At 67.5% G+C, this 55,954-nt stretch carries 58 protein-coding genes (2 of these 58 running past the window's edge); 33 read left to right on the top strand and 25 right to left on the bottom strand.

All coding sequences use genetic code 11. The features are described from left to right. Nucleotides 1-561, top strand: partial view of a hypothetical protein gene (locus tag EV645_RS31625; RefSeq protein ID WP_130447703.1) — the 3' portion only. Its footprint begins 93 nt before the window's first position; 561 of the gene's 654 nt are visible here — the last part of the coding sequence; its start codon lies off the left edge, out of view; it ends in the stop codon at nt 559-561. A 116-nt stretch (nt 562-677) separates the two neighbouring features. Further along, nucleotides 678-1,127 (top strand): DUF7144 family membrane protein, encoded by a 450-nt coding sequence (locus EV645_RS31620; RefSeq protein WP_198681979.1) that lies wholly within the window; start codon nt 678-680, stop codon nt 1,125-1,127. A gap of 30 nt (nt 1,128-1,157) precedes the next feature. Here the strand turns inward: EV645_RS31620 and EV645_RS31615 are convergent, their stop codons facing one another. Further along, a complete protein-coding gene (locus EV645_RS31615) occupies nt 1,158-1,874 on the bottom strand; it encodes a hypothetical protein (RefSeq protein ID WP_130447702.1) in 717 nt (238 codons plus the stop codon). A gap of 337 nt (nt 1,875-2,211) precedes the next feature. Here EV645_RS31615 and EV645_RS31610 point away from each other — a divergent pair, with 337 nt between their 5' ends. From EV645_RS31610 to EV645_RS31570, 8 genes are all read left to right on the top strand, one after another. Continuing rightward, nucleotides 2,212-4,740 (top strand): helix-turn-helix transcriptional regulator, encoded by a 2,529-nt coding sequence (locus EV645_RS31610; RefSeq protein WP_130447701.1) that lies wholly within the window; start codon nt 2,212-2,214, stop codon nt 4,738-4,740. A 49-nt stretch (nt 4,741-4,789) separates the two neighbouring features. After that, entirely contained in the window at nt 4,790-6,097 is a 1,308-nt protein-coding gene (locus EV645_RS31605) for a cation:proton antiporter (RefSeq protein ID WP_130447700.1), read from the top strand. Nucleotides 6,098-6,230: 133 nt separating this feature from the next. After that, entirely contained in the window at nt 6,231-6,491 is a 261-nt protein-coding gene (locus tag EV645_RS31600) for a hypothetical protein (protein ID WP_130447699.1), read from the top strand. Between the two features lie 246 nt (nt 6,492-6,737). Continuing rightward, a complete protein-coding gene (locus EV645_RS31595; RefSeq protein ID WP_198681978.1) occupies nt 6,738-8,429 on the top strand; it encodes a SulP family inorganic anion transporter in 1,692 nt (563 codons plus the stop codon). A gap of 226 nt (nt 8,430-8,655) precedes the next feature. Continuing rightward, nucleotides 8,656-9,867 (top strand): MFS transporter, encoded by a 1,212-nt coding sequence (locus tag EV645_RS31585; RefSeq protein ID WP_130447697.1) that lies wholly within the window; start codon nt 8,656-8,658, stop codon nt 9,865-9,867. Between the two features lie 72 nt (nt 9,868-9,939). Beyond that, on the top strand, nt 9,940-10,380 hold the full coding sequence (locus tag EV645_RS31580; RefSeq protein WP_130447696.1) for a DUF5709 domain-containing protein: 441 nt from the start codon (nt 9,940-9,942) through the stop codon (nt 10,378-10,380). Further along, nucleotides 10,370-11,350: a GNAT family N-acetyltransferase gene (locus tag EV645_RS31575; RefSeq protein ID WP_130447695.1), complete on the top strand. Its 981-nt coding sequence runs from the start codon at nt 10,370-10,372 to the stop codon at nt 11,348-11,350. Before EV645_RS31580 ends, EV645_RS31575 begins: the two co-directional genes overlap by 11 nt. 73 nt (nt 11,351-11,423) lie before the next feature. Then, on the top strand, nt 11,424-12,197 hold the full coding sequence (locus EV645_RS31570) for an SDR family NAD(P)-dependent oxidoreductase (protein ID WP_130447694.1): 774 nt from the start codon (nt 11,424-11,426) through the stop codon (nt 12,195-12,197). 91 nt (nt 12,198-12,288) lie between these two features. Here the strand turns inward: EV645_RS31570 and EV645_RS31565 are convergent, their stop codons facing one another. From EV645_RS31565 to EV645_RS31540, 7 genes are all read right to left on the bottom strand, one after another. Continuing rightward, the gene (locus EV645_RS31565; RefSeq protein WP_130447693.1) at nt 12,289-12,957 is read right to left on the bottom strand and encodes a sigma-70 family RNA polymerase sigma factor; all 669 of its coding nucleotides are present in this window, start codon (nt 12,955-12,957) and stop codon (nt 12,289-12,291) included. A gap of 253 nt (nt 12,958-13,210) precedes the next feature. Then, the gene (msrA, locus tag EV645_RS31560; RefSeq protein WP_130447692.1) at nt 13,211-13,759 is read right to left on the bottom strand and encodes a peptide-methionine (S)-S-oxide reductase MsrA; all 549 of its coding nucleotides are present in this window, start codon (nt 13,757-13,759) and stop codon (nt 13,211-13,213) included. Next, nucleotides 13,756-14,001 (bottom strand): hypothetical protein, encoded by a 246-nt coding sequence (locus tag EV645_RS31555; protein ID WP_130447691.1) that lies wholly within the window; start codon nt 13,999-14,001, stop codon nt 13,756-13,758. Before EV645_RS31555 ends, msrA begins: the two co-directional genes overlap by 4 nt. Before the next feature lie 32 nt (nt 14,002-14,033). Then, nucleotides 14,034-14,414 (bottom strand): nuclear transport factor 2 family protein, encoded by a 381-nt coding sequence (locus EV645_RS31550; protein WP_130447690.1) that lies wholly within the window; start codon nt 14,412-14,414, stop codon nt 14,034-14,036. Nucleotides 14,415-14,448: 34 nt separating this feature from the next. Then, nucleotides 14,449-14,685, bottom strand: a complete 237-nt coding sequence (locus tag EV645_RS43440; RefSeq protein WP_422386651.1) for a DUF6510 family protein — start codon at nt 14,683-14,685, stop codon at nt 14,449-14,451. A 5-nt stretch (nt 14,686-14,690) separates the two neighbouring features. Beyond that, a complete protein-coding gene (locus EV645_RS42395; RefSeq protein ID WP_198681977.1) occupies nt 14,691-14,960 on the bottom strand; it encodes a hypothetical protein in 270 nt (89 codons plus the stop codon). Between the two features lie 89 nt (nt 14,961-15,049). After that, a complete protein-coding gene (locus tag EV645_RS31540; protein ID WP_130447689.1) occupies nt 15,050-15,823 on the bottom strand; it encodes a hypothetical protein in 774 nt (257 codons plus the stop codon). A gap of 237 nt (nt 15,824-16,060) precedes the next feature. Between EV645_RS31540 and EV645_RS31535 the strand changes: the two genes are divergently transcribed. Beyond that, a complete protein-coding gene (locus EV645_RS31535) occupies nt 16,061-16,843 on the top strand; it encodes an alpha/beta fold hydrolase (protein WP_198681976.1) in 783 nt (260 codons plus the stop codon). Nucleotides 16,844-16,869: 26 nt separating this feature from the next. On the opposite strand, the gene EV645_RS31530 is transcribed toward EV645_RS31535, so the two are convergent. The 4 genes from EV645_RS31530 to EV645_RS31515 form a co-directional block, all read right to left on the bottom strand. Beyond that, complete coding sequence (locus EV645_RS31530; RefSeq protein WP_130447687.1) at nt 16,870-17,505, bottom strand: alpha/beta hydrolase; 636 nt, start codon at nt 17,503-17,505, stop codon at nt 16,870-16,872. Continuing rightward, complete coding sequence (locus EV645_RS31525; RefSeq protein WP_130447686.1) at nt 17,505-18,467, bottom strand: ring-cleaving dioxygenase; 963 nt, start codon at nt 18,465-18,467, stop codon at nt 17,505-17,507. Before EV645_RS31525 ends, EV645_RS31530 begins: the two co-directional genes overlap by 1 nt. A 79-nt stretch (nt 18,468-18,546) precedes the next feature. Continuing rightward, on the bottom strand, nt 18,547-19,359 hold the full coding sequence (locus EV645_RS31520; protein ID WP_130447685.1) for an alpha/beta fold hydrolase: 813 nt from the start codon (nt 19,357-19,359) through the stop codon (nt 18,547-18,549). Nucleotides 19,360-19,364: 5 nt separating this feature from the next. Further along, the gene (locus tag EV645_RS31515) at nt 19,365-19,847 is read right to left on the bottom strand and encodes a hypothetical protein (protein WP_130447684.1); all 483 of its coding nucleotides are present in this window, start codon (nt 19,845-19,847) and stop codon (nt 19,365-19,367) included. A gap of 276 nt (nt 19,848-20,123) precedes the next feature. Between EV645_RS31515 and EV645_RS31510 the strand changes: the two genes are divergently transcribed. Beyond that, nucleotides 20,124-20,654 carry a DUF1440 domain-containing protein gene (locus EV645_RS31510; RefSeq protein WP_130447683.1) on the top strand — a complete coding sequence of 177 codons (531 nt, stop codon included), beginning with the start codon at nt 20,124-20,126 and terminating at the stop codon, nt 20,652-20,654. 48 nt (nt 20,655-20,702) lie between these two features. On the opposite strand, the gene EV645_RS41975 is transcribed toward EV645_RS31510, so the two are convergent. After that, complete coding sequence (locus EV645_RS41975) at nt 20,703-20,870, bottom strand: hypothetical protein (RefSeq protein WP_157997195.1); 168 nt, start codon at nt 20,868-20,870, stop codon at nt 20,703-20,705. Nucleotides 20,871-20,971: 101 nt separating this feature from the next. Then, complete coding sequence (locus tag EV645_RS31505; RefSeq protein ID WP_130447682.1) at nt 20,972-21,169, bottom strand: three-helix bundle dimerization domain-containing protein; 198 nt, start codon at nt 21,167-21,169, stop codon at nt 20,972-20,974. Between the two features lie 168 nt (nt 21,170-21,337). Here EV645_RS31505 and EV645_RS31500 point away from each other — a divergent pair, with 168 nt between their 5' ends. Continuing rightward, nucleotides 21,338-22,294: a cyclase family protein gene (locus tag EV645_RS31500; RefSeq protein WP_198681975.1), complete on the top strand. Its 957-nt coding sequence runs from the start codon at nt 21,338-21,340 to the stop codon at nt 22,292-22,294. A gap of 91 nt (nt 22,295-22,385) precedes the next feature. Then, nucleotides 22,386-23,063, top strand: a complete 678-nt coding sequence (locus tag EV645_RS31495) for a response regulator transcription factor (protein ID WP_130447681.1) — start codon at nt 22,386-22,388, stop codon at nt 23,061-23,063. Here EV645_RS31495 and EV645_RS31490 read toward each other — a convergent pair. Together EV645_RS31490 and EV645_RS31485 are read right to left on the bottom strand one after the other, a co-directional pair. Further along, entirely contained in the window at nt 23,036-24,118 is a 1,083-nt protein-coding gene (locus EV645_RS31490; RefSeq protein ID WP_130447680.1) for a glycosyltransferase family 4 protein, read from the bottom strand. The two genes, EV645_RS31495 and EV645_RS31490, sit on opposite strands and share 28 nt — an antisense overlap. After that, nucleotides 24,115-25,089: a lysylphosphatidylglycerol synthase transmembrane domain-containing protein gene (locus EV645_RS31485; RefSeq protein WP_157997194.1), complete on the bottom strand. Its 975-nt coding sequence runs from the start codon at nt 25,087-25,089 to the stop codon at nt 24,115-24,117. The genes EV645_RS31490 and EV645_RS31485 overlap by 4 nt, the downstream gene beginning before the upstream one ends. Nucleotides 25,090-25,230: 141 nt before the next feature. On the opposite strand from EV645_RS31485, the gene EV645_RS31480 reads away from it, so the two are divergent. Genes EV645_RS31480 through EV645_RS31470 form a run of 3 tightly spaced genes read left to right on the top strand, consistent with a single transcriptional unit; the run spans nt 25,231 to nt 28,160 of the window. Continuing rightward, entirely contained in the window at nt 25,231-26,037 is an 807-nt protein-coding gene (locus tag EV645_RS31480; protein ID WP_242000783.1) for a PIG-L deacetylase family protein, read from the top strand. A 58-nt stretch (nt 26,038-26,095) separates the two neighbouring features. Next, nucleotides 26,096-27,496 carry a sensor histidine kinase gene (locus tag EV645_RS31475; RefSeq protein WP_130447678.1) on the top strand — a complete coding sequence of 467 codons (1,401 nt, stop codon included), beginning with the start codon at nt 26,096-26,098 and terminating at the stop codon, nt 27,494-27,496. Between the two features lie 22 nt (nt 27,497-27,518). Beyond that, nucleotides 27,519-28,160: a phosphatase PAP2 family protein gene (locus EV645_RS31470; RefSeq protein ID WP_198681974.1), complete on the top strand. Its 642-nt coding sequence runs from the start codon at nt 27,519-27,521 to the stop codon at nt 28,158-28,160. Between the two features lie 13 nt (nt 28,161-28,173). Here the strand turns inward: EV645_RS31470 and ppgK are convergent, their stop codons facing one another. Both ppgK and EV645_RS31460 read right to left on the bottom strand, forming a co-directional pair. Beyond that, nucleotides 28,174-28,926: a polyphosphate--glucose phosphotransferase gene (gene ppgK / locus EV645_RS31465; RefSeq protein ID WP_130447676.1), complete on the bottom strand. Its 753-nt coding sequence runs from the start codon at nt 28,924-28,926 to the stop codon at nt 28,174-28,176. A 69-nt stretch (nt 28,927-28,995) separates the two neighbouring features. Then, complete coding sequence (locus EV645_RS31460; protein WP_198681973.1) at nt 28,996-30,531, bottom strand: CehA/McbA family metallohydrolase; 1,536 nt, start codon at nt 30,529-30,531, stop codon at nt 28,996-28,998. A 138-nt stretch (nt 30,532-30,669) separates the two neighbouring features. Here EV645_RS31460 and EV645_RS31455 point away from each other — a divergent pair, with 138 nt between their 5' ends. Further along, complete coding sequence (locus tag EV645_RS31455) at nt 30,670-31,467, top strand: maleylpyruvate isomerase family mycothiol-dependent enzyme (RefSeq protein ID WP_130447675.1); 798 nt, start codon at nt 30,670-30,672, stop codon at nt 31,465-31,467. A gap of 90 nt (nt 31,468-31,557) precedes the next feature. On the opposite strand, the gene EV645_RS31450 is transcribed toward EV645_RS31455, so the two are convergent. The 3 genes from EV645_RS31450 to EV645_RS31440 form a co-directional block, all read right to left on the bottom strand. After that, entirely contained in the window at nt 31,558-31,980 is a 423-nt protein-coding gene (locus EV645_RS31450) for a hypothetical protein (RefSeq protein WP_130447674.1), read from the bottom strand. Then, the gene (locus EV645_RS31445; RefSeq protein WP_130447673.1) at nt 31,980-33,356 is read right to left on the bottom strand and encodes a DUF4331 domain-containing protein; all 1,377 of its coding nucleotides are present in this window, start codon (nt 33,354-33,356) and stop codon (nt 31,980-31,982) included. The genes EV645_RS31450 and EV645_RS31445 overlap by 1 nt, the downstream gene beginning before the upstream one ends. Before the next feature lie 70 nt (nt 33,357-33,426). Next, the gene (locus EV645_RS31440) at nt 33,427-33,705 is read right to left on the bottom strand and encodes a twin-arginine translocation signal domain-containing protein (RefSeq protein ID WP_130447672.1); all 279 of its coding nucleotides are present in this window, start codon (nt 33,703-33,705) and stop codon (nt 33,427-33,429) included. 160 nt (nt 33,706-33,865) lie between these two features. Here EV645_RS31440 and EV645_RS31435 point away from each other — a divergent pair, with 160 nt between their 5' ends. The 4 genes from EV645_RS31435 to EV645_RS31420 all read left to right on the top strand — a co-directional run bounded on the left by EV645_RS31435 (nt 33,866) and on the right by EV645_RS31420 (nt 40,025). After that, a complete protein-coding gene (locus tag EV645_RS31435) occupies nt 33,866-34,774 on the top strand; it encodes a MurR/RpiR family transcriptional regulator (RefSeq protein ID WP_130447671.1) in 909 nt (302 codons plus the stop codon). A gap of 139 nt (nt 34,775-34,913) precedes the next feature. Then, nucleotides 34,914-35,684, top strand: a complete 771-nt coding sequence (locus EV645_RS31430) for an SDR family NAD(P)-dependent oxidoreductase (RefSeq protein WP_130447670.1) — start codon at nt 34,914-34,916, stop codon at nt 35,682-35,684. Continuing rightward, nucleotides 35,681-38,587: an aminotransferase gene (locus EV645_RS31425; protein WP_130447669.1), complete on the top strand. Its 2,907-nt coding sequence runs from the start codon at nt 35,681-35,683 to the stop codon at nt 38,585-38,587. The genes EV645_RS31430 and EV645_RS31425 overlap by 4 nt, the downstream gene beginning before the upstream one ends. A 4-nt stretch (nt 38,588-38,591) precedes the next feature. Beyond that, a complete protein-coding gene (locus EV645_RS31420; RefSeq protein ID WP_130447668.1) occupies nt 38,592-40,025 on the top strand; it encodes an aminobutyraldehyde dehydrogenase in 1,434 nt (477 codons plus the stop codon). Nucleotides 40,026-40,046: 21 nt separating this feature from the next. Here the strand turns inward: EV645_RS31420 and EV645_RS31415 are convergent, their stop codons facing one another. Next, nucleotides 40,047-42,935 (bottom strand): aminotransferase class III-fold pyridoxal phosphate-dependent enzyme, encoded by a 2,889-nt coding sequence (locus EV645_RS31415; RefSeq protein WP_130447667.1) that lies wholly within the window; start codon nt 42,933-42,935, stop codon nt 40,047-40,049. Between the two features lie 101 nt (nt 42,936-43,036). Here EV645_RS31415 and EV645_RS31410 point away from each other — a divergent pair, with 101 nt between their 5' ends. Next, nucleotides 43,037-43,738: a GntR family transcriptional regulator gene (locus EV645_RS31410; RefSeq protein ID WP_198681971.1), complete on the top strand. Its 702-nt coding sequence runs from the start codon at nt 43,037-43,039 to the stop codon at nt 43,736-43,738. Between the two features lie 66 nt (nt 43,739-43,804). On the opposite strand, the gene EV645_RS31405 is transcribed toward EV645_RS31410, so the two are convergent. Further along, nucleotides 43,805-45,508, bottom strand: coding sequence for an amidohydrolase (locus EV645_RS31405; RefSeq protein ID WP_130447665.1), 1,704 nt, complete (start codon nt 45,506-45,508; stop codon nt 43,805-43,807). Nucleotides 45,509-45,633: 125 nt separating this feature from the next. Between EV645_RS31405 and EV645_RS31400 the strand changes: the two genes are divergently transcribed. The 6 genes from EV645_RS31400 to EV645_RS31375 are packed head-to-tail and all read left to right on the top strand — an operon-like array spanning nt 45,634 to nt 51,554. Next, a complete protein-coding gene (locus EV645_RS31400) occupies nt 45,634-46,743 on the top strand; it encodes a C45 family autoproteolytic acyltransferase/hydrolase (RefSeq protein ID WP_198681970.1) in 1,110 nt (369 codons plus the stop codon). Next, the gene (locus EV645_RS31395; RefSeq protein ID WP_130447664.1) at nt 46,740-47,612 is read left to right on the top strand and encodes an alpha/beta hydrolase family protein; all 873 of its coding nucleotides are present in this window, start codon (nt 46,740-46,742) and stop codon (nt 47,610-47,612) included. The genes EV645_RS31400 and EV645_RS31395 overlap by 4 nt, the downstream gene beginning before the upstream one ends. Nucleotides 47,613-47,617: 5 nt before the next feature. Then, nucleotides 47,618-48,640, top strand: a complete 1,023-nt coding sequence (locus EV645_RS31390; RefSeq protein WP_130447663.1) for an ABC transporter substrate-binding protein — start codon at nt 47,618-47,620, stop codon at nt 48,638-48,640. A gap of 1 nt (nt 48,641) precedes the next feature. After that, a complete protein-coding gene (locus tag EV645_RS31385) occupies nt 48,642-49,706 on the top strand; it encodes a FecCD family ABC transporter permease (protein WP_130447662.1) in 1,065 nt (354 codons plus the stop codon). Beyond that, a complete protein-coding gene (locus EV645_RS31380) occupies nt 49,703-50,728 on the top strand; it encodes a FecCD family ABC transporter permease (RefSeq protein ID WP_198681969.1) in 1,026 nt (341 codons plus the stop codon). Before EV645_RS31385 ends, EV645_RS31380 begins: the two co-directional genes overlap by 4 nt. A gap of 10 nt (nt 50,729-50,738) precedes the next feature. Next, a complete protein-coding gene (locus EV645_RS31375) occupies nt 50,739-51,554 on the top strand; it encodes an ABC transporter ATP-binding protein (protein ID WP_130447661.1) in 816 nt (271 codons plus the stop codon). Between the two features lie 48 nt (nt 51,555-51,602). Here EV645_RS31375 and EV645_RS31370 read toward each other — a convergent pair whose 3' ends face one another. Continuing rightward, nucleotides 51,603-52,379: a phytanoyl-CoA dioxygenase family protein gene (locus tag EV645_RS31370; RefSeq protein ID WP_130447660.1), complete on the bottom strand. Its 777-nt coding sequence runs from the start codon at nt 52,377-52,379 to the stop codon at nt 51,603-51,605. An 18-nt stretch (nt 52,380-52,397) separates the two neighbouring features. On the opposite strand from EV645_RS31370, the gene EV645_RS31365 reads away from it, so the two are divergent. Beyond that, nucleotides 52,398-53,282 carry an ANTAR domain-containing protein gene (locus EV645_RS31365; RefSeq protein WP_198681968.1) on the top strand — a complete coding sequence of 295 codons (885 nt, stop codon included), beginning with the start codon at nt 52,398-52,400 and terminating at the stop codon, nt 53,280-53,282. Here EV645_RS31365 and EV645_RS42390 read toward each other — a convergent pair. After that, nucleotides 53,272-53,859, bottom strand: a complete 588-nt coding sequence (locus EV645_RS42390; RefSeq protein ID WP_130447659.1) for a TetR/AcrR family transcriptional regulator — start codon at nt 53,857-53,859, stop codon at nt 53,272-53,274. The two genes, EV645_RS31365 and EV645_RS42390, sit on opposite strands and share 11 nt — an antisense overlap. A 72-nt stretch (nt 53,860-53,931) precedes the next feature. On the opposite strand from EV645_RS42390, the gene EV645_RS31355 reads away from it, so the two are divergent. The 3 genes from EV645_RS31355 to EV645_RS31345 form a co-directional block, all read left to right on the top strand. Further along, complete coding sequence (locus tag EV645_RS31355; RefSeq protein WP_198681967.1) at nt 53,932-54,459, top strand: P-loop nucleotide/nucleoside kinase family protein; 528 nt, start codon at nt 53,932-53,934, stop codon at nt 54,457-54,459. A 171-nt stretch (nt 54,460-54,630) separates the two neighbouring features. Then, nucleotides 54,631-55,482, top strand: a complete 852-nt coding sequence (locus tag EV645_RS31350) for an alkaline phosphatase family protein (protein ID WP_130447658.1) — start codon at nt 54,631-54,633, stop codon at nt 55,480-55,482. 67 nt (nt 55,483-55,549) lie between these two features. Further along, nucleotides 55,550-55,954: the 5' portion of an MFS transporter gene (locus tag EV645_RS31345; RefSeq protein ID WP_130447657.1), read on the top strand. 843 nt of this gene lie beyond the right edge of the window; only the first 405 of its 1,248 coding nucleotides appear in the window; the start codon lies at nt 55,550-55,552; its stop codon lies beyond the right edge, outside the window.

Genomic DNA, 55,954 nt, shown 5'->3' with positions numbered 1-55,954 from the left:
ACGTCGTGGAGCAGCTACCAGGCGACCAGGTGGACGGGAGAACAGGCCAAGGTGGCCGGCCGCCTCAACGCGATCAGGATCGACGCTGCCCGGGCCCAAGGCCTGGCCCAGTCCCAGAGCCAGGTGGACGTCGCCACGTTCATCGCCTGGGTGGACGCGGATCGCCGAGGTGAGGCCGACATCGCCGACTTCTACGCCCACCGTTTCCGCCCGGAGTTCCGGCCCGCGTTCAACGCCTGGATGGCGACCCGGCCGTCCACCAACCCGGATGCGCCGCCGACGCCGTTCGCCATGCCGCAGTACCAGCTCGCGTCGCACCAGGAGGCCGAACGGCTCGACGCGGCCGCGGCGGCCTCCACGGCCGAGGTCCTCCGCGACCTCCAAACAGCCAGCAACTATGTGCTCACGGTCGTCCTGTACGCCGTGGTCCTGTTCTTCGCCGGGATGAGCACCAAGATCGCCGGCCGGCGCCTGCGCTGGATCCTCATCGGGATCGGCTGCCTCGTCTTCGTCATCGCCATCGCCTGGATCGCCACCTTCCCGGTCAGTGTCGAGATCTGAGCAGGTGGCCCGGCTCGTCCCCTGAGGATGATGCCGCGCCCGAGGTGATTCGACAGCCTGGTGTCACCCTCCGCGACGGCGGAACGGTTCGATCACGACGTGGCACAAGGGAGTGAATGACAGTGGCACACGGTGCAGCGGCATCGCATTACGAAAGCGCGGGCGAGGAACACGAGGTCAGCGGCTGGGCAATCGGGTTCGTCCTGTTCGCCGGCGTCATGATGGTCCTGGCCGGAGGCTTCCAGATCTTCTCCGGTCTGGTGGCGCTCTTCCAGAACGAGTTCTACGTCAGCACCCGCAACTACCTGTTCCAGTTCGACGCCACCGCGTGGGGCTGGATCCACCTGCTGTTCGGCGTCCTGGTGATGGTGGCAGGTTTCGCGGTCATGGCAGGCCAGACCTGGGCGCGGGTGGTGGCCATCGTCCTGGCGTCGTTGAGCGCTCTGGCCAACTTCACCTTCATCCCGTACTACCCGTTCTGGGCGCTGACCATCATCGCCATCGACATCTTCGTCATCTGGGCGCTGGCCGTACACGGACGCGATGTCCGCGATTTCACCAGCTGACGGCCGGTTCGTTGCGCTCGAGTCCTGGACTCAGCCTGCTCGGCGCCGGGCATCGTCGACATACGGAAACGGGTTTCCCGATGCTCGTGCGCCGGAGGCGAGCCAGGCCGCGAAACCCTCCGGAGATCGCCGATGGAGCTCGTCGAGGTACAGCTGCCGCAGTTCGACGACGGACTGGCGCTCCGCAGCTGTACGGGCAGTCTCCAGCAGCAAGAAGCTCTGGCGCCAGATCAGGCACAACTCCACGTCGGCGAGGGAACTGAGCTCTCGCTCCGGGGCGTCCGCAGGACCGTCGGCGGGCGACGTCGCGGGGTCGCGGGGTGTCGCCCGCTCCGGATGTACGACGGGAGCATCCGCCTGCGCGCGCCGTCGCGCCCGGAAGCGCGAGGTGAGAGCCGGCGTGGTCGCCGCCAGTGCCAGCACGATCAAGACGCCGGCGAAGCCGAGGACCGCTATCAGGCCCACGGCGGCCGGCATGATCAGCGCGATGGCGAAGGTGACCCGAGCGATGCTGAGCGCCGCGGGCCGCCCATGCCCTTCCCAGGTGGACGAGGCGATGACTGCTGTCACCATCGCGACAACGAACACACTGATGAGCACGCGTCCCAGACCCCAGTTGCCGATCGCACAGACGAGGCCCGCTGTGACAGCCAGGTCGACGCACCACATCCGGACAGTTCGGCCGCGGCCGCGGGAGGTGCTGGGTTCGGATCCATCGGCGCCGGATGACCGCATCATCTCGCTCACGTTCTCAGTCCTTTGCCCCGGTTCTCGATCGCGTCTTTCGCCACCGAGCTCAGAGCGTCAGCATGCACGGGGCCGGCAGGTCGTCGCCTCCTCCCGCCGGGGTGAGAACCGCTCAGAGCCCTGCGCCCGCAAGCGGTCATGAGTCTGGCCCAGGCGACGGTGGACCACGCCTCATCCCTGCGGGGTGAGCTACCCCGCTCAGTCCTGGGGCAGCATGGTCGGTAGTCAATCGCCGGGAGGGGAGATGCCGGGGGGTCAACAGGCAGACAAAGGGCGCGGACATCGCTGGACCCCGATTCGCGAGGATGGGCAGACGCCGCTGGCGGGAGCATCGGCCATGCTCTGGAGGACCGTCGTACGGCAGCGTCTTCTGGACTTGGTGAGCCGAGGAGTACGGCGGCCGCTGACGCTTGTCAGTGCGCCGGCGGGCTTCGGAAAGACGATGCTCCTGCTCTCGTGGGAGGCACTCGGCACCTGGTCCGGCCCGGTCGAGCACGTCGCTGTGGACGCCGCCGATGAACAGACTGCGGCCTCGATGCAGTCTGTGCTCGACGGTCTCCGTCGCAGAGCTGCCGCCCGCGCAGAAGATCCTGCGCTGGTCCTCGTGGTCGACTGCGGCGACCTCTGCCTCACGCCCGAACTCGGGGACAGCCTCGACCGCGTCATCCGCGACGATGCCGCAAGGATACGGATCGTCCTGCTGACCCGCGCGGACCCGCCGTTGCCTCTTCACAGCTATCGGCTGGCGGAGATGCTGACGGAGATTCGCGCGGCCGACCTCGCCTTCACGGCGGAGGAGGCAACCGAGCTGATGCGGCGGGAGAATCTTGATCTGGCACCGGTCGAGGTGGCCGAGCTCCGGGCGAGGACGGACGGCTGGCCGGCGGGTCTGGCGTTCGCGGCGATGAACCTGGCCGGAACGGCCGACATCGCCCAGACGATCCGAGCGTTCCGTGGCGACATCGGGAACGTGTCGGCGTTCCTGATGACCGAGGTACTCCAAGCGCAGCCGGGTGTGCAGCGGGAGTTCCTGCTCCGGACCTGCATCGTCGACCAGCTCTGGCCTGCGCTGGCCGAGGCGCTGACGAGTCGCGTTTGTGACCGCCGGTCGTTGGAGTTCATGTCGCATGAGAACGCGTTCATCCGGCGCGTTCCGGGGACCGACGGCTGCTACCGGTACCAGTCACTCTTCCGTGAGTTCCTCCGGGCCCAACTGTTGTTCGAGCGGCCGGATCTGGTCACCGAGCTGCACCGAACCGCTGCCGGTTGGTTCGCACAGAACGGGCACCGGCTGACAGCGGTCCGCCACGCCATCACGGCCCTGGAGTGGGGCGACGCGGCACGGTATCTGGTGGAGGATCTCGACTTCGCGAAGCTACTTGTCGGGCCCCGGCGGGCGCTCCTGCCAGTGTTGGTCGCTGACCTTCCCGACGACCTGGACGGAGCGGGTGCCGCCGTGGTCCGGTCCGTTCGAGCGCTGGCAGCCTTCGATATCGACGTGTGCGCCGCGGAACTGAGCAAGGCCCGAACCAGTCTGGAGCGAGGTGTCCTGCCTCCGACCCGCTTCTACGATCTGGCCATCACCGTGCTGGAGGCGATCTGTACGAGTCTCGAGGCCGATGTAACCAAGGCGTTGGACGCGAGCCTCGCCGCCGAGGCCGCGCTCCGAGCGGCATCGGCCGGATCGAGCGGCCCGCCTCCGGAGGCGAAGGTACTCGTTGCCGGATGCAAAGGTAGGGTCCTGCTCGAGCGGGGGGACCTCCCTGGAGCCTCGGAGGCCTTCGCCGAGGCGATCGCGATCGCCGACGAAGCCGGTCTGCACGAGGCCTTGGCGCACGTCTTGGGGATGGCCGCGCTGGTGGAGGCGGTGTGGGGACATCTGCGTCGGGCCGGCGAGCTCGCCGAGCAAGCAACCGCGATGGCGGAGGCCGGGGGTCACCTCGATGAGCCGCAGTCAGCGATCGTGGCCCGAGCCTGGGTCAGCGTCGACCGGGGTGAGGTCACGGCAGCACGGGACCTGGTGCATCGCGCCGGGGACGCCGTACCGACGCTCGATGCACGCATGCTGGCCGCCTTCGGGGCTCTGGTCCGCGCAAGAGTGCTCCGATCGGGCGGACAGGCTGAGGTGGCCCGTGCTGAGCTCAGGGCGGCCGCCGACGGCTACGGTGCGGGGATCGACGACTGGCTCGGCCAGTCCCTCGTCCTCGACGAGGCGAAGATTCTCGTGGCTCAGCACCTGCCGCATGAGGCAATCGCCGTGATCGAGGACTCTCCTGGCCGCGACCAGGTCGAATCGATCCTGGTGCTGCAGCGGGCGGCTACCGAGGCCGGCCAGCAGGGTCCTGCCCCGACGTCCGCGGTCGGCCACCGCGCCACGTCCCTGGAGACACAGATCGACAGGTACCTGGTTCAAGCCGCGGAGTCGATCAGAACCGGCGACTCCCGCCGGAGCAGCGTCCAGGTCGAGCGCGCCTTGAGGCTGGCCGCACCCGAACACTTCCGCCGTCCGTTCTCGCACACACCGCCACAACTGCGAAAGTTGCTCCAGCCAACCAATGAATTGATGCGACGTCACGCCTGGCTCCACGCGCCGCGACCTGGGCGCGAGCGTGCGGCGGATCAATCGAGCCGGACCCGCTACGAACTGGTTGTCACCAACACCTTGAGCAGCAAGGAGCACGAGGTGCTCCGGTACCTCGCCGAACTACTGACAACCGAAGAGATCGCCAACACCATGCACGTCTCGGTCAACACGGTCCGCAGCCACGTACGGAGCATCCTGCGCAAGCTGAGCGCCTCCCGGCGCAATGAGGCAGTACGGCGAGCATGGGACCTGGGACTGCTGCCCCAACGCCCCGAGACCTGACAAGCCGCCGCACCAGGTTGAACGGTCCGCCGGCTCCCGGAGGTGACAGGTGACAGAGGCAACCTTCGCGGTCCTCGCGCTCCTCGTCCTTGTGTGGGCAGTGACCTCGGATCTCCTGGCCCGCTTGAACATCACCGGCCCGCTCGTGTTCGCCGTCGCCGGCTACGCACTGGGGAATCCTGACAGCGGCCCGCTCTCGGTGGACGTCGAGGCGCCGTCCATCCACCTGATCGCGGAGCTGACGCTGGCGCTGCTGTTGTTCTCGGATGCTGCCAGAGTCAACGTGTCACGACTCAAACGAGACATTCGCCTACCCGGCCGTCTGCTCGCGTTCGGCCTTCCGGTGTCCGTGATCCTGGGCTCTCTCCTGGCCGCCTGGCTTTTCGACGACTTCACCTGGGCACTGGCAGGCTTCGTGGGCGCCACGCTGGCTCCCACTGACGCTGCACTCAGCGCGCAGGTGATCAACGATCGCAGGATCCCCGTGCGCCTGCGTCGCGCACTCAATGTGGAAAGCGGACTCAACGACGGCATCGTCACACCTGTCGTCACGTTCACACTGGCTGTCGCTGCGGGCCTACTCGGGATAGAGAGTCACGACGGCGTCGCCGACGACAGCGGCGGAGCCTTGCTCGAACTCGCCGTCGGTCTCGTCGTCGGCCTGGTGGTCGGTACGACGAGCGCCTGGCTGCTGTCCATCGGCTCTCGACGCCGCTGGATGAGTACGGGTGCAACGCGGCTCGGAACACTTGCGGCCGCCCTCGGCAGCTTCACCCTCGCCGTCGCGTTCAGCGGCAACGGCTTCATCGCAGCCTTCGTCGCCGGCATCGCCTTCAGAGCGGCACTCGACCAGGATGCTGTCGACGCGGACTCCGCCGTCGAGCTGCCGGAGCTGCTCGGTGAGGTCCTCGCCCTCGCCGCCTGGTTCCTCTTCGGTGCCGCGCTGGTGCCGATCGCCCTTCACAACTTCGACCTCACGCTGCTCGCGTACGCCGTACTGAGCCTGACCGTGGTTCGCATGGCTCCGGTCGCCCTGTCGCTGCTGGGAACGGGTCTTGATCGCAGGACCGTTGTATTCATGGGCTGGTTCGGCCCGCGCGGTCTGGCATCGGTCGTGTTCGCGCTGCTGGCAATCGAGCAGCTCGGCAACCTCCCGGTGGTCGAGCGATCCGTCGCCGCCGTTGCGCTCACGGTGTTCCTGAGTGTGGTGCTCCACGGTGTCACGGCCGGTCCTCTCGGACGCCGCTACGTCCACCTGGAACAGGTTGAGGAAGACCTGAGCGCCGGGCCCCGATCACGACGTCCCGCCCAGCATTCTCCGCAACCTCCAGCACCCTTCAGGACCGATCAGCCGTGACGGAGCCGCCCGGCAGGCAACGGCCACCGGGGCCAGGACACCCTCCCCCATCGGGTTAACCGTTTTGGAGTACAGTCGAAGCGGTGGTCCCGAGAGTGCCGCGTCGGCACGGGAAGTCAGAGGGCTTGTATACATGGGTTCCGACCCCGGCGACGAGGTAGATCCTTCACTCGCCGACAGCGTGGAGACGGCCGCGCTCAGAGAGCAGGCAATCGGCGTTCTGGCCGAGTATCACCAGATCGAGCCGGCCGAGGCGCGAACGCTGCTGTTCGTGCTGGCGGAGTATCTCGGCCGCTCGGTCGATGTCGTAGCAGCTGACGTCGTCGAGAGCGCGGCCGCGCGCCGTGCGGAGATCGACGATCCACCGCAGTCCCACGACCTTGCTCCGGAATGACGACTTCTTCCAGGACGCACGCACGATTTTGCTGTCCTACAACGGGTTTCGGCTCTTGGCGCCATCCGCCCCTCAGAGGATGACGCCAAGAGCCCTGCCCATTCGACGCTAGGTCCGCCCGGACCACTGCGCCTCATCCCTGGTGGACGATCTCGTCCCGACCGCTCGGATCGTCCCGCCGGGATGAGGTTCCGCCGGACGCCGCTCCCTACGCTCGACAACCAGTCCTGGCGTGAGGAGTGCTCGGTGGGCGCACATCCCGTACTCCGTTACCTGCGGTCGGAGCGGCCGAACCTGCGTGCCGATGTGGTCGCCGGTCTGCCGGGCGCGATCAGCAGCGTGCCGGACGGGATGGCAGCCGCCGTACTGGTCGGAGTGAACCCGATCCACGGCCTGTATGCGAGTTTCGCCGCTCCGATCGCGGGCGGGCTGACCTCGAGTACCCGGCTGATGGTGATCACCACGACCACCGCGGCGGCACTGGCGGCCGGCTCGGCGCTGGAAGGAGTCGATCCCGCGGACCGGCCGGACGCGCTGGTCCTGCTGACGATCATCGCCGGCGTGGCGATGATCGTGGCGGGGATCGCACGACTGGGGCGTTACACGCGGTTCGTGTCGCACTCGGTCATGATCGGCTTCCTGACCGGGATCTCGGCCAACATCTTCTTCGGCCAGATCCCCGACCTCACCGGCGCGAAGGCCACCGGAGAATTCGCGCTGGCCAAGGCGATAGACGTCGTACTCCATCCATCGCGGATCGACGTCGCGTCCCTGCTGACCGGCCTGACGGCCCTCGGAATCCTCGTCGGCCTGTCCCGGACGAGGCTCAGAGCGGTGAGCGCACTGGTCGCGCTGGTTGTCCCGACTGCGATTGTGCTGATCGTCGGTGCCGATTCGGTGGCACGTGTGGAAGACGTCGGGCAGATTCCGAGCGGTGTTCCGTTGCCCCACCTCCCCAGCCTCAGCCTGCTGTCGTTTCCACTGGTGACCGGAGCGCTGGCCGTCGCCGCCATCGTTCTCGTCCAGGGCAGTGGGGTCGCCGAAGCCGCACCCAATCGCGACGGAACCGTTTCCAACCCGAACCAGGATTTCATCGCCCAGGGCGTCGGCAACCTCGCGGCCGGCTTCTTCCGCGGTCAACCGGTCGGCGGCTCAGTCGGCCAGACCGCTCTGAACCAGGCAGTCGGCGGCCGCACCAGGTGGGCGGCGATCTTTTCGGGACTGTGGATGCTGGTCATCCTGGCGGCCTTCTCCGGCGTGGTCGGACTTGTCGCGATGCCCACCCTGGCGGCAGTACTCGTCTTTGCGGCCGCCGGTTCGCTCAGGCCGGGCGAGTTGAAGACGATCCTGCGCACTGGACCGACCTCGCAGATCGCGATCATCTCGACCTTCCTCGCGACGTTGTTCCTTCCGGTCGCCGCCGCCGTCGGGATCGGCGTGACGCTGTCGCTGCTGCTCCAGCTCAACCAAGAAGCGATGGATCTCAAGGTCGTCGAGCTGAAGCCCGCCGGCGAGGGCCGGTGGATCGAGCAGGCGGCACCCCAGTCGCTGACGAGCCATCACACGATCGTGCTCGACGTGTACGGCAGCCTGCTCTATGCGGGTTCCCGCACGCTCGGCGCCCACCTGCCCGACCCGGCCGGCGCCGAGGCACCCGCCGTCGTACTCCGGCTTCGTGGCCGGACAGCCGCCGGTGCGACATTCGTAAAGGTTCTGGCCGACTACGCGGCCGCCCTGCATGCGGTAGGCGGCCGGCTGTACCTCAGCGGCGTGGACCACGGCCTTGCCGAGCTGCTACGTCGTACCGACCGGGTGGACGTATCCGGGCCGGTCCAGGTCTTCGAGGCCAGCGAGCTGGTCGGCGAATCGACCGCGAAGGCCCTCCACGAAGCGGAGACCTGGGCGGTCGACCACCGCGGCGACGCCAAGGATCAGTGAGTCGGAGTTCAGGTCCCTGGAGCGATCGCGCAGGCCGAGACGCAGACCCAGGTGCCTTCGCGCTTCTGGTATGCGTCTGTGTAGAGGGCTTCCTGTTCGGTGCCGCCGGCAACCATCGTGTACGTCCGTTCGTCCGGCGATCTTACTGATCTCGGTAAGACCGCCTCGCGGATCGACGCTGATGAGATGGACGACGACGCTCGGAACTGGAGAGAGGCACGGCTCGATGCAAAACCTGGCACCGGTGATCAACCTGGGACGCCGCGACCGAACGCCCCGCCTGGCGTTCGTCTCCGCGGTGATCGCCCTGATCGCGGTGTTCGCCGCGGTGGGCGCGACAATCCCCTTGTTCAACATCTACCGCGCCGAGGAAGGGTTCACCAACGCCGGCATCTCGTTGACCGTCGTCGCCTACTCCGCTGCGACTCTCAGCACACTCCTGGTGCTGGGACGACTGTCCAATCACGTGGGCCGACGGCCCGTCGCCATCGCCAGCCTGGGACTGCTCGCACTCGCCTGCCTGCTCCTCTTGAACGTGCACGACATCGGCGTCCTGATCGCAGGTCGGCTCCTGATGGGCCTCGGCGCTGGGCTGGCCAGCAGCAGCCTCACGGCGTACATCGTTGACACTGCACCGGCCAGGCCGACCTGGCTGGCGTCAGTTGCTTCCAGCCAGACAGTCATGCTCGGTCTCGCAGTCGGCGCCATCGCCTCCGGTGCCTTGGTCCAGTTCGGCCCGTGGCCGCGCGACCTCATCTACCTGGTTGCCATCGGCCTGCTCTTGTTGTCCGCCGCGCTCGTCGGCATCAGCTCAGAGACCGTGACTCGTACGCCGGGAGGTTGGCGATCGCTGCGCCCCAGCGTTCGCGTACCGGTCCAAGTCAGGCACCTGCTCCCCGTCGCGGCCGCCGTCTTCCTGGCCACGTGGGCGACTGGTGCTTTCTACCAGGCCTTCGTGCCCGCGCTGGTCGCGGATCAACTTCACACCAGGAGCTCGCTCGTCCTCGGGCTGGTGTTCGCCGCGTACATGCTCCCCAGCGCTGTGGGTGCTCCCCTCGGCGGCCGATTCTCACCGGCGGCAGCTCAGCGCATCGGCATGATCGCCTTCCTGGCTGGATGGATCGGCCTGATCACAGCGATCACCACCGGTACGTTGCCGTTGTTCATCGCGGCAACCATCATCGCGGGAGCCGCTCAAGGCATCGCCATCAGCGCCGCAACCCGGGGCCTGCTCTTCGGCAGCACTCTGTCTGACCGGGCACCCACCTTCGCCGTGGTCTATCTCCTCAGCTACAGCGGCGCGACCATTCCCAGCCTCATCTCCGCGCGCCTCACCAACTTCTTCACGGTCCCGGAGATCGCCCGCGGGTACGCCGGACTTGCCCTCGTCGCCACCTTGCTCGCTGCCTTCGCTGCGCGCAACCCGCACGACGGGTAAGTACACGGGGCGGGGCCGACACCAACTCTCGTGAGGAGCCGGCATGCAGCCGGCCCGCGGTCGGGAGGACCAATGAGCGAGGTCAGTCGGGAGTATTACGGCAGTTACAGCGTGGACGACGAGGACCAGCTGCAGTCCTCCGACACGCTCGACGGGCGAGGGGTCGCCGACCTTCTCGACGAAGGCTATTCGCCCCCGGAGAAGTGGTCGGCCGGTGAGGGCTTCGGTACGACGGCAGCCGAGGCATTGCAGGGTGAGACGTTCGAGCAGCGGCTTGCGCAGGAGGATCCGGACATCGACCCTTACGCGACGCCGACGGAGTACGTCGACGGCCCGGAGGTCGGCCGGGATCGCGCCGGTCGCCTCGTGGCCCCGGACGAAGGGTCGCACTTCGATCTCGAGGAAGAGCTCATCGCGGCCGACGCCGGAATCGACGCGGGCGCTGCGAGCGCTGAGGAAGCTGCGATCCACGTTGTGGACGACGAGCCGCTGGAGCTCGACGATGTCAACTGAAGAGCGCACGGCGACGAGAACCCTGATGGAGGACTCCCAGCGCAATCTGACCGTGGTCGAGAACGGCGAGTCGCGAAGGTACGAGCTACTCCTGGCAGGGACGACGGTAGGGACCCTCGACTTCCGTGTCCTCGGGCCGCGGCGCGTATTGGGACACACGGAGATCACAGCCGAGCATCGCGGCCGCGGACTGGGGACGGCCCTGATCAAGGCGATCCTCGACGACCTCATCGCCGAGGAAGTCCGGATCACGAACTACTGCCCTGCGGTTGAGCGGTTCCTCGACGGGCATCCGGAGTACCTCGTGGTCCTCGATCCTTCGCACCCTTCGATCCAGCGCGGCTCCAAACCACTGCAGCACTTGATTCACATCCAGCACTCCAGACTCAGAGAGCTCGCCGCGGGTTCCGAGGACTCGAGCATCGACGGGTTCGACCGGCGCCGGATCGCGGACCAGTTCACTGCCATTGCCGCGCAGCACGCCGCGGCTGTCGCCGATGTCCTGCTCACAGCCGCCAGGACGTCGTCCGGTGAGGACGCCGCGGCCATGCTCGCCAATCTCAAGGAGTTCGAGCAGTCGCTGCGGGTGCTCAAGGGCCGGGCCTACGGCGACGCACGCTTCCTGGACCTCAGCACAGCCGAGACCTGGCGGGAGGCCGAGCGGCTCCTGGCTGAGCACGAGTCGCATGAGAAGAAGATCGTGTCCGGCCTCGAGGCGCTCCACGGTGCCGACGGCGCCGCGGATCTGGCCCGGGCCTTGGCGAAACGGCAGTGGAGCTCGCCGACGAGACCGCACCCCAACTCGCCGCATGCGGGAGTCGCCGGACGAATAGCACGTCACCTGTGGCGCATCGCCGACTCGACCTGGGACGAACTGGAAGGACGAGGACTTCCGACCGAGCCGGTCGAGAACGCGAATCGTCATTCGGCCGTCTCCCATTACTTGTTCGGCACCCCCGACGACCAGTAAGGCCGACGCCCAATCTGCACACATATAAGGGAATCCGGGTCACTCCGACCCGGCTGAGATCGAGGAGAACCTTATGAGTGGGTACTTCGAAGGCCGCAAGATCATCGTGATCGGTGGCAGCAGCGGCATGGGGCGGCAGACCGCGGTGGACGTTGTCGGGCAAGGCGGCAACGCCGTCATCGTCGGGCGTCAGCAGGCGAAGGTCGACGAGACGGTCGCCGAGCTCGGCAAGAAGGGCAAGGCCTGGGGAATCACAGCCGACCTGGCTGATCGCAAGCAGGTGGAGGATGTCCAGGCGCAGCTCGCAGCCGAGCATGCCGATGCGACGCTGCTGGTCAACGCGGCCGGCTTCTTCATCCCCAAGGGCTTCCTCGACTACAGCGAGGAGGACTACGACGCGTACCTGGAGCTGAGCCGGGCGACGTTCTTCCTGACCCAGACCGTCGTACGGGGTATGAAGGCTGCCGGATCTGGCGGTGCGATCGTCAACATCGGCAGCATGTGGGCGCATCAGGCGGTGGCGGCTACACCGGCGACCGCCTACTCGATGGCGAAGGCCGGCCTGCATGCGCTGACCCACAACCTGGCCATGGAACTCGCGGCCGACGGCATTCGCGTCAACGCTGTGGCGCCGGCAGTGGTGGCGACTCCGCTGTACGAGGGCTTCATCCCCGCCGACAAGCTCGAGGCGGCCGTGAAGGAGTTCGACGGCTTCCACCCGCTGGGACGGGTCGGAACAGCCCAGGACATCGCCTCCTCGATCGTCTTCCTCCTCTCCCCCGAGGCCAGCTGGATCACCGGCGCAATTCTCAACGTCGACGGGGGCGTGATGGCCGGCCGCAACTAACGCCGACGAGGCGTTGCCGGCCACCGACTTCACCGGACCGATGGGGCTGTACCTGCAGGGCTACGGGGGCCCTATCGGCAACCGGTTGAGCTCACGCGATCTGCTGCTCCGGTAGGTAGCCGGCGTCTACCAAGGCGTTCCGCAGCTTGCGGCGGGCGTCGAACATCATCTTGTAGATCGCGTTCTGCGTAGCACCGAGCTGATCGGCAAGCACGTCGGTGGGCATCCCGTTCAGCGCCAGGGCGACGAAGACCATCCGCTGCTTCGCCGTCAGCTTCTCATCGACGGCGCGACGTACGGCGCTCAGCAGATCCCGGCTCTCGGCCTGTGCCTCCGGCTCGATCCCGATCCGCGCGGGAAGGCGCTCCCAGTCCTCGTCGTCGAACGCAACACCGGCCCGCTGCCAGAAGTGCCGATTGACCTTGGCCGCCACGTCGAAGATGACGAACTTGTAGGCCCAGGTGGTGAACTTGCAGTCACCCCGGAACGTCTCGACCTTGCCGCTGATCGCCAGTAGGGCATCAGCCGCGGCCTGGTGAGCGATGTCGTCCACCTCGGGGCCTGCGAGCCGCAGTCTGGCCGACCGCCGCCTGACCTCCGCCCTCGCGGCTCGCAGGAGTACGTCGTACAACCGTCGGCACGCAAGCTCGCGCCGGTCCCCAGTGCTACTCAGGTCGCGAACCCAGTCTCGGTTCTCCCGGGCCACCTCCGCAGAGACGACCCGCACTTGCGACAACAACTCGGAACCTTCACTCTTCATCACTATGGACGATACAGTCCATTTCGCACACAGTCCACCCGGCACCAGCCAGGTCCCTTCGCCGCGGACCGCACGGCTGAATAGCCCGCAATACAGGTGATCCGGAGCACATCACCGCAACCGCCGCCACAGAGGCGACCATCGACGTCTGGGTGACTAACTGGTCCAAATGGTCCCATCAGCGCGCCGACGAACACACCGCGATCCGTGCCGAGATCAGGAACCACACCTCGAACGCCCGCGTTCGGGCGTCTCAGGTGGTGGTGCGCCGCGGCAGCACCCAGTTCGGGCGGACGAAGTGGCAGGTGTAGCCGCTCGGGTATTTGATCAGGTAGTCCTGGTGCTCGGGCTCCGCCTCCCAGAACGGCCCCGCGGGCTCGATCGTCGTCACGGCCTTGCCCGGCCAGAGCCCTGACGCATCGACGTCGGCGATCGTCTCGCGAGCGACCTTCTCCTGTTCGGGAGTGAGCGGAAAGATCGCCGAGCGATAGCTTGTGCCAACGTCATTGCCCTGGCGGTCCAGCGTCGACGGGTCGTGGATCTGGAAGAAGAACGCCAGGATGTCACGGTACGTCGTCTGCGCCGGGTCGAAGACGATCTCGACAGCTTCCGCGTGCCCGGGGTGATTGCGGTAGGTCGCATGATCGTTCCGCCCGCCCGTGTACCCGACGCGCGTGGCGAGTACGCCGGGCTGCCGGCGAATGAGGTCCTCCGCACCCCAGAAACACCCGCCGGCCAGGACGGCTGTCTCTGCGCCCGGCGTCTGGGTGACCTGTCCGGTGTCGTTAACTCCGCTGGTCATGATCCGTGCTCCTCTTCTTGGTCTTCCATAGCGATGACAGCAGCCAACAGCCCGTCTGCATCCTCCGCGCACGATTCGCAGGCAGCAAGGTGCGACGCCACTCCTGGGAAGCGCTCGGCAGCATCGGCGCCGGACGCGGCCTGTTCGGCGTACAGATGCAGAACGGCCCTGGCATCGTCACACCCGACGTCATGTGGGTCGGTCGCCAGGAATCGCTCCAGTCCCTCCGGCCACCCCGTCATGACCTTCCACCTCTACCTTTCGGAGCCGAGCGTCAGGGAGCGATCTCGAGCATCGTGATGAGGTCGTCGGCGAGAGTGAAACGGTAGAGGAGGTCGACCACGCCGCCCGGGAAGTCGCCCTCCAGGTGGGTGGTCACCACGTAGCGGTCGTCGTCGAGCTTCTCGACGTGGCTGAGCTCGACCGTGTAGGTGTACTGGCTGGCCTCGTTCTCCCGCCAGCGGTGGATCTCGTCGTGACCGGTGTAGGTCTTGCCGTCGTCGACCACGGTGGCGTTGGTCGCGAAGGCCGCCAGCAGGTCATGCGCATTCGCCTTGTGCTGCGGGTCGGACTCACGAAGGTACTTCGTGATCGCCTGCGGCAGGTGCTTCGCCAGGTCGGCGGCGCTCGGGTCGGGCGGGGTCTGAATGGTCATCAGTGCCTTCCAAGGTGAGGGGCTGAGCCCGAATCTAAGCCATTCCAGGCGTGTCTACGCAGTACATCCCGTGACGTTCGGTGAGCATCACAAGGATCGTGTCGCAGTCCTTGCAACGGGCCACCGTGCCAGGCCCTGACATGTACACCGCCATCTCGGCTACGACCCCGGTGCCGCGACACCCCGGGCACTCGTAGCCCATCGTGGTCATGTCGCGCGCAAAGAGGTCTTGCAGGACGCCTGCCATCGCATTGCCGTCGAGAGGTTCCATGCTCGTCACACCCCTGTCCCGCCGAACCGTTCGGTCCGCCCACGATAGATCAGCAACCCGCGCGAGCGTGCCGAGCAGAGCAGCCGAACGGGTACGAGGTCGTCGTCCCAGACGAGATGGCCGCCGACCGGTCCACGGAACTCGAGCTCGTCGAGGGGCGTGTACGGCGTCGGGCCGGCCGACAGCACCGGAAAATCCCGCGTGACGTACTGCCCGGGCGGCACTCGCGACGAATCCGCGGCACGACGGCCGACGAACCCCCTGGTGACACCCATCAGGCCTTCCAGCGGCGGCAACGGCACCGAGTTAGCAACAGATTCCTAGCCATACATCCTCCGTGTCACAACCACCGCAGGATCTTTCCTCAGCCGGCTTCGTCGAGGGTTGTGTGGGTCGACCTGTGTGAATCGTCGATGTCGAGTACGCCGACGAGGAAGGCGATCACGGTCTCGGCGAACAGGCTTGCCTCCGCCGTTCGGGCGTCGTTCATCTCCTCGGACTGAATCCGAGATCGGAACAGGAACCCGTCGAGCATCGCCTGCAGCGCGAGGCCGACTCGCTCGATCGTCCACCCCGGCCTGAGCTGGAGCCGGAGCGCCGCGAGGAGTACGGCGTACCCCTCGAGCCATGGCTCGCGAGTGCGAGCGATGTCCTCGATGATCGCCGTTCTCAGGTCGGGATACCGGTCGAGGAGAGGTCCGATGTGGTGCAGCAGGTAGGAGCGCGGCCTGGCCAGCAACGACTGCAGGAGCCCGTCGCACAGCTCCGCCACCGAGACCGCCAGGCTCCCCGCGGTGGCGTCGGCCGGCAGGTTCGCCACCTGCAGCGCCGGGTTCGACTCGGGCGCGTCGTGGTACAGCATCGTGTGGATGATCGCCGCCTTGACGAACGTGTTGCGGTCGGGCCAGCGATTGCGGAAGGCCTTCTCGCTCGCTCCGTCACCGTGGCGCTCCTGCGCGAGGCCGACCACATCGCTGACGCGCATCCACTCGAGCGCGGCCGGAAAGTGAATGCCGCGGAGCCGATGCGGACGTTCCCGGATCGTGTCGTCGAACATCGCGTCGATCAGTTCGGCGGCCGCGTCCAGGAAGTATCGGGCGCTCTCGTCGTCTCGTGCTGCCGGTGGCCGTGGCGTCATCTCGAAGTCCTCCCCCCGCCAGTACATCGGGCAGAACAATCGTCACGTTACGTGGCGATCTGTAGGGAGGCAGTTGTCCGCCCTTACGCCGCAGCCGGTGGACGACGTGGAACAGGTCGCTTAGCGTGATCAAACTGCCGCGCGTCCGACGGCATCGCCGAGAGGGGGATCGAACGCGCGGCAGTTCGTCGTGGGGATGATGGGACGCTGAGTACTCCGTCAAGCGGTTGGCCGGTCGTGCTCGTGCACGGATGGCCGGTCACCGAGCTGCACTGGCAAGACCTGCTGCCGTTCCTGCGTCGCAGCGGTTTCGCGCCGGTCCCGGTCACACTGCCCGGGCTAGGCAGGCCGGCGGGGAGCACAACCAGTTTCAGGAAGAGCGACCTTGCCGCCCTCCTCGGCAACGAGCTCAGCGAGCGTGGGCTCACGCGATTCTCGCTGGTCGGCCATGACTGGGGTGGCACGGTCGCGCTTCTCCTGGCCGCAGCTATGCCCGAAGCGGTGAACGCGATCGTGATCGAGGAAGAGATCCTCCCCGGCATTGACGTCGACATCCCCGTGCCAGGCGCCGCGCACTACCCGTCCTGGCACGGGCCGTTCAACCGCGAATCCGGCCTCGCCGAGCAACTCGTCCCCGGACGCGAACACGCCTACTACGGCACCTTCCTCCGCCAGAGCGCCGGTCCGGCCGGGTTGGATGCGGAGACAGTGCGCTCATACATCGACGCCTACACGACGCACGACGTTCTCGCAGCCGGGCTCGGCTACTACCGAACCAGGGCCGACGACATCACCGACGTCCAACGCCTCCAACAGAACCCGATCCACACGCCGGTCCTCGCGATCGGCGGACGCTACGCAATCGGCACCGCCGTCGCCGACGGCCTCCGCACGCTGGCAACAGATGTCACCGGCCTAGTCCTGGAACACTCCGGCCACTACCCCGCCGAACAAGAACCCGAACCCACAGCCCAAGCCATCACCGACTTCCTCCAACAACACCACGCGGGAATTGAGTAACGTCGCGCGGGCCAATCCGACAGCCACTACGTCCCCTCCCCCATGGCCTCGATGAATTTCTTGATGCGGGGAAGTTGTCCGGGGTCGATGGTGTGGCCGCCGGAGAACGGGAGCAGCTGTACGTCGGCGTCTCGTCGGCGTAGTTGCTCGGCCAGCCTGCTCGTCTGCGTGGGCGTGGCCATCGGATCGGTGTCGCCGTTGACGATGAGCACCCGTTTGCCGGTCAGAGCATGGTCTCGAGGCTCGTCCTCCGCGAAGGGGACCATCGCGGCCAGCAGCACCGCGCCGGCGAGCGACTCAGGGTGGCGTAGGAGCAGCGCGGACGCCATATTGGCTCCGTTGGAGAAGCCGACCGCCATCCAGGAACCAGCTGGTACGTCGTACTTCGCTTCCGCGGCGGTGAGGAAGGCGGCCAACTCGTCGGCGCGCAGCCGGATGTCGTCCTCGTCGAACACGCCCTCGCGGAGCCGCCGGAAGAACCGAGCCATCCCCTGCTCCGAGACCGTCCCGCGCGGCGACAGTACGGGGGCGTCGGGCGCGAGGTGCTCGCGCAGTACAAGGAGATCATGCTCGTCACCGCCTGTGCCATGCAGCAACAGGAGCGGCGGCGTGGACGTGCCCGCCTGCCAGATGTGCGGGCGACGGAGCGGGTCCTCGCTCATCAGCCGGACTTCGGGGCTGGCGGCACGCGCAGTGACGGCAACGTGTTCTGGATCTGTTCGCGGTTCGGTTCGAGCCACGGCGGAAGCTTCAGGTGCTGGCCGAGCTCGAGCAGCGGTTCGTCGACGGTGAAACCCGGTTGGTCGGTCGCGATCTCCAGGAGAACGCCGCCCGGTTCGCGGAAGTAGATGGAGGTGAAGTACTGCCGGTCGAGGATCTCGGTGACCTGTACGCCGGCCTCGATCAGCTCGAGACGCCACTTCGCCTGGGTCTCGCCGTCAGGTGCGCGGAACGCGATGTGGTGAACCGTTCCAGCCGCCTGTACTCCGCGATTCTCATTGCTCGGCCGGACATCCACCGCCGTACCTTCGGCTGCGCCGGACATCACGAAGCGTGTCCCGTCTTTGGTGTCCTGGCCGTGCTGCATCCCCAGCAGGCCGTCGAGCATCTCGGCCGTCGGGTCTAGCAGCTGCTCCGTCATCGTGACCGAGAAAAGGCCGCGGATCGCGCTGTCGAACGGTATGGCCGCGACGCCGTCCCAACCGGACCGGCTGTCACCGTCGGAGGCCACCAGCTCGATCACCAGGCCGTCGGGATCGCGCAGCCTCAGTACCTCCTCATCACCGGCGGCGACGGGATCGTCTGCGTCGACGCCGAGGGTCTGGAGCCGCTGCTGCCACCAACCGAGCGACTCCGGTGGAACGCTGAACGCGGTCGCTGTTGTCAGACCGGTGCCCTGTTTGCCGTTCGGCGCTCCGGGCCACGGGAAGAACGTCAAGAGGGTCGACGGCCGGCCCGAGGCATCTCCGTAGTACAGGTGATAGGTGCTCGGGGCGTCGAAGTTAACGGTCCGCTTGACCAGCCGCAACCCGAGCACCGTCGTGTAGAAGTCGACGTTGCGCTGCGGATCCTCCGCGATAGCAGTCACGTGATGCAGTCCGTGCGGTGCAACCGACTCAACCATGACAATCCCTCCCGTTTTCGACACTACGACGTCAGAGCCGGCCGGAGTAGATGCTCCGGCCGGCTCTTTGGTGGGGCTATCAACGGGCGGCTCGTTCGATCACGGTGGTTACTGCTGCGGGCTGTGACAGTGCGACCAGGTGGGAAGCGCCGGGGATCTCGGTGATGGTGGCGTGTGCTCGCTTGGCCATGAAGCGTTCGGCGGCGGGGGCGATGGCGTGGTCACCGGTCGGGATCACGGCGTACTTCGGAAGCGTGGCCGGAGCGGTCTCGGCGACCGGCTCGTCGAACGCCGAGGCGGCGATCGGACGCTCAGCGGCTACGAACACGTTTGCCTGACGGACGGGCAGGTCAGCGGCGAACACGGCGCGGGAGTTTTCCGGCTTGATCCCGAGGTCGAGTCCACCGGGGTAGCTGATCGGCACAAGCTGCGGGCCGAGTTCGCTGCCCGGGAACTGCGAGTTCAGCGCACCCAGCGTCTCGCCGGCCTGCGGGATGAACGCGGCGACGTAGACCAGCGACTTCACATCGGCTGTGTCGGCCAGCTCACTGACCAGCGCGCCGCCGTAGGAGTGCCCGACGAGGACCTTCGGGCCGGGGATGGTGGCGAGTACGCCGCTCAGGTACGACGTGTCGGCGGCGATTCCGCGGAGTGGCACCGCGGGAGCGACGACTGTGTAGCCGTCGTGCTGGAGCCGTCCGGTCACCTCCGACCAGGTGGAACCGTCGGCGAACGCACCGTGCAGGAGCACGATGGTCGGCTTTGCCTGGGTCGAAGCCGCTTGGGTGGGCGACGACTGCGCGGCCTGCGCGGTGGTCGCGCCGCCGGCCAGCAGCGCGGTGCCGAGCGCTGCGAGGATCAGGTTTCTTGCCTTGGGCATCAAGTTCTTCATGGTGGTCAGACCTCGGTCCTGGTGGTGGTGATGGGGGTGGTGGTCGGGATGTTGCGGGCCTCGATGGCCCGGACGGTGTTGTCGAACGCCTTGCGGATCACGCTCTTGCCGCCGAGGGCGAAGAGCGTCGCGATCAGATGACCCTTGAGGTTCTTGCCTTCGCGGACGATCACGACGTCGATCGTGGTCGAGCCGTCGGCGTGCTCAGTGAGGGTGTAGGAGTGTCCGGACGCGCCGCCCCAGACGTTGGAGTCGGTGGTCGTGAGGACGACGTGGTGCAGGTTGGACCAGTTGTAGTGGAGGCGCTCCCACACGCCGCCCGATCCTTCGGTGACGTCGGCGAAGCCGGGTCCCTGGTCGTGCACCTTCAGGTAGTCGTCGGCGCTGTTCGCGAACAGCTGCGCCCGACCGGGCCCGAAGTCGGTCAGCGCCGCGACGAACTGCGCGGGCGTCGAGGTGGTGGTCTCGCTGAAGCGGATGGTGGTCATTGCGTCTTCCTTTGGCTAGGAGCCTTTCGATGACTCCACATTCCGCCACAGGTTGATGCATCACCCCAGGGGAAACCACTGGTGCACCGCCCAGTCCCCAGGTCAGCTCGAGGCTTTCACCCCAGTCACAACGCCGTACGGCGCGAACCCGCGCGTACACCAGTGGGTTCACTGGTGTGAGGTGGGGTGGCCAGGGGGCACCGTGGTTGATGACAACGGCCGGCGAGAGAGATCTCGACGGCGACCTCGCAATCCGGCTGTGAAGGAGACGACCTCATGAGACTCAACCGTGACGGCCTGACGCCGGTCGGAGCGATTGCGCGCGGTCTCCTGGCCGGCGCGGTCGGGACGATCGCCATGGATGCGTTGCTTTACTTCCGCTACCGCAAGGGCGGCGGCAACGGCGGATTCCCGCGCTGGGAGTTCTCCGCCGACATCCACAGCTGGGACCAGGCGCCCGCACCTGCGCAGGTCGGGAGACGTCTGTACGACGGTCTGCTGCAGCGCGAGTTGCCCGACGACCGGGCCGCGCTGGTCAACAACATCATGCACTGGGGCTACGGCATCGCCAACGCGGCCGTGTACGGCGTGCTCGCCGGCTCGCTACGGACTCCGCGGGTCTGGTACGGCATACCGTTCGGCGCCGGCGTCTGGGCGTCGGGGTACGTCGTACTGCCCGCCGCCAAGCTCTACGAGCCGATCTGGAAGTACGACCGCGTGACCCTCGCGAAGGACCTCAGCGCACACCTCGTCTACGGCCTGACCACGGCCGCCGCCTTCAGGCTCGCCCGCCGGTTCCGGCTCTGACTACTGCCCGGCACGGCCAGGGAGGTAGGCGTCGGATGAAGCCGGCGTTCAGGTCAGGCTCTCGAGCCTCTGCCGTGCGGTGGTCAGACTGCGCAGCTCATGAAACTCCGCGACCAGCATCTTCGCGGCGACATCGTCGGCCGGGCGGTGACGCAGTACCTCGACCGCCCGCCGCAACGCCGCGCCCGCCTCCTGCAGCGGGTCTTCCGCGCTCATCGCCACCGGCCGCCTCCCTCTCGTCAGCATCACTCACGGCGCAAGGCCTGTTACCCCACCAGACAACACGCCCCCACGCAAGCAGTTGACCAGAATTGCGACTACACCAGCCCCCGCAGCCGCTGCTTGGCGCCGCGTTCGACGAACAGCGGCACAAAGTCGCGGATCGGCACCTCCTCGAACTCGGGGCGGGCCTCGCTCACTACCTGAGCCACTTTGTCCACTGCGACGTCGGGAAACGCCTTGGCGAGCCGATCGACAACCTCACCGATTGCACGGTCCTCATCCGCACTGTTCATACCTCCACGATGAGCGCCGACCATCCCATGCACAACCCTGTGCAACATTCAACTGTGCGTCACCGCCGGCATCATTCGGTGAGGAACAGGCCCCTGCCCGGGCTGACCCGTCGGTCTGGTGTTATGCCAGTCGGCGGGTGTTGGCGACCGGACGGGGCGGTGGATGCGATGGCGGTGGGGCGAGCGTTGCCTACTCAGGACGAGGTGCTCGGGTACTTCGAGGCGTTGTCCAACTGGGGGCGGTGGGGCGACGACGACGAACTGGGCACGCTGAACCACATCACCGACGACGTTCGGTTGGCGGCGGCTCGGAGTGTGCGGCACGGGCGGAGTGTTTCTTGTGCGTGGGAGGTTGCCGTACCGGAGGAGATGGAGCGGGCGACGACGTCGTGTCCGTGCTTCGCTGACCTGCCGGGTGCTGAGAGCATGCCGTTGCCCGGATTTCGCAACGACCGGCACTGGGGCTACTCGAACGAGCGGCTCGGCATCCTCTTCCACGGCAACACCATCACCCACCTCGACTCACCCTGCCACATCTTCTGGGACGGCCAGATGTACAACGGGCGGTCGCACTCGCTGGTCGACGCCACGACGGGATCGGCCTGGGCGGCAGTCACAGCGGCGGCGAACGGGATCGTCACTCGCGGGGTCCTGCTGGACATCGCGAAGGTGCGCGATGTGCCGTGGCTGGAGGCGGGCCAGGGCGTCTATCCAGAGGATCTCGAGGAGGCCGAGCGTCGCCAGGGTGTGCGAGTGCGGCCCGGCGACGCGGTCCTACTGCGGACCGGCTACGGCCGTGCCCGGCACGAGGCCGGGCCGACCAGCGATTTCACCCAGGCCGGCTGGCACGCGTCCTGCCTGCCGTGGCTGCAGGAACGCGAGGTCGCGCTGATCGGCGCCGACACCCCTCAGGACGTCCAGCCGTCGGGGTACGACGACCTGGCGATGCCCGTTCACACCGTCGGCCTCGCGGCGATGGGCCTGTGGCTCCTCGACAACTGCGACCTCGAGGCGTGCGCGGCCACGGCCGCCGAGCTCGGCCAGTGGGACTTCCACCTCGCCGTCGCGCCGGTCCGCTTCGCCGGCACCTCCGGCAGCCCGGTCAACCCGATCGCCACTTTCTGACCACTACAAGCGGCGACCCAGCCGCCGTATGGCCCATAGCACGGTGAGGGTGCTCAGCTTGCTCTCAGCAACTGTCGTCGACACTGGGGCGATGCGGGTGTTGATTGTCGAGGACGAGGTTCCCCTGGCCGAGACGGTTCGGCATGGGCTGACGGAGGACGGCTTCGTGGTGGAGGTTGTTCACAACGGTGAAGACGCCGTGTGGGCTGCCACCGAGAACACGTACGACGTCATCGTGCTGGACATCATGTTGCCCAAGCTCAACGGCTACAAGGTGCTCGAACAGATCCGGGAACGCGGCGTCTGGGCGCCGGTGCTGATGCTGACCGCCAAGGACGGTGAGTACGACCAGACCGACGCGTTCGACCTCGGAGCCGACGACTACCTCACCAAGCCGTTCAGTTTTCTGATCCTGGTCGCCCGCCTCCGCGCGCTGATCCGGCGTGGCGCCCCGGAACGACCGGTCGTCATGACAGCCGGCGACCTCGTCCTGGATCCGGTCAAGCGACGCGTGGAGCGCGCCGGCCAGGAGGTCATGCTGACGCCGCGCGAGTACGGCCTGCTCGCGTATCTGATGCGTCACCGGGGCGAGACGGTCAGCAAGACCCAGATCCTGGAGAACGTCTGGGACCCGGCGTTCGACGGCGACCCGAACGTCGTCGAGGTCTACATCCGCTATCTCCGCCTGAAACTCGATGCCCCGTTCGGCCGGAACGCCTTCGAGACCATCCGCGGCATGGGCTACCGTCTCGATGCGGATGGCGGCTGACGCACCTCAGCGACCCTGGTCGAGTACGCCGCAAGATGCTGGGCGAGGACGTTCTTCCAGGTCATCGCCGGATCGGTCTGCCGGTTGAAGGACTGGATCCTCGACAACTTCGCCCGGTCGCTCAGCAGGGCGGCTGCGGTCGCCGCCATCTCGGAGTCGCTGTGAACCAACTTGCCCTCGATTCCCGGCCGGACGAACTCTCCAACTCCACCCGAAGCCATCGCCACCACCGCAAGACCGGCGCATCGGGCTTCGAGTGCTGCCACTCCGAACGACTCGAGCTCGGCCGGCGCAAGGTACACGTCCGCCGACGCGTACAGCTGCTGGATCTCGAAGCGGGTCAGCCGCCCCGGCAGGTCGACCCAGCCGTCGAGACCACGCCGCCGTACAGCTCGAGCGGCGGCGGCCGTCTGTGGTCCATCGCCGATGACGACGGCGCGAAGCTGAACAGCTGAGGGCACCGCCGCGCGGATCTGCTCCAGTATCCGCAAGGTCGCCAACGGCCGCTTGCGGCGCACCAGCCTCATCGTGCTAACGATCGTCAGGGTGTGATCGGTACGACGGAATTGGCGCCACATAGCCGGATCCACGCCGTTGTGCAGTACGCCGATCGCCCGACCGGGAAGCAGATTCCGCAGTACGTCCGCGACCGCCTCGCTGACAGCGGTCCACTGCGCGTCGCCGACATACCGGTCGATACGCGCCAACGGCCAAGGAGTCGATGCACTAGGCAACGAGTGCAACGTCAGGAACGGACGGTGGGCCAGCCGCGCGGCCTGCCAGGCCAGTGGTGACACCAACGAACTGTGGCAATGCACGACATCGAAGGCCGGCAACGAGGACCGCAGCCGATCGACCGCGGCCCGGAGCGGCAGGCCGCCGAACGCAGGCAACCGCACGACCGGGACCTGACCCGCCGGCGCCGGTCCGTCGGTGATCGTGAACACGGTCACCTCATGGCCGGCACGGATCAGCTGGACGGCGAGATCGTGGACCTGGAGCTCGATCCCGCCGAGCCGCGGGAGGTAGCAGTCGCTGACGAGCGCGATCCTCATCCGGCCAGTGCCTCCAGCCGTTCAGGACCGGTACGCCGCCGCCCGAGCCACGACCAGACGGCCAGCATCACGCCGCCGACCGGGATCTCCATCAGGTAGGTGAACCCGCGGAACAACAGCATCCCCGCCGCAACGCCGGCCGGATCGCCACCGAGCGCGACCAGCGCAGCAGTCGTCCCGACCTCGACGACACCGGCGCTGCCCGGCGTGATCGGCACCAAGGTCAACAGGCGTTCCACCGCGAGCGCAGTGAAGAGAACGGGTACGCCGAGAGGAACGTGCAACGCCTGAAAGCAGAACCACAACAGGGCGAGCTGCAGGGCCAGGTATGCCAGCATGCCGACAGTCATCGGCTGCCATCCGCTGCGTATCAGCCGGAGGATCAGTCGTCGCAACGCCGGCAGCCGCTCCTCGAGCCGAGTCCTGACCACCTTGTCGAGAAGGCGTCCGACGGCAACGGCCGCACGCTCGTCGGCAAGGATCCAGATCCCTCCAGCGACAACGATCGGCACCGGCAGGAACAGTAGGCTCGCCGAGCCGAAAGCCGAACCGCTGTGCAAGATCGGCACGAGTCCCAACGCCAGCGCGATCACACCGAGCTTGGACGCGACGTTCAGCAACGTGGTCACGGCGAGGAACCCGCCGAACGAACTCGAGCTGAAGCCCCATCGCCGGACCATCGTGAAGTTCAGCGCCGTACCCGCCGCACCACCGAGTGGGAGCACGTTCGCCACCGCGCTTCCGGTCAAGCTCAGCGTCAGTCCACGCCGCTTCGTCAGTCCTGGCAGGGACGCGGCCAGGACGAACGAATGTGCCCACAGCCCGGCGATCCACACAATCGCCAGCAGCGCCAACGATCCTGGCGAGACGCGGCCGATCACCGCTCCGACCTCGGTCCAGGTCGCGCCGACCGCTCGTGGCAGCAGGACCACCAATGCGGCTGTGATCAATCCACTCAGGATGGAGGTCACCAGCCTCCGCCGTCGCGCGCGGTCCATCCTCACTCCAGGCCGCTGTTCGATGTGCCTCACCGCTCCCAGAGTGGTGTCCCAGCGCTGAGAGGGTGCTGAGAGCAACTAGCCCCGTCACGATCGACGTGTCAGGCTCGTAGCGTGGCCGGACCTTTCACCCTCGTGGCCTTCCACGCGCACCCGGACGACGAGGCCCTGCTGATGGGCGGGACCTTGGCGCGGCTCGCTGCGGAAGGGCATCGCGTCGTACTCGCGGTCGCTACCGACGGCGAGGCCGGCGCGGCGGCCGAGGCCTACCGGACAGGTGGCGCACTGGCGGCGAACCGGCGCAGTGAGCTGGATCGATCAGCTGCAGCGCTGGGTTGTGCGCGGGTGGTGCGCTTCGGCTTCAAGGACTCCGGATCGTCCGGCCCACCGACCGAAGGCGGCTTCAGCACGCTCGCCGTCGAGGAGGCGGCCGAGCCGTTGATCCGGCTGCTGCGGGAAGAGCAGGCGGACGCCCTGACCATCTACGACCCGGCCGGTGGCTACGGCCATCCGGACCACCGGCAGGTACACGCGGTGGGTACGTATGCAGCAGCTCGGGCCGGCACGTCATTGGTGCTCGAGGCAACGATCGACCGCCGCTTGATCCGGCGACTGATCCGCGTTGTGGAGGTGATCCCCGGCGTACTGCCCGACGTCTCCGCGGCGGCCTACGATCACGCCTACTCCCCCAGCACCGCGATCACACACCGGGTCGACGTACGTCGTTATCTGCGGCAGAAACGCGCGTCGTTCGAGGCGCACGCCAGCCAGGCGAGCTCCGACGACGGAGCACGCACCTTGGCGCTGCTGCTCAGATTGCCGCGGTGGCTGTTCGCGTCGATGCTCGGCCGGGAGTGGTACGTCGAACGCGGGCGCCGGCCGGGCAAGCCGCTGGACGACGTCTTCGCATCGCTGCGTTGATCAAGTCTCTCAGCCGACACTCAGCAACTGTCCAGCACACTGGGCAGAGGCAGAGGGGATGGAGCTCCAGTTGGCCGTGCTGCGCAACGCGATCTCGAGGCTGCGTCGCGCCAGCGTTCGGAGTAGATCGACCGCGGCGGCGGTCGTCGTCGTCGCGGTAGCAATGGCCCTGGGCGCGAGCCTGCTTCTGCTCCTGCTGCAGCGAGCTCTCATCACCACGGTCTCCGACGCTGCGGACGGACGGGCGGGCGACGTTGCCGCGCAGGTGTCGGCAGAAGGTATCGCGGCGCTCAGCATCGATCTCGCCAAGACGACGCGAGCGAGTCAGATCGTGCAGGTGCTGGACAGCTCCGGACAGGTCGTCGCCGGATCGTCGGCCAGGGCCGAGTCGACAGCGCTCACGCAGCTCAGACCCGCTGCCGACACCGTCCAGCGTGCAGAGGTCGGCGAGATGCCGCTGCTGGACGACGATCACGATTTCCTCATCGTCGCGCGTGGCGTCGAGTACGGCGGCCGGACCTATACCGTCGTCGTCGCATCGTCGGTCGCGACCCAGCGGGCGACGGTTGCCACCGTGACGGAGTACCTGGCGATCGGCTTCCCTGCACTGCTGATCGTGGTCGCCGCGGCGGGCTGGATGCTCACCGGCCGCGCGTTGGGGCCGGTCGAGCGGATCCGTAGGCGGGTGCAGGGCATCGAGTCCAGCGACCTCACCGAGCGGGTGCCGGTGCCGCAGACAGACGACGAGATCGCCCGGCTGGCCGCGACCATGAACGCGATGCTCGATCGGCTGCAGACCGGCCAGGCCACCCAGCGCGCCTTCGTCGCCGATGCCAGCCACGAACTCAGATCTCCCCTCGCGACTGTCGCCGCAGGCCTGGATGTGCTCGAGCCCTCGGCGCGCGGGCAGGCCTGGGAGGAACTCCACCGGTTGATGAAGGGCGAGGCGGAGCGGATGCGCAGGCTCGTCGAGAACCTGCTCCTACTCGCGAAGGCCGACGACGCGGCGTTGCCGATGCACCGCACCGACGTCGATCTGGACGACCTGGTCGACACCGAGATCCTGCGACTGCGGGAAGCGAAGCGCCTCAAGGTGCTGGCCGACGTACAGCCGGTGCGGGTCGTCGGAGATCCACTCCGGTTGAGTCAGATGATCCGCAACCTGGTCGAGAACGCCGCGACGGCTGCGCACAGCACGGTACGACTCAGCACGAGCGAGCGCGACGGCACAGCCATCGTCACCGTCGAGGACGACGGCGACGGGATCCCCGCAAGCGATCGTCAACGGGTCTTCGAGCGCTTCGTCCGCCTGGACACCAGCCGCGCCCGAGCCAGTGGAGGCTCCGGCCTCGGCCTCTCGATCGTCCAGGAAATCATCAAGGCCCACCATGGCAGCGTCACCCTGACCGCTCCCTCCACCGGCGGCACAACAGCCACCGTGACGCTACCGTTGCCCTGAACACCCGAAGGCTGTGAGTCAGTTGTCACGACGAATGTTGCTCGGTCTGGTGGTGACCGTTCTCGGGACGATCGCTTTCGCCGTACAAGCCGATGCCGCCATTGAAGGTGACGGGCTTGCGGCCTTCGACCCGGGGCTGACCGAGAACTTCATCGAGCACCGCACCGCAATCCTCAGCCAGGTTGCGCAGACAATCACCTTCTTCGGCAGCGTGCCTGTACTCACCGCTCTCACCGTGCTTGTCTGCGCGCTGCTCAGGATCCTGACCCGACGCTGGCGGCCGACCGTCATCCTGGCCGTCGGTATGGCCGGTGCGGCTAGCCTCACCTACGGACTCAAGGTCCTGATCGGCCGTCACCGGCCGGACTCGAGCCTCGTGATCGGCACCATCGACACCGGCTTCTCGTTCCCGTCGGGCCACACCCTCAGCTCCACGGTGTTCTTCGTGCTGCTCGCCGCGCTGCTCTGGTACTCGAACTTCTCCCGGAAGGTCAAGATCGCCGGTGCGATCGTGGCGGTGGTGCTGAGCATCGCGATGGGACTCAGTCGTGTCTACCTCGGATACCACTGGGCGACCGACGTCCTGGCCGGATGGACCGTGGCGCTGACCTGGCTATGTCTGATCGGGACCGCGATCCACGCGATCGACACCCGTCAGAGTTGAAGCTGGGGTCGCGCTATTCAGTGAACTTCTCGTGGGCGGCCATGGCCGCGCCTACGATGCCGGCGTTGTTGAGGAGTTGGGCGGGCTTCACCGGGGTCGAGAGTTCGAGCAGTGGCACCCACTTGTCGGCGTTCTTGCTGACGCCGCCGCCGACCACGAACAGGTCGGGTGTGAACAGGTTCTCGACGTGGCGAAGGTATCGCTGCACCCGCTTGGCCCACTGTTTGTACGACAGCTCCTCATTGTCCTTCGCCGCCGAGGAGGCCTTCGTCTCCGCGTCATGCCCGTCCAGCTCGAGGTGACCGAGCTCGGTGTTCGGCACGAGCTGACCGTCGAGCAGCAGCGCGCTGCCGATACCGGTGCCGAACGTGAGCAGGATGACCACGCCGTTGACGCCCTTGGCCGCGCCGAAGCGGGCCTCGGCGATGCCGGCCGCGTCCGCATCGTTCAGCACAGTCACGTCGCAGTGGGTGGCGTCGGTGAGGACCTTGTCGACGTCGGTCCCGATCCAGCTCTTGTCGACGTTCGCGGCAGTCTTGGCCACCCCGTGCTGGATGACGGCCGGGAACGTCGCACCCAGCTCACCGGTCCACCCGGCCTCCTTGACGAGCCGGGCCACGACCTCGGCCACAGACTCCGGAGTAGACGGGCTGGGCGTCAGGTACTTCACCCGCTCCCTGGCCAGGTCGCCCTTCTCCAGGTCGACGACGGCACCCTTGATCCCGCTGCCGCCGATGTCGATCCCGAAAGCGGTCGAAGTCTTCATGCTGGGCACCTGATCTCTCCCGTCACCCGCCACTGACACGTATCGACCGTACAGGCTTGCCGGGCTGGGTTAGTTGTGGCCCAGGAAGATCGGGTTGGTCAAGGCGGCCATGGCGCCGAAGGTGAGCGACGGGTCCATCGAGGTGTGGCCAGGCGTGCCGTCGGCGAGCGGATTGCGGACCTCGGCGCGGACAAACGCGGCCGCCTGCGGAGTGGTCAGCCAGGTGACGGTCCCGGCTCCGCTGCCGTCCAGGCTGCTCTGCAGCATCTGACCTTCATCCGTCAGGATCCGGACCGTGCCGTTGGGTACGCCGCTGACCCGCAGGCTCACCGTGACCTGCTCGCGAGCCTGCGCCGACAGACGCTCACCGATCCCAGCCTTCCGCCCGTACGCCGAGGTCGCCGTGAACTCGAGGTCGACGCCGGCCGACCCGGCGATCCACGACCGCCCCGCCCGCAGCCCGGCGAGGACCGCGTCCTTGGTCAGGTCATCCGCGAGTACGACGTTGTGCGGCAGGCCGATCACGTTGCCGGGGTTGTGCGCGTCACTGTTGCCCATCGCCGGCAGCCAGCGCTTCTTCTCCCGTACCGCGGCGGCCAGCAGGTTCGCCCAGGTGGAGACCGCGGCATCGTCGTCCCAGCCCCACGGGCCGGTCCACACCTCGGTAGCGTCGAGTCCCTCGAAGCCGAACTTCCACTCGCTGGCGATCCACGGGCAGTACAGGTGGGCCGAGACGCACAAGCCACCTGCCTTGTGGACCTGCTGCTGGATCCGGTCGAAGACGCCGTCGCGCGCCCGGAACCGCCAATCCACCCACTGGCCCGGCTTCGTACCGAGGGCGAGCCAGTGGCCGTTGCGCGTCGTGACCTCCTCGCCCGTCACGATCAGCAGGTCGTCACCGGCGTACGGACCCCAGGCGCCGTGCGAGGCGTTGGTGTTGTGATCGGTGGACACGATGAAGTCCAACCCGGCCGCGCGGGCGCCGGCGGCTACGTCAGCCGGCAGGTTGCGGCCGTCGGAGTACACGGTGTGCAGGTGGCAGTCGCCGCGGTACCAGTCCCGGCCGCGTCCCTTCGCCCTGGTCGGCGGGTACGCCGGGACGTACTTCGCGCCGGCATCGCCGTACGTGAGCGTGACCTCGACGTGGTAGTCCATGCCCTGCGGGGCCACCTGGTACGGGCCGAGGACGATGTGCCACGTTCCGGGCATCACGTCGCCGGGCAGATATCCGGGGGTGGCTTCGGTGCGGCTGATGCTGAACTCGGTGCGGAATCCGCCGGACCAGCCGCGGAACCCGGGCCCGCTGAAGTCGAAGCCGCGGGCGTCGAAGATGCCGATGTCGCAGGAGTTCCCCGGCGTACCGGCCGGAACCGCCGGCTTGGAGTAGCTGTAGCTGACCGAGATCTGCTGAACGCCGCGCGGGACGTTGACCGGGAGGTAGACGAAGTCAGTCGGGCCTGGTGCGATCTGCCCGTCGACCACCTGGGTCTTGGTTCCGGTGGCTGCAGCCGCGAAACTCATCGGCGCCAGCGCGATGATCGTGCCGGTGCCTGCTGCGGCCAGCAGGCCTCTCCTGGTGATGGCGGTCATGGCAACGTCGGTCATGAGGGAAACCAAGCACTCCACAGCATCCGGCAGGCAACGTCTACGTGACCGCCGTCCAAACCCCCGGCCCGCTCACCACTCCGGTGGTATTAATGACATGTTTCAACTACTTGGTCCGATCGCCTCTGGAGGCACAAGTTGAGCAACGCCGACATCGTCATCACCGCGCTCCGCACCGGCTACGAACGGCTCGCGGAGCTGGTGACGAACTTCGACGAGGACGCGCTGGCCGGCCCGTCGGCGGCCGCCGAGTGGGACATCGCGCAGGTCCTGAGTCACCTCGGCAGCGGCGCGGAGATCATGACCAACACGGTGCAGCTCACTCTCGACGGCAAGCCCGCCGCCGACAGCGACTTCAACCAGAACGTCTGGGCCCGCTGGGACTCGTCATCGCGCCAGGAGCAGGCTGCCGGCTTCCTCGTCTGGAACGAGAAGCTCACGACACTGTTCGAGTCGCTGAGCGACGACCAGCGCGACAACCTCCGCATCGAGCTGGGCTACCTGCCGGCGCCCGCCGACGTGGCGACGGTCGCCCGGATGCGCCTGAGCGAGCTCACCTATCACTCGTGGGATGTCCGCAGCGCGTCCGACCCGAGCGCGACGCTCGACGCCGACGCCGTACCGCAGATGTTCCAGAACACCACCGACCTCAGCTGGATCACCAAGCCGGCCAACCTCAACGGCCAGCAGGCCGTGCTGACCGTCGCCACCACCGATCCGGCAACAGAGTTCTCGCTCCGCCTTGACGACCCGGTCAGCATCGACCCGAATCCCGCGGACCGGGCTGACCTGGCCGACGGCTCGCTGACCCTGCCCGCAGAGTCCTGGCTACGACTGATCGCGGGCCGCCTCGCCCCGGACCACACCCCGTCCACCCTCGAGCTCACCGGCCCGGTCAGCCTGTCTACCCTCCGCGAGGTCTTCCCGGGCTACTGACCTCCGTAGCGGTCCAGGTCGCGGGAAGCGGGGTTGGGGAGGATCTTGCACCCGATTCGGTACAAAATCCTCCCCAGGCCGGAGCTTCCTCTAGGGCTTCTGAATAGCTCTCGGTTGTGGCCAGTCGGCCTCCGTCACCACGCCCCCGGTGACATCCACGGCCAGCTGCACCGGTCCATCGGGGCGTACGTACAACTCGTAGTTGCCCTGTGGGACCTCGAAGAAGACTGCTGAGTGGACGATCTCCCCGTCCGGCGAGGGCCGTGGCACCACGGCGACGTGCGGCAGCGCGTGGCTGTGCCCGTGTCCGTGTCCATGCCCATGGTCGTGTCCATGTCCATGTCCGTGTTCGTGCTGGTCCGCGTGGCTACTGGCGAAGTTGGTCGGGCGTAGTTCGATCTCCTCGCCCTCCAGTGCCGCAGGCAAGGTGATGACCAGGGCGCCGATGTCTCCGCCGATGTCGAGCAGGACGGACGATCCTTTACCCGCGTGCGGGTTTTCGACGGTGCTCATCAGGCGGCCGGCGTTCCGGGCTTGGACTGGTAGCCGCCGGCCGGAACGCCGAGGTACGGGAACCACGTCAGGTAGTCCGCGTTGGTGTTCGACGTACCGTCCTTGATCGCTGCGGTCGCCGCATCAGGCTTGAACGCGGGGTCCACCAACGGGATCGTCAGGCCCGCGATGGCACGGAGTTCGACGGTGACGACGTCGTCGAAGACCCGACGACCGTTCGGGAAGCCGGCCGCGTCACCGGCGACCAGACCCAGCGGGTTCGGCGACTTCGCCGGCGGGACCGCGACGTTCAGCCGCAGCAGGTCTGCCTGCACCGGACCGGTGTAGTTCTGGAACCCGGGTACGACGCCCTTCGGGATGCCGGTGAGCAGGATCGCCGCCAGGTCGGCGCGGGACTTCTTGTACGCCGCGAGGTTGGGAAACACGCCCGGGTACAGGACCGGCAGCAGACCGGCGAGCTCGGGCTTGGTCACGTAGCCGGCGAACCGCTTGTCGCCGTACGGCGCCTGGCTGTTCCACTTGTCCTTCTCGGCCATCGGCACGATGACCTCGTTGAACAACGGGTTCCCGAGCCGGGAGACCTGCTTGTACGGGCCGTGCCACGTCGGGATCCCGCGTACGTCGTCGAGGATCTTCGACGCTTGGCGACTGGCCGACGCGTACACGCCGATCACGGCCCTCGGATCCAGTACGCCGGTCGGCTTCCGCCCGTCGCGGGTGAGGTCCGTGATCGGGACCTGCAACGCGATCGTGTGCACGTTCGACCCCTGCAGGCCGTTGACGCCCATCGCGGCGGCCGACGGAATCAGGTGTGCCATCTGGAACGGCCGGAGCGTGCCGAGATCGAAGATGCTGCCGAGGTCGGCGAAGAACCCGTCCGCACGCTGACCCGCGAACACCTTGCGGTTGGTGCCGATCGTGTGGATCGCCTGGCCGGCGAGCTTCGCGTAGTTCGGCGTACTGCGGATGCCGACGTTCACGGGCGGTGCCGCGAGATTGCGGGCCAGGATCCGCGAGCGGCCGTGCTCCACCCGCGTGACCGAGTAGTACTGCGGACGGTTCCAGGTGCGATCGGAGATGGAGCTGATCGGACCGGTGTTGTACAGGAAGGTCTTCTTGTTCCTGATCTCGGCGTGGAAGCGGAACTGGTAGCTGATGTCGGAGCGGCCGGTGCCGCTGTTCGAGATGTGGATCTCGTACAGGACGTCGTCACCGAACTCGTAGAAGTTCGGCCCGCCGAACGGGTTCTGGAACGGGATGAAGTTGGCGATCAGAGTCACCGTGTCCGGCTTGTCCGGGCTGACGAACGCGTAGACATCGGTGTTGTCGGCGACCGGGTCTTTCGAGATTTCCGGTGCTTCGCGGTGCGAAGACATGACTGTTCCTCCAGTGAAAGCTTCTGTGTGCAGTGCAGGAGAGCCCGGGCGGCTGGGCTCGTGGCGCGGCTCAGGCGGTAGTCATGCCGGCCAGGCGCGCAGCCAGTTCGCGATCGGTCAGCAAGACCTCGCGGTTGCCGACCAGAATCGCCATCTGGCCCTTCTTGACGTCCTTCACGTGGACGACGAACGAGTCTGCCGTCGCCAGATCAGCCGCCTGCAACTGTTCCCCACCCGCGGCCTCCACCGGCCGCTCGCCGAGGAGCTTCGGCACCGCCACAGCACCGACCGCTGCCGCGGTCCCTGCACCGGCGAACACCAGAAAGCCCCGGCGTGTTGCGTCACTCATGTCTGTCCCTTCCCTCTCACGAGCGCCGGCACCGACTGCCATCTGCGACTTAGTCGCATATAATGTGACCCGGGTCACAACTACGCTCGGGAGGTCTTCGCCGCCGACGCACCACCGGATGGGTCGGAAGACAGCGCACCGGGCTCGTATCATCCATTACATGGATGAGTCCCGGGATGCTTCCGCGAACGCCGTTACCGCCGCGACCTCGGCTGACGTGATCGCTGATCTGCGATCGCGGATCCGTGAGCGCTGGGAGGGCTTCTCGCCGGCCGCGCGGGCGGTCAGCCGGTCGCTGACCGAGCGAACGGCGGAGGAATTGCTGTTCCTGTCCGCGGCCGACCTCGGCGCCGAGACGAAGACCAGCAACGCGACGGTCATCCGCACGGTGCAGGCGCTCGGGTACTCCGGTCTGGCCGAGCTGAAGGCGAAGATCGCGGCGCCGTTCACGCAGGCGAACCGGCCGGTGGTCCGCGCCCGCAAGCGGGTCGAGTCGACCGGCGGGGATCTGGCCAGCGTCTGGCACCAGGTTCTGGCGGAGTCGCTGGACCGGCTCGAGCTGATGCAGCCGACCTTCTCGCTCGACACATACCAGCACGCCGTACAACTACTGCTCGATGCGAAACACACGCTGACCTACGGCTTCGGCGCCTCGTTCGTGGCCGCGGATCATCTGGCCCTGGTGCTGCGCCGGGTGGGGCTTCGTGTGACCGCCCTGCAGGCCGGGGGCTTCCGGCTCGCCGACGACCTGCTTGCGATCGGGCCTGGTGATGTGGTCGTCCTGTTCGCACCGGGTCGCTCGGTCATCGAGGTCGACGTCCTGGTCGACCGCGCCCGGGACGTCGGGGCCGCGACCGTGCTCGTGACCGAGGATCCGGACAGCAAGCTTGCCCGCGCGGTCACAGTCACGCTGCACTCGCCGACGACCCCCACCGGCCTGACCGGCGAGCCGCTGACCTCGATCGTTGTCGGGGATGTGCTGGCGCAGGGCGTCGCAACCCTGGCGGCCGACCGGTCGGTGGAGGCCTCCGAACAGCTGACGGCGCTCCGCCGGAGGCTCGGTTTCTAACCTTCGCACAATGATGGCCCACGATTGCTCACCAATTCCGTAGCTGCTAAATTGGTCACCAATCCTCACTTCCTCGCCCACCCTGAGCGGAGCGAGGGGTGGGGACGTTGCAGCACTTTTCGTTGGAAGGTGGCTATGCGTGGGCGACCTCGACCTTGCGGGCCGGGCTGCGGTGGTGACCGGGGTCGGCGGCCGGCGTGGCATCGGCTTCGCGGTGGCGCGGGCACTGAGCGCCGCAGGTGCTTCGCTCGTCATCTCGGCGGCCGGTGACCGGGTCTACGAACGCGCGGCCGAGCTTCCCGCCGGCACAGTTGCCATTGCCGGTGACCTGACCCAGGACCGCACTGCCGTGGAGCTGGCCCGAGCCGCCACGTCCCGGTTCGGCCGGCTCGACATCGCCGTCAACTGTGCGGGGATGACCTCGACCACGCGGCCCGAGCCGGAGTCGGGATCCGCCCGGGAGCTGTCGTTCGAGAAGTGGCAGGCGAGCCTGTCCCGCAACCTGGACGCGGCGTTCCTTTTCGCACGTGCTGTCCTGCCGGCGCTCGAGGAGTCCGGCACCGGGCGTCTGGTGATGGTGTCCAGCCTGACCGGACCGGTCATGGCCATGCGCGGTGAGGTCGCGTACTGCGCGGCGAAGGCCGGCGTCACCGGACTGGTCCGCGGACTCGCGCTCGACTCCGCGGCCGCAGGGGTCACGGTCAACGCAGTGGCGCCGGGCTGGATCGCCACCGACTCGCAGACGCCCGACGAGCACAAGCAAGGGCTGCGGACCCCGGTCGGCCGCAGCGGCACCCCGGAGGAGGTCGCCGGCCTCATCGCCTATCTGTGCTCGCCGTCCTCGTCCTATCTCACCGGCCAATGCCTCGTCGTCGACGGCGGCAACTCGATCGCGGAGGAACGAGCATGACCCAGCACTTCGACTTCTTCGAGGAAGCAGCGCTCCCCGCGCCGGAGATCACCCTGACCCAGGCGGCGGAGTACGTGCAGGCGACGTACGGCATCCACGGCGACGTCACCGAACTCGGCAGCCAGCAGGACGCGAACTTCCTGGTCGACGCAGGCGCCCGCTACGTCCTGAAGGTGTCCAACGCCGCCTTCACCCGCGAGGACCTGGAGGCGCAGGACCTGGCGGCCGCCCGCGTCGCCCGGCTCGAACCCGACATCCAGGTGCCCGTGGCGATTCCCGGCCCCGACGGCTCGACCGTCCAGCCCATCGCGCTCGAAGGGCGGCCGACGTACGCGCGCCTGGTGACCTTCGTGGCCGGCGACGTCCTCAGCGACAGCCGCTACCTCGCGCCCGAGATCGTCGCCGCCCTGGGCGATCTCGCTGCCCGTACGTCGCGTGAGTTGGCCGGCCTCGCCGACCAGGTCCCTCCCCGCTCCCTCCAATGGGATCTGCGGAACGCGGCCGAGGTGGTGACGCGACTCGCCGACTTCGTGGCCGTGCCCGGCGGACCGGATGCCGTCCTGGCCGCCGCCAGGACCGCCGCCAAGGCACTCGCGCCGTACGCCGGAACCCTGCCGCTACAGGTGATCCACGGAGATCTGACCGACGACAACGTGATCGCCGCGGTCGACGCCGACGGCCGCCGGCGACCGGTCGGCGTGATCGATTTCGGCGACCTCGCGGAGAGCTGGTCGATCGCCGAACTCGCCGTCACCTGTACGTCGCTGCTGCACCACTCCCCTGATCCGTCGGCGATCCTCCCGGCGATCGTCGCGTACGACCGGATCCGCCCGATCTCCGACGACGAACTCGCGGCGCTCGGGCCACTCGTCGTACTGCGGGCCGCGGCGTTGGCGGTGAGTGGTCAGCAGCAGGCGAAGGTCGACCGCGACAACCGCTACGCGACGGAGAACCTCGAACGCGAGTGGGCGATCTTCGAGCGGGCGACGTCCGTTCCGCTCGAGGTTCTGACGGAGCTGATCCGCGCTTCGGTGCGGCCTCGGAGGGAGCGCCGGACCGTTGACGGCTCCGCCCTGCTGTGGATCGCCGATGACCAGCCCGTGGTCCCGACGCCGCTGGATCTGTCGACCACGAGTATCGACCTGCACGACGGGCTGTTCCTGGTTGAAGGCGCAGAGGCGGCGGCAGCACTCAAGCAGGACGGGTCGGTGGCCGTGGCTGTTCCCTACCTCCAGCCGCGGCTGACGCGTACCCGCCTGAACTCGTTCGAGGCTCCGGCGTCGATCGGCCTCGGCGTCGAGGTGTTCGCAGTACAGGACCTGGAGCTCCGGGCACCGTGGGCCGGGGTCATCGAGCGGCACGACGATGCCGTCGCGCTCAAAGGCCCGGAGGGTATGACGTCGTGGCTCACTGGTGCGAACGTCAGCGCTGAGGGTGCCGTCGACACCGGCGAGGTTCTCGGCCGGCTGGCAGCTCACGCCTCATTACGGGTGCAGGTGAGTGACCTCGACACCCGGCCGCCGTTCTTCGTTCCAGCCAGTCTCGCCGCAGCCTGGGCAGAGTCGTGCCCGGACCCGACCGGTCTGATCAATCCAGCCGCGGTCCCGACCCGGGCCGCCAGTCGCGAGGCACTGCTCGATCGCCGGGACAATGCATTCGCGACGGTCCAGGAGCACTACTTCCGGGAGCCGCCGCAGATCGAGCGAGGCTGGCAGAATCACCTGTTCGACACCGAGGGCCGCTCATACCTCGACATGGTCAACAACGTGTCGATCCTCGGCCACGGGCATCCGCGCCTCGCCGCAGCCATCGAAGAGCAATGGCGTCTGCTGAACACCAACTCCCGCTTCCACTACCGCGCGGTCGTCCAGTTCTCCGAGCGCCTGGCCGCGCTACTGCCTGGGCAGCTGGACACGGTGTTCCTCGTCAACAGCGGAACCGAGGCCGTCGACCTCGCCCTCCGGCTCGCCTGGGCGAACACCGGACGACGTGACATCGTCGCCGTCCGGGAGGCCTATCACGGCTGGTCCGACGCGACCGATGCCGTCTCGACGTCGGTCGCCGACAATCCCAACGCCCTTGATTCCCGGCCGTCCTGGGTGCACACGGTCGCCGCGCCGAACGCCTATCGCGGGCAGTACCGCGGACCCGACGCCTACCGGTACGGCGAGGACGCCGTTGCCTCCATCAACAAGCTGGCCGAGGCAGGCCACCCGGCCGCCGCGTTCCTGTCCGAGTCGTTCTACGGCAACGCCGGCGGCATGGCTCTCCCGGACGGCTATCTCCGAGCCGTCTACGCCGCGGTACGCCGGGCCGGCGGGCTGTGCATCGACGACGAGGTCCAGGTCGGGTACGGACGCCTCGGAAACCATTTCTGGGGCTTCGAGCAACAAGGCGTCGTACCGGACATCGTCACTGTGGCGAAGGCGATGGGCAACGGGCATCCGCTCGGCGCGGTCATCACGACAGCTGCGATCGCCGAGGGCTACCGCAGCCAGGGCTACTTCTTCTCATCGGCCGGCGGGAGTCCGGTCAGTTGCGTCGCCGGCACGGTCGTTCTCGACGTGCTTCGCGACGAGCAGTTGCAGGAGAACGCGCGCTTGGTCGGTGACCATCTCCGGACCCGCCTGCTGGAACTCGCCAACCGCCATCCGATCATCGGCGCCGTGCACGGGATGGGGTTGTACGTCGGCGTCGAACTCGTCCGCGATCGCAGCACGCTGGAGCCCGCGCCGGCGGAGACCGCCGCGATCTGCGAGCGGATGCGTGAGCTCGGCGTGATCATGCAGCCGACGTCGGACCGCCTGTGTGTACTCAAGATCAAGCCGCCGCTGGGCATCACGATCGCCGATGCCGATTTCTTCGCCGACGCACTCGACCGTGTTCTTACCGAAGGGTGGTAAAGCTGTGACGACCGTCCAGAACTTCATCAACGGAGAGCTCGTCGACTCCGTCCGGGGCGAGACGATGCCGATCGTCGACCCGTCGACCGGCGAGCAGTACGGATCGGCCCCGAACTCGACCGGGCCCGACCTCGACGCTGCCTACGCCGCCGCGTCGTCCGCCTTCGTCGACTGGCGACGCAGTACGCCGTCCGCCCGCCAGAAAGCACTGCTCGACTTCGCCGACGAGGTCGAGCGGGCCGCGGACGACCTGATCGCGGCGGAGGGCCGCAACACCGGCAAACCCGGTCACCTCACCAAGGCCGAAGAGATCCCGCCGATGGTGGACCAGATCCGCTTCTTCGCCGGCGCCGCGCGTCTGCTGGAAGGCCGCTCCGCCGGCGAGTACCTCGAAGGGCACACGTCGTGGCTGCGTCGTGAGCCGATCGGCGTGATCGGCCAGGTCACTCCCTGGAACTACCCGATGATGATGGCGATCTGGAAGTTCGTCCCCGCGGTTGCCGCCGGCAACACCGTCGTACTCAAGCCCAGCGACACCACTCCGGTCACCACAGTGATGCTGGCCGAGCTTGCCGCGAAGCATCTGCCGCCGGGGGTCTTCAACGTCGTCACCGGCGACCGGGACACCGGCGCCGCGCTCGTCGCGCACCCGACCCCGCAGATGGTCTCAGTGACCGGATCGGTCGCCGCCGGCCGGGCCGTTGCCGCGAGCGCCGGCGGGCATCTCAAGCGCACGCACCTCGAGCTCGGCGGCAAGGCGCCGGTGATCGTCTTCGAGGACGCCGACCTCGAAGCCGCGGCCGAGTGCATTGCGATGGCCGGGTACTTCAACGCCGGCCAGGACTGCACCGCGGCCACCCGGGTGCTGGTCCAGGCGCCGGCCGCCGCCGACTTCATCGCCGCGCTGACCGCCTGCACTGAGCGGGCCACGACGACCGCGGGCCGCTCCCCCGACGACGCGGACGCCTGGGTGCCGCCCGTCAACAACGCGGTCCAGCTGGAGCGCGTGCTCGACGCCATCTCCCGTGTCCCGGCGCACGGCTCGGTCGTCACCGGCGGGCGACGCCAGGGCGACACCGGGTACTACGTCGCGCCCACGGTCATCGGCGGACTGCGTCAGGACGATTGGCTGTCGCAGCACGAGATCTTCGGGCCGGTCATCACTGTGCAGACATTCGACAGCGAGGACGACGCGCTGCGGTCGGCCAACGGCGTCGAGTACGGCCTCGCGTCATCGGTGTGGACCAAGGACGTGAGCCGCGCACTCCGTCTTTCGGCGGCGCTCGACTTCGGCTGCGTGTGGATCAACACGCACATCCCGCTGGTGGCCGAAATGCCCCACGGTGGCTTCAAGTCGTCGGGCCACGGCAAGGACCTGTCCGTGTACGGCCTCGAGGACTACACGCGCATCAAGCACGTGATGGCCGCCCTGACCTGACGGTCAGGGCGGCCCGCCCGATCACCAGTCCCGGGTCAGTACCTCATCGAGAACCTCGGTGAACAGCTCGGCGTCGGCCGGCGTGAACGCGAGCGGAGGCTTGATCTTCAGCACGTTCTCGGCCGGCCCCGTCGGGTACACCAGCATTCCCTCGTCCTTCATCAGCTCGCTCAGCAGCAGCGCCTCCTGCGGTGCCGGCTCCTTGGTCGCCCGATCACGAACGAGCTCGATGCCGACGTACATTCCGTGGGCGCGTACGTCGCCGATCAGCGCGTGCCGGCCGGCGAGCTCGCCGAGCCTGGCGTCGAGGACCCGCCCGGTCTCGGCCGCACGAGCCTGCAGGCCTCGCTCGGAGATCTCGTCGAGTACGGCGGTCCCGATGGCACACGAGACCGGATTGCCGCCGAAGGTGTTGAAGTACCTCATCCCAGTATCGAAGGCGTCGGCGATCTCCCGGGTGGTGACCACGGCCGCCATCGGATGGCCGTTGCCGATCGGCTTGCCCATCGTCACGATGTCCGGCACGACGCCCTGGCCCTCGAATCCCCAGAAAACGTCGCCGAAACGGCCGAAGCCGACCTGGACCTCGTCGGCAATGCAGAGTCCGCCGGCCGCCCGGACATGCGCGTGCGCCTGTTCGAGGTAGCCGTCGGGATAGAAGATGCTGCCGGCTGTGCCCATCGCCGATTCCGCGATGAACGCGGCCGGCGGCGTACCGAGTGCGGTGAGTCGATCGACCTGCCGCCGGACGTCCGCGGCGTACTTGCTGCCCGCGTCGGGATCGTCGTACCCGAACGGGCCGCGATAGCGGTTGGGTTGCTGCACCTCGTGCGTGGTCGGATCGGGTCCGGTGCCACCCGGGCCCTTGTAGCGGTTCGGGCTGAGTCCGGTGAGGACCGAGGTGTTGCCGTGATACGCCCCGTCGACCACCAGTACGTCGTTGCGCCCGGTGACCGTGCGGGCGATCCGGACGGCCAGGTCATTGGCCTCGCTTCCGCTGCAGACCAGGAACACGACCTCGAGTGGATCGGGCAGCAACGCGGTCAAGCGTTCGGCGTACTCGGCGATCCCCCGGTAGAGGAACCGGCTGTTCGTGTTGAGCTGCCACATCTGTGCGGTGGCGGCCTCGACGACGCGGGGATTGGAGTGGCCGACATGACTGACGTTGTTCATCGCGTCGAGGTAGCCGCGGCCGAACTCGTCGTACAGCCAGGCGCCCCGGCCGCCGACGAGCTGCATCGGCCGGTCGTAGTACGAGCGTTGCGACCGCGCGAATCGTCGGTTTCTTGTCGCGAGCACCTTGTTCGCCGTCCAGGCGACGGCGGGGTCTGGCTGGGCACCGAGTCCTAGGAAGTCGGACGGATCGGGCGAGATGATCGCCCACGCGGCTGCCTCGGAGGGTGTCACCAGCCGTCCACCAGCCTTTGCTGTCTCCAGGGAGCGGAAGATCGCTACGCGGAGACTGGTGTGCGCGGTACCGATCGGCTCGCCCCTGGCCACCGTGACGCCGGTTGACAACGGCGAGTCGAGGCCGGTCCAGCGGGACCAGATCGTCTCGTCGGCCTCGTGGCGGAGGATCAGGTACGCCGCACCGCGCTCCTGCACGACGCCGCTGTGTGGCGCGACGACCTGGAACGGCTCCGACGACGCCAGCTCGATGCCGAGTCTGAGCGTGGCCGCCTCACCCGCCTCACCCGCCTCGGTCGTTCGCCGGACGACGGTGCCGGCGTCGGCGCTCAGGTGACGGCCGAGCCGGGCGCGATCATCCTGGCCGACCGGTTCGTGCGCGGGTTCGAACGGCACTAGGTCAAGGGCTGCCAACTTGTGGGCGTCTGCACCCGGCGCGGGCCTGCCCGGTTCGACCGCAGCCCCGGCGGCCATGCGAACCAGGAGCTCGCCGACCTCCGGCGGAGTTGTCGCGATCAGAGCTATCGCCGGCCAGGTGTGCTTCATCCGCTCGTGCCCGTACGACGTACCGCCGTCCGCTTGACGCTTGGTCCACGTGACGGCATTGACGCAGAGCCTGGCTGCGGCGAGCGGGTAGAGCACGGCGAGCTCGTCTTCGGTGAGTTCGAGCTCGGCGGCGTACCCACGGATCACGGCCGTCGCCGCGCTGAGCGGGTTCTTCTTGCGCAGCATCGCGTAGGCGACCGCCACGGCCAGCTCACCGATCCGCGCGGTGTGCAGCGCGTCGGCGAAGTCCAGCACGGCGTGCACATGATGGCGACCGTCCGGTCCCGGGCGGGCCAGGACGTTGAAGTCGTTGAGATCCTGATGGACGACCGACCTCGGAAGCCCGGCAGCATGGCTGTCCATCGCCCGGTCGAACCAGCCGACGATCTCTCGCACCTGGGCCTGCCGGGCCGGGTCCTCGACCGCTTCGATGCCCTCGGCAATCGCCTCCGGCGACCGCAGTACATCCCAGTGGCGAGTTGTTGCCCCAGGCAACGCGGTGGCCGGCGCGAGCGCCTGGACCATCCGGGCGGCGGTCAGGCCGAGCTCGCCGAGGAGTTGTGGGGAGTGACTGTTCAGATCGGACAACGTCCGGCCGGGCAGCCAGGGCTGAACCGTGACGATCCGGCGCGTCCCGTCGCGGTCGATCGGGACGACGGTATCTCCGTTGCGGGAGGCAATTGCGGTGGTGGCGTGCACCGGTCCGAGGACGCCCGGCCGGGCGGCGAGAGTCTGCAGTGCGTGCCGCCAGCGGATCTCGTCGGGATCGGCTCCGGGCGAGGAAACCTTGACGACAACACGGGATCCGTCGGCGAGGTCGACAGCCACGTTCTGATCGACCTCGCCACCCAAAGGTGATTGTGCGACCGCCCGGAGACCGAACTCCTGGGCGAGGACTTCGGCGATGCTCGCCTGGTTCCACTGCTCGACCGGCGAACTCGACTCGAGAATACTCATTGCACCTCACAAGATTGGTGACCAATGCACCAATGCTACCATTGTCGCGGAGCGCGATAGAGTGCCCTCGAAGATGTACGCAGGGTGAGAGAGGGAGCCGCATGACGGTCGACGGACGAGTCTCGAGGCTGAATCGCGGTACGACCGCCGAAGAGGTCGCGGCGCTGCTGCGCGAGACGATCATGGACGGACGGCTGAAGCCGGGCGAGCAACTGCGCGAGGAGGGCCTGTCGGCCCAGTTCGACGTCTCCCGCCGCACCATCCGGGACGCGCTCGGCATCCTGGCCCGCGAGCGGATCGTGCGCCACTATCGCCACAAGGGCTCCCGGGTCGTGCTGTTCACCGAGGAGGACATCCGCGACCTCTACCGCGTCCGCAAGACGCTGGAGGGCAGCGCCGCCGCGCGAGCCGCCACATTGACCGACGCGGAGCTGCGGCCGCTCTCCGAGGCCTTCGACCAGTTGGCGCAGGCAACCGACTCGGGCCACGCCCAGGAGATCGTGGAGCGCGACCTGGAGTTCCACCGGGCCGTCGTCGGCCTGATCGGCAGTGCCCGGGTCGACGACTTCTTCGCCGGTATCGCGGTCGAGATGCGCTTCGCCCTGTCGATCCTGGAAACCACCTACCGCGAGTCGGCCCACCGCCCCGCCGAAGCCCTCGACGAACACCGAGCAATCTGCCAGGCCTTCCTCCACCGCGACCCCACCGAAGCCGCCCGCCTGGTCCAGGCCCACGCCGACGCCAACGAACGCCTCCTGGTCAACGTAGTCGCCTCAACCGACATAACAGCCCTCACCCCCTAACCACCCCACCGCCGTACCGCCGTACTGCCGTACTGCGGAGCGTCGTACTGCCGTGCTGTCATGTACTCAATCGGCGGAGTGGACCAGGCGGCCGGCGAGGTAGGTGCGGGCCACGGTTGCTCGGAGGAGCGTCTCCGGGCCTCCGGTGCGGATGTCTTCGGTGAGGATGATGAAGTCGGCGAGTTTGCCGGGGGTGAGGCTTCCTTTCACCGCCTCTTCGTGGGCGGAGTACGCCGGGTTCGCGGTGTAGGCGAGTAGGGCCTCGTCGACGGTGATTGCCTGGTCGGGGTGGAACGGGTCGTCCTGCGGTGAATCGCCGGACGTGCGGGTGATCGCGGCATACATGTTGCGCAAGGGATCGAACTCCGCCACGTGGGACTTGTTGAACGCGCCGGGGAGGTCCGAGACCAGGTTGACGGTGACGTCGCTGTCGATCATGCGGCGCCAGGCGAACGCGTTTGCCGCGCGGGCCGGGCCGATCGCCCGGTCGAGGTTCGTCGAGTAAAGGAGGAGCTGGTCCGGCGTCACGTCGGCGACCAGCCCGAGCTTGCCGGCGCGGGCGAAGTCGTCGTCCGCCAGATGCCAGGCGTGGATGAGCCGATGCCGCCGGTCGCGCGGCTCGTTCAGGTGCGCCGCCCGCTCGAAGGCGTCGATCGCGATCCGGCAACCGCGATCGCCTTGTACATGGACGCCGATGTCGAAACCCGCCGCGTCACCCGCCAGGACGAGTTCGGCCAGTCGTTCCTCACCGACGAAGCGGTACGACCAGCCGTCGGTCAGGCCGGTCCCCGGTGCATCCGCGGGGTCGAACGGCGGGAGCATCGCACCGCTGTCGACGAAGATCTTGAGGGCCCCGAAACGCAGCCACTCATCTCCGGCCTGAGGCGTGACACCGTGACCGGCCAGCCGGTCGTGCGTGTCGAGCGGGAGGAAGGCGTAGACGCGGACCGACAGCTCGCCGCGGTCCGCGAGAGTCCGGAAGATCTGCGCGTTCGAGAAGCTGCGCTCGAGGAAGACCGGCGGGATCGTCTCCTCGGTCACCGCCGGCAGCCGCGCGATGTCGTGGATCGACGTGATCCCGACCGCGTTGAGCTCGGCCATCACACCGCGCGCACCGAGCAGCTTCTGCTCCAGCGACATCGGCGTGACCAGCCGGTGCACGAACTCACCGGCTTGTCCGTACAGCATCCCGGTGAGGTTCCCGCCCGCGTCCCGGCCGTACCTGCCGCCGCGCGGGTCCGGCGTACCGCGGTCGATGTTCGCGACGCCCAGAGCCTTGGAATTGGCGAAGTACTGATGGTCGGCGCGGCGGATCAGCAGCGGGTTGTCCGGCGTCAGCGCATCGATCGCGGCCAGGTCCGGCTCGAGCAGCGTGACGTCGTCGCCGCGGGTGGAGGCGAAGTCCCCGAGGTCTCCCCCGGTGATCCAGACGCCAGGGGTCAGCCGCGCGGCCGTGGCCGCGACGCGTTCCTCGAGGCGGGCCTGGTCGTTGACGTCGGTCAGCGCAACCTGGAAGTACCAATCGACGGCGTTCTCGAAGTGCGTATGCGCGTCGATGAAACCCGGGCACACCATCCGCCCGGCCAGGTCGAGCACCTCGGTGGTCTCGCCTGCCAGCTGCAGGATCTCGGCGTCGTCGCCGACCCGGACAATGCGGTCCCCCGCGACCGCGAGGGCTGAAGCGAGCGGCCGGTGCGGATCGGCGGTCCACACGATCCCGCCGTACACGACGAGATCGACCGCTTCAGCCTGGGGCGATGGGGTGGTCATTCGCTGTGGCTCCTCACCTGGATTGCAGATCAGTCGTCCGTAAGGACTGGACAGACCGTAATAGTCGTTACAGTATTGCGTCAATGTTCCCTTACTGACCAAGAGTGTTCATCGGAGGAGTGCGCGTGCCGAGTCCCCGAGTCATCGAGATCGCCAGCCCGTCGGCCCTGGAACGTGGCCGTCAGTACGGCGGTGCCGCGGCGGATCTGATCGCCGACGCGATCGCCTACTACCGGGAGGCTTTCGCGCACCAGGCCCGTCTGAGCTGGGACCAGGTGCTCGAGCACACCCGGCCGTGGCAGCGCCTCGTCGAGCGGGATCACCCCGGGCTGCTGGCGGAGATGGCTGGGATCGCCGACGGCGCTGGAGTCACCCTTCCCGAGATCCTCGCGCTCAACTGCCGCGGCGAGATCATCTACGACAACTGGTTCCCCGACTCCACAGCCCGCGCCGACACCGACGGCTGTACGTCGTTCTCGCTGATCGACGGAGCGGCCGGCGACGGGCACGTGTACGCCGGCCAGAACTGGGACTGGCGCGAAGCGGTCCGCGGAACCGTCGTCATCCTGCGGATCGTGCAGCCGCCGAAGCCGACGCTGATCCTGCAGGTCGAAGCCGGGCAGATCGGCCGCCACGGCGCGAATTCGGCCGGCCTCGCGCTGAACGCGAACGGTCTGGGCGGCCGCTTCGACGACTCGGCGGGGATGCCGCAGACGGTCATCCGCCGCGCGGTCCTCGACGCCGCGAACATCGCCGACGCGGTCAAGATCCTCACCTCGACCACCGCCCACATCCCGAGCAACGCCCTGCTCACCCACCGGGACGGATTCTCGATCGACATCGAGACCACACCGGGCGGCCACGGCTGGGAGTACGGCGAGAACGGATTGCTTGTGCACGGCAACCATTACCAGGTGCTGCGGGAGGTCGGAAGCCGGCTGATCTCACCCGACTCGCTGATCCGGGTACCACGCGCCCACCGGGGTCTGGCGAAGGCGGCCACGTCCGACGACGTACGGAACACCATCCACACGGCGATGTCGGACCATCTCGGACACCCTGACTCGCTCTGCGCGCACCCGGACGAGCGGCTACCCGCCGTGGAGCAGTGGTCCACAACCCTGTCCAGCTGCGTCGATCTCACCACCGGGGAGTACTACGTCGCCGCGGGACCGCCGTGCGAGAACAAGTACGAACTCGTCCCGTTCAACCTGTACGACGAGGTCCGGCCATGATCGAGCATCGCAGCGAGCCGACCTCGGCCCACTTCGCGCGTGGCAAGACCCCGATCTTCGCCTCGCAGTACGACCAGCGGCTCGGCTACTGCCTCTACGTGCCGGAGAACCTGCGCACCGAACGGGCCCCGCTGCTCGTCATGCAGCACGGCACCGAGCGCAACGCGTCGCTGTACCGCGACCATATGGCCGGGTTCGCCGACGAGCACCAGGTCGTCGTACTCGCGCCGCTGTTCCCGGCCGGGATCATCGATCCGGAGGATCTGCACAACTTCAAGTTCATCGAGTACCAGGGCATCCGGTACGACCGGGCGTTGCTCGCGATGATCGACGAGGTCAGCCGCCGATACCCGGTCGACCCGGACGTCTTCTATCTGCACGGATTCTCCGGCGGCGGGCAGTTCGCCCACCGCTTCCTCTATCTCCATCCGGATCGGCTGGCCGGCGTCTCGATCGGTGCTCCCGGCCGGATCACCCAGCTCGACGACAGCCTCCCCTGGTGGCTCGGCACGAAGGATCTCGAGCAGCGCTTCGGCCGTGCGGTCGATCTCGAGTCGCTGCGCCGGGTGCCGATCCTGATGGTTGTCGGCGACAACGACGTCGAGACCTGGGAGATCGACAATCCCGGCGAGGCCAACTGGATGGACGGCGTCGAGAACACCGGCCGTACCCGGATCGAGCGGTTGCGCACGCTCGAGCGCGATTTCCTTGCCCAGGGCATCGACGTGCGGTTCGAGCTGGTCCCGGGCGTCGCCCACCGCGGCTCCTTGATCCTCCCGGCCGTCCGGGACTTCTTCGCCGGGTTGCTGCAGTCCCGGTCCGAGATTCACCGCCCCACGCCTGTAACGCCTCTTCGACACCAGGAGTGAATGCCATGTCCAACACCGCTTCGAGGTTGCGGCGGTCGCTCGCCCTCCTCACTTTGACCGTCGCGGCGGTCGGCCTGGCCGGGTGCGGCGGCACGTCCGCGTCGCCTGCCACCGGCGACGCACCGAACGCGAACCGGGCCGCTGCCGCCCAAGGGATCAGCTCGGATCTCAACCTCGAGCAGTGCGGCAAGGAGACCAGGACGATCAAGCACGACCTGGGCACCACCACGATCACCGGTACTCCGAAGCGGGTTGTCGCACTGGAGTTCTCTTTCGTGGACGCGCTGGTAGCGGTCGGCATGGCGCCGGTCGGCGTCGCCGACGACGACAAGCCGGAGCGGATCATCCCCGGCCTGAAGGACAAGGTCGGCAACTACAAGTCGGTCGGCCTGCGGGCGACGCCGAACATCCAGGTGCTGACCGCGCTGAAGCCCGACCTGATCCTGGCCGACAGCGGACGGCACAAGGCGATCTACGCCCAGCTGTCGAAGATCGCGCCGACCGTCGCCTACGCCAGCCTCAACGGCAACTACCAGCAGGTGATGGACAGCGAGATGTCCGCTGCGATCGCCCTGAACAAGTGCGACCAGATGAAGGCCCGGCTGGCCGAGCACGACAAGATCCTGACCGATCTGAAGGCCAAGGCGAAGTCCGGTGAGACCCGCAAGGCATTGTTCGCGGTGTCGTCCGACAAGGAGTTCACCGGGTTCCCGCCGAAGGCCTATACCCCCGGCGTACTGGCGCTGCTCGGGATCAAGTCACCGCTGGCGGACGACAGCGGCGACGCGACGGTCTCGCTCACGCTGGAGACTGTGGTCAGCACCAAGCCGGACATCATGTTCATCGCCGGCCAGACCGGTGACACGCTGGCGGATACCTGGGAGAAGAGTCCGCTCTGGAAGCAGATCCCGGCGGTCAAGGACAACGCGACGTACAAGGTCGACCAGAACGTCTGGTCACGGTCGCGTGGTCTGGTCGCATCGGAACTGATCGCCCAGGAAGCCGTCAAGAACCTCTACGGGAACTGACATGACCCAGTCGACCGGGATCGCGCCCGGACCTGCCGAGACTGCCGTGCACCGGCGCCCGAAGATCGTCACCAGCAAACAGCGGGTCACCTGGGTGGCCCTGTTCCTGCTGGCCCTGCTCGTGATCGGGGTCGTCTGGGGCCTGTCCATAGGGAGTCAGCACATCCCGCTCTCGCGGTTGCCCGGAGCAATCTTCAAGGCCGACGACTCCGACGAGCTGATCCTGCAGTCGATCCGGATGCCGAGGATCGTGCTGGCCCTGCTGGTCGGCGCGGCACTGGCGGTGGCCGGCGCACTGATGCAGGCGGTCGCCGCGAACCCGCTGGCAGCGCCCGAGATCATGGGCGTCAACGCCGGTGCGGTGTTCGTGGTCGTGCTCGCGGTGACCGTCGTACCGTCGCTGTCCGGCGCGCCCACGATTCTCCTGGCGTTCGGCGGCTCGGCCGCGGCCGGCGTGTCGGTGATGCTGCTGGCTGGGTCGGGCCGCGGACGGGTGAGCCCTGTCCGCCTGGCCCTGGCCGGCGTCACCGCGAGCAGTCTGCTGATCTCGCTCACTCAGGTGCTGATCATCTTCGACGAGAACTCCGCGGACAGCGTGCTGTTCTGGCTCGTCGGCGGCGTGAACTTCGCGGCCTGGGGCGACATCCGCAATCTACTCCCCTGGCTCGTCATCGGGCTGGTGGGCGCGTTCTCGATGTCCCGCTCGCTCAACCTGCTCGCCCTCGGCGACGACATGGCTCGCGGTCTCGGTCAGAACGTCGAACGGACCCGCTTGCTCGGCTCGGCTTTTGTCGTCGTGCTGTGCGGCGCGGCAGTCTCCGTCGCCGGTCCGGTCGCGTTCATCGGCCTGATCGTGCCGCATATCGTCCGACGCCTGGCCGGCTCCAACTACACCGTGCTGCTTCCGCTGTGCGCAGCCGCCGGGAGTGTCCTCGTGCTGTACGCCGACATCCTGTCCCGCCACGTCAAACCGCCGTACGAGGTCCCTGCGGGCGTTGTGACCGCGCTCCTCGGTGCACCGATCTTCGTGTACCTGGCCCGTCGACAGAAGGTGACTTCATCGTGAGTACTGCGATCGTCGCGCAACATGTCCGGCGGATCACGACGGCTCAGCGATATCCACGAGCCGTCGTCGGATCGCTCGGAGTACTCGCCGTCGTGCTCAGCTTCTACAGCCTCAGCGTCGGTGCGACCGATGTCTCGATGCATGACGTCTTGAACGCGGTCACGGGCAACACCAGCGATCAGGCCGCTCAGATCGTGGTCGACTTCCAGTTGCCGCGGGTGCTGCTCGCCTGGCTGGTCGGTACTGCGCTGGCCGTGTCCGGCGGCGTGATGCAGGGTGTCATCCGCAACCCGCTGGCCGCTCCCGACGTCGTTGGTGTGACCAAGGGTGCGGGCTTCGCGGGCATGTTGCTGCTGCTCGCGATCCCTGGCGTACCCGTGCTCGCCGTCGTACCGGCGGCCTTCGTCGGTGGATTGCTGGCCGCGGGGCTGGTGTATCTGCTGGCCTACCGGCGTGGTGCCACGCCGGTGCGGATCGCGCTCGTCGGTGTTGCTGTCAGCGCGGCGTTCGAGGCGGGCATCCGGTTCCTGCTGGTTCGGAACCCGCTGGATGTCAGTGCGGCGTTGATCTGGTTGACGGGCAGTCTTTTCGGCCGGTCGATGAGCTCTGTGTACGAGATCCTCCCGTGGGTTGTGGTGTTGGTGCCGCTGGTCCTGATCTGGGCCCGCAAGCTCGACGTACTCGGGCTCGGTGACGACCTGGCCGCCGGGCTCGGCGAGCCGGTCGAGAGGACCCGGCGGCTGCTCCTGCTGTTCGCGGTGGCGCTCGCCTCGTCGGCCGTGGCGGTGTCCGGAACCATCGGGTTCATCGGCTTGATCGCGCCGCACATGGCTCGCCGCATCTTCGGCGGGCGGCACCTCGCATCGCTCCCCTCGGCCGCTCTCTTCGGAGTACTGCTGATGCTGTTCGCCGACATGATCGGGCGTGGCCTCGCGCCGCCACTCGAGATCCCGGCCGGTCTGGTGACTGCGGTCATCGGCGGTCCGTACTTCCTGTACCTGCTCGTGAAGACCGGAAAGTAGGAGACCCACCATGCGTCTGCAGGCACAGGGCGTCCAGCTCGCCTATGACCAGCACGTCATCGCTCGCGATCTGACCCTCACCATCCCTGACAGCAAGGTCAGCGTGCTGATCGGACCGAACGGCTCGGGAAAGAGTACGGCGCTGCGGGCGTTGGCCCGGCTGCTCCCGCCGTCCAAGGGCAGCGTGATCCTGGACGGCAAGTCGATCCACGACACGTCGACCAAGGAAGTGGCACGGCAGCTCGCGATCCTGCCGCAGGTCCTGGTCACGCCCGAGTCGATCTCGGTCGAGGACCTGGTCTGGTTCGGCCGGCACCCGCACCGCACCTCCCTGAAGGTGCCGAGCCCGGCCGACAAGGAAGCGGTCGAATGGGCCATGACCGTCACCAGCACCGTCGAGTTGCGCCACCAGCACGTCGACCAGCTGTCCGGCGGCCAGCGCCAGCGGGTCTGGATCGCGCTCTGCCTCGCGCAGGGCACCGACCTGATCCTGCTCGACGAGCCCACGACGTACCTCGACGTCGCCTACCAACTCGAGGTGCTGGACCTGCTGCATCAGCTCAACCAGGAGCAGGGCAAGACCGTCGCGATGGTGCTGCACGACTTCAACATGGCCGCGGAGTACGCCGACCACGTCTTCGTGATGAAGTCCGGCACCCTCGTCACCGAAGGCTCACCCGAGGACGTGTTCACCGCCGACATCATCCGCACCGTCTTCGGCGTGGAGTCCAAGGTCGTCCCCCACCCGGTCAGCGGCAAACCAATGTGCATCCCCCTCCGCGCCGGCCTCCGAACCCAAACCCCAACAGCCCTGGCCAACTGCTGAACGTCGTTGCACCGGCCTCCGGGATGGTGGGAGGCCGGTGCGCCTGGGTCAGATGGGCAGGGGGTCGTAATTGGCGCCGAAGGGGGCGTCCGGGCGGGCGAACTCGCCCATCAGGGCGCGCCTCAGGGGTGTGGTGCGTTCCAGGAACTCGGGGTCGTTGCTGAGGCGGTCGGCGGGGCGGACCCACGGGGGGCTGTAGACGTAGTGGGTGGTGAAGCGGTCGTAGTCGCCGTCGTGGCGGAAGGTGCGGTGCCAGACGCCGTTGTGGAAGACCAGGGCGGCGCCGGCCTCGGCGCACACGACGTGGCCGATCGCGACGTCTTCCTTGTTCTTACGGATCGAGTCCGGGAGCGGGACCCGCGACCGGTGGCTGCCGGGGATCAGCTCCATGTTGCCCATGCCAGGCACGGTCTGGTCGGTCAGCAGGTACGACACACGGAGCTGGATCAATGGGACCGGATATCCCAGCTCCTTGAAGTCGAAGGCCGACGATCCGTCCTGGTGCCAGCCGCCGTTCCCGCCGTGCGCCGGTTGCATCGTGTTCCAGCCGGCCTGCAGTACGAATCGATCGCCGAGCAGGCCCTGGACCTTCGGAAGCACGGCAGGATGATCGATCAACCTCTCCAGCACCGGCTCGCTCTCGTAGGTCCGGCCGATCTGCCCGAACTCGCGGTCCCGGCTCTGGTGCAGCCGCTGCGAGACGTCGTACGCCTCGGCGGCCTCGTCCTTGGTCAAGACGTTGGGAATCAGGAAGTAGCCCCAGGACTCGAAGATGAAGCGGTCAGTCTCGGTCAGCTCACCTTTGTCTACGACGGGATCAAGCATCACTCTGTCCTCTTCTTCGTGCAGTTGAGACGGCGATGGTGGCTGTTAAATCTTCGCCGAGGTACCCGGCGCGTCCAATCCGCACGCGTGTCGTGCGGCCACCGGATTTTCGGATTGCTGAGCATGCAGCAAGATGGCGGCATGGAGCACGAGATTCTGGATCTGGCGCAGGACTTGGCCGAGATCGGTCGGCTGGTGGATGACGACGACGTGGCCTCGGTCCTGGATCGGTTCGTCCGGCGGGTGGTGTTCAGCGTGCCTGAATGTGAAGAAGCATCGATCACCGTGCTGACGCAGGACAGGCCCGAGATCATCGCGCGCCATCACAAGACCGCGGCCCAGGTCGCCGAACCGTCGCGGGCCGCTCTGGCAGAGCAACTCAGCGCTCCGAGCGGCCCATTGCAGGAAACGCTGCTGTACGGCGAGCCGCGCCGGATCGGCGACCTGGCTGCGGACCACCGCTGGCCCGATTTCGACGCGGCCGCCATCAACGCCGGCTACCGCAGCTGCGTGTTCCTCCCGCTTCCGGCGGCCGGCGGTACTGCGGCGGCGTTCACCCTGTTCTCGGCCAAGCCGGACGCGTTCGGCGCAACGTCGTACGACATCGTCCTGCTCTTCGCGCTGCACGCCGGCGTCGCGTTCGACAACATCAGCCTGTACGACAACAGCACGCAGCTGATCGAGCACCTACAGTCCGCGCTGCAGACCCGAACGGTGATCGGACAGGCACAGGGCATCCTGATGCATCGCTACGGCATCGGCTCCGAGGTCGCTTTCGACGTCCTCAAACGCGGTTCACAAGACAGGAACGTGAAGCTCAGAAACCTCTCCCTCGAACTCGTCGACGCCCAACACGCAGGCAAGCTCAGCGCAGTCCTCCAGCAGTACGGCCTCAGTCAGTGAGGCTGCGTACCAGGTGGGTGACCAGTACCGCGGCGCGGTCTGGATCGTCGGCGATGGGGCCTAGCGCGTCGTAGGTGACGAAGGACGTCACGGCGGTCACGCCGGCCAGGACGTCGGCCTCGTCGAACGAAGGCGCGGACTCCGCGGCTAGGCGTCGGACCAGACTTTGCATCTGCTTGCCACGCCATTCCTCGCGTTGTTCCAGGATCGACGCGACGTCGTGGTCGACCGCGGCCAGGCCGAACAACGCCCGGAGAAGCTCGCGTTCGGAGTGCCAGAACAGGCAGGTCCGCTGCACGATCGCCGCGCAGGCTTCACCGGCGCTCAGGTGCTGCGTGTCCGTCAGGAGTTGGTCCATGCCTGCGCGGTCGACGAGGTCGGCCAGCACCGCGTCGAGCAGCCCGCGCTTCGACCGAACCTGGTTGTAGACCGTCACGCGGGTCACCCCCGCCCTGTTGGCAACAGCCTCGATCGTGAAGTGCTGCCAGTCGTGCGTGGCCAGCAGTTCCCGAGCGGCGTCGATGATGCCGCGACGGGTTGCCGCTGTCGTGGCGGCACGTCGACCGAGGGTGCTCACTGCCCGCTCCTTCCCTTGACACGTTGTACAGCGACTCACTATACAGGCAGTAAAGCGACAGGAAGGTCAAGGATGTCCGACAGAGGAATGCTGATCGAGTTCGGCGGACTGCCCGGCACCGGCAAATCGACACTCGCCCGTCTGCTCGCCCATGACACCAAGGCTGTTTGGCTACGCATCGACGAGATCGAAGGAGCGATGCGCCGCAACGGCCTGACTCCCGAGCAGACCGGTATTGCCGCGTACAGCGTCGCCCACGACGTAGCGACGAATCATCTGCAGCGTGGGCTGATGGTGATCGCGGACGCCGTCAATCCGGTCGTAGAGGCTCGTGACGGATGGCGTCACCTGGCGGCGGACGTCGACGCCGACCATGTGGTCGTCGAAACCGTGTGTCCCGACAGCACCGAGCACCGCCGTCGGGTCGAGACCCGCGCCGGCGATATACCCGGCTGGACCTACCCCTCCTGGGATCAGGTGCACGAGCTGATGACGGAGTACCAGCCGCGCACCGGCAACCACCTCGTCCTCGACACCACCCGCCCGGTGGACGACACCTACCAGGAGCTGACCACACATCTCGCCCGACGTACGACGTGAGTTCGGTTGCTGCGCTGCGCGGTCGATGCATTCCTGAGAGTGATGGTCGGTTGTTTACCTCGCGCACATGTGGGGTGCTCGCAGTGTTGGGGTCGGCGCGGCTGGCGGCTCTCACGATTGGTCAGGCTCTGGCGGTGCAGCCAGGGCCGGTCAATCCTGTGAGGAGGAATCGTGATACGGAAACGCATCGCGGCCGCGGTCGTGGCGGCGGCGGCCGTCATCGCCTCGGCGGTGGTCGTCAACGGCCGTACGGAACCCGCGCAAGCGGCGGCGAGCGTGCCGGTCTTCGACCACATCGTGCTGGTGATGTTCGAGAACCACGCATACTCGCAGATCAGCGGGAGCTCCAGCGCCCCGACGTTCAACAGCCTGGCGGGGCAGGGCGCGAAGTTCACCCAGGCGTACGGCGTCACCCACCCCAGCCAACCCAACTACGCGGCGATCTTCTCGGGGTCGACACAAGGCCTGACCAGCGACAGCTGCCCGCACACCTACAGCGGCAGCAACCTGGGCAAGCAGCTGATCGACGCCGGCAAGACCTTCAAGGGCTACTCCGAGAGCATGCCGTCGGACGGCTACACCGGCTGCTCGAGCGGCCAGTACCAGCGCAAGCACAACAGCTGGGTCAACTTCAGCAACGTGCCGGCGGCCAACAACCTGCGGTACTCCGACTTCCCCAGCTCGGCCAACTACGCGAGCCTGCCGACGGTGTCGTTCGTGACGCCGAACATGTGCAACGACATGCACGACTGCTCGGTCGGCACCGGTGACACCTGGCTGAAGAACAACCTGACGGCGTACGCGACGTGGGCGAAGACCCACAACAGCCTGCTGATCGTCACCTTCGACGAGGACAACGGCGGCTCGTCGAACCACATCTTCACCGCGTTCGTCGGCGCTCACACGCAGGTTGGCACCTTCTCCAACCAGATCAACCACTACAACATCCTCAGCACCATCGAGAGCTCCTACGGGCTGACGCACCTGAACTCGGCGGCAGCGGTCACCAACGTCTGGAACTAAGTCGTCCCGCAACTCGCGGCCATGCCCCGGCGTGGCCGCGAGTCCCGCCCTCGGAGGTGAGCCGCTCGTGTACCTGTCCTCGATCGACCGTCCGCACGCCGCGAAGACGTCGCGCCGGCGTGCCCTGTTCCTTGTCAGCGGCAACGTTCTCGCGCTTGGCACCGTCAGCCTGATCACCGACATCTCGTCGGAGATGGTGACCGCGGTGCTGCCGGTGTACCTGATGATCGGCCTGCACCTGAGCCCCACCGTGTACGGCGTGGTCGACGGCACCTACACCGGCGCCACGGCGCTGTTGCGACTCGTCGGCGGGTACGTCGCCGACCGGGCTCGCCGGCGCAAGTTCATCGCCGGTCTCGGCTACGGGTTGTCGGCCGTGGCGAAACTCGGATTACTTGCCGCAGGCAACGCAGTCGGTGCGATCGGCGCGGTGATCGCGATCGACCGAACCGGCAAGGGCCTTCGTACGGCG

The organism is Kribbella rubisoli, from assembly GCF_004217145.1.
Taxonomy (GTDB): Bacteria; Actinomycetota; Actinomycetes; order Propionibacteriales; family Kribbellaceae; genus Kribbella; species Kribbella rubisoli.
Note: the sequence above shows the minus strand (reverse complement) of the source record. Positions and strands in the feature narration are given on the sequence as shown.

Bases quoted from the DNA above. Each gene is read 5' to 3' on its own strand.
- msrA (WP_130447692.1), bottom strand. From the start codon at position 13,759: ATGACCAGCGGAGTTAACGACACCGGACAGGTCACCCAGACGCCGGGC.
- EV645_RS31425 (WP_130447669.1), top strand. From the start codon at position 35,681: ATGACCCAGCACTTCGACTTCTTCGAGGAAGCAGCGCTCCCCGCGCCG.
- EV645_RS31440 (WP_130447672.1), bottom strand. From the start codon at position 33,705: ATGAGTGACGCAACACGCCGGGGCTTTCTGGTGTTCGCCGGTGCAGGG.
- EV645_RS31370 (WP_130447660.1), bottom strand. From the start codon at position 52,379: ATGCTTGATCCCGTCGTAGACAAAGGTGAGCTGACCGAGACTGACCGC.
- EV645_RS31495 (WP_130447681.1), top strand. From the start codon at position 22,386: ATGCGGGTGTTGATTGTCGAGGACGAGGTTCCCCTGGCCGAGACGGTT.
- EV645_RS31405 (WP_130447665.1), bottom strand. From the start codon at position 45,508: ATGACCACCCCATCGCCCCAGGCTGAAGCGGTCGATCTCGTCGTGTAC.
- EV645_RS31620 (WP_198681979.1), top strand. From the start codon at position 678: ATGACAGTGGCACACGGTGCAGCGGCATCGCATTACGAAAGCGCGGGC.
- EV645_RS31520 (WP_130447685.1), bottom strand. From the start codon at position 19,359: ATGAAGAACTTGATGCCCAAGGCAAGAAACCTGATCCTCGCAGCGCTC.
- EV645_RS31530 (WP_130447687.1), bottom strand. From the start codon at position 17,505: ATGAGCGAGGACCCGCTCCGTCGCCCGCACATCTGGCAGGCGGGCACG.
- EV645_RS31570 (WP_130447694.1), top strand. From the start codon at position 11,424: ATGAGTGGGTACTTCGAAGGCCGCAAGATCATCGTGATCGGTGGCAGC.
- EV645_RS31395 (WP_130447664.1), top strand. From the start codon at position 46,740: ATGATCGAGCATCGCAGCGAGCCGACCTCGGCCCACTTCGCGCGTGGC.
- EV645_RS31565 (WP_130447693.1), bottom strand. From the start codon at position 12,957: ATGAAGAGTGAAGGTTCCGAGTTGTTGTCGCAAGTGCGGGTCGTCTCT.
- EV645_RS31490 (WP_130447680.1), bottom strand. From the start codon at position 24,118: ATGAGGATCGCGCTCGTCAGCGACTGCTACCTCCCGCGGCTCGGCGGG.
- EV645_RS31445 (WP_130447673.1), bottom strand. From the start codon at position 33,356: ATGTCTTCGCACCGCGAAGCACCGGAAATCTCGAAAGACCCGGTCGCC.
- EV645_RS31435 (WP_130447671.1), top strand. From the start codon at position 33,866: ATGGATGAGTCCCGGGATGCTTCCGCGAACGCCGTTACCGCCGCGACC.
- EV645_RS31410 (WP_198681971.1), top strand. From the start codon at position 43,037: ATGACGGTCGACGGACGAGTCTCGAGGCTGAATCGCGGTACGACCGCC.
- EV645_RS31450 (WP_130447674.1), bottom strand. From the start codon at position 31,980: ATGAGCACCGTCGAAAACCCGCACGCGGGTAAAGGATCGTCCGTCCTG.
- EV645_RS31515 (WP_130447684.1), bottom strand. From the start codon at position 19,847: ATGACCACCATCCGCTTCAGCGAGACCACCACCTCGACGCCCGCGCAG.
- ppgK (WP_130447676.1), bottom strand. From the start codon at position 28,926: ATGAAGACTTCGACCGCTTTCGGGATCGACATCGGCGGCAGCGGGATC.
- EV645_RS31550 (WP_130447690.1), bottom strand. From the start codon at position 14,414: ATGACCATTCAGACCCCGCCCGACCCGAGCGCCGCCGACCTGGCGAAG.
- EV645_RS31415 (WP_130447667.1), bottom strand. From the start codon at position 42,935: ATGAGTATTCTCGAGTCGAGTTCGCCGGTCGAGCAGTGGAACCAGGCG.
- EV645_RS31540 (WP_130447689.1), bottom strand. From the start codon at position 15,823: ATGACGCCACGGCCACCGGCAGCACGAGACGACGAGAGCGCCCGATAC.
- EV645_RS31585 (WP_130447697.1), top strand. From the start codon at position 8,656: ATGCAAAACCTGGCACCGGTGATCAACCTGGGACGCCGCGACCGAACG.
- EV645_RS31580 (WP_130447696.1), top strand. From the start codon at position 9,940: ATGAGCGAGGTCAGTCGGGAGTATTACGGCAGTTACAGCGTGGACGAC.
- EV645_RS31460 (WP_198681973.1), bottom strand. From the start codon at position 30,531: ATGACCGACGTTGCCATGACCGCCATCACCAGGAGAGGCCTGCTGGCC.
- EV645_RS31555 (WP_130447691.1), bottom strand. From the start codon at position 14,001: ATGACGGGGTGGCCGGAGGGACTGGAGCGATTCCTGGCGACCGACCCA.
- EV645_RS41975 (WP_157997195.1), bottom strand. From the start codon at position 20,870: ATGAGCGCGGAAGACCCGCTGCAGGAGGCGGGCGCGGCGTTGCGGCGG.
- EV645_RS42395 (WP_198681977.1), bottom strand. From the start codon at position 14,960: ATGGGTGTCACCAGGGGGTTCGTCGGCCGTCGTGCCGCGGATTCGTCG.
- EV645_RS43440 (WP_422386651.1), bottom strand. From the start codon at position 14,685: ATGGAACCTCTCGACGGCAATGCGATGGCAGGCGTCCTGCAAGACCTC.
- EV645_RS31385 (WP_130447662.1), top strand. From the start codon at position 48,642: ATGACCCAGTCGACCGGGATCGCGCCCGGACCTGCCGAGACTGCCGTG.
- EV645_RS31510 (WP_130447683.1), top strand. From the start codon at position 20,124: ATGAGACTCAACCGTGACGGCCTGACGCCGGTCGGAGCGATTGCGCGC.
- EV645_RS31525 (WP_130447686.1), bottom strand. From the start codon at position 18,467: ATGGTTGAGTCGGTTGCACCGCACGGACTGCATCACGTGACTGCTATC.
- EV645_RS31600 (WP_130447699.1), top strand. From the start codon at position 6,231: ATGGGTTCCGACCCCGGCGACGAGGTAGATCCTTCACTCGCCGACAGC.
- EV645_RS31475 (WP_130447678.1), top strand. From the start codon at position 26,096: ATGGAGCTCCAGTTGGCCGTGCTGCGCAACGCGATCTCGAGGCTGCGT.
- EV645_RS31375 (WP_130447661.1), top strand. From the start codon at position 50,739: ATGCGTCTGCAGGCACAGGGCGTCCAGCTCGCCTATGACCAGCACGTC.
- EV645_RS31500 (WP_198681975.1), top strand. From the start codon at position 21,338: ATGGCGGTGGGGCGAGCGTTGCCTACTCAGGACGAGGTGCTCGGGTAC.
- EV645_RS31575 (WP_130447695.1), top strand. From the start codon at position 10,370: ATGTCAACTGAAGAGCGCACGGCGACGAGAACCCTGATGGAGGACTCC.
- EV645_RS31390 (WP_130447663.1), top strand. From the start codon at position 47,618: ATGTCCAACACCGCTTCGAGGTTGCGGCGGTCGCTCGCCCTCCTCACT.
- EV645_RS31610 (WP_130447701.1), top strand. From the start codon at position 2,212: ATGCTCTGGAGGACCGTCGTACGGCAGCGTCTTCTGGACTTGGTGAGC.
- EV645_RS31355 (WP_198681967.1), top strand. From the start codon at position 53,932: ATGTCCGACAGAGGAATGCTGATCGAGTTCGGCGGACTGCCCGGCACC.
- EV645_RS31505 (WP_130447682.1), bottom strand. From the start codon at position 21,169: ATGAACAGTGCGGATGAGGACCGTGCAATCGGTGAGGTTGTCGATCGG.